Origin of the sequence: Paraburkholderia sp. BR13439 (genome assembly GCF_040948805.1) — a bacterium.
In the GTDB taxonomy this organism is placed as follows: Bacteria; Pseudomonadota; Gammaproteobacteria; order Burkholderiales; family Burkholderiaceae; genus Paraburkholderia; species Paraburkholderia youngii.
In genome coordinates this window covers 1-54670 of sequence record NZ_JBFPKN010000034.1, presented here as the reverse complement: position 1 = coordinate 54670, position 54670 = coordinate 1, and the positions used below count along the sequence as shown (strand labels likewise).

Here is a 54670-nt window from a genome sequence, read left to right as displayed (position 1 = left end):
CGGCTGCACCACATCCTGGACAACCTCGACTTCGTCCGTCATGTACACCTGTCCATTTAAAATTTGAATGGACATGATCGTCGGGCGGCACGACTTGCCGATCAAGATGACTTCGCCGGGTGCTTACGATAGTCGCCTCTTTGGTTCTCGTCAGTAGACGATCTTCGGCTCTCCCGATGGAGTCCAGTTCGCATGAGGCGAACGAGCCCCGCGCTCCGCTCGCGGATTGCTCCCGCAGTAATAGATGCGCGCCGTGACGCGCAGACGGGGGCTGCGCTCGATTGCCCCGCCTCTACTCAGTTGTAGCCGAGAATTGCAGCACGCGAGACATCGGCCCGTTCATTCACAACGCTCACCAGCATCGATGTCGGACTTTGCAACAACGAAGCATAGGGAGAAATCTGCTTCCCTTTGACAGGTAGCGTAGACACCGGTCTCGACCGAGTCGGCTCGGCCACTTCGTTTAGCAAAATTACGTGTTTGAGTTGCTGATTGGACTGAAAAGCCGGCACAGCAGCATCGTCACATGGTGTTGCGCCGATAAAGTTATGTGTGTTCATCCAATCGTAGTGTGAATTCCTGAACGCCCATACCCAATGTCGTTGCGGTCCCACGCCGTTCGCGCTCTACTTCTTCTTTTGCGGCGGCAGATCCGTACAAACGCCTTCGTACAGTTCCGCGGCCATCCCGATCGATTCGCCGAGCGTCGGGTGCGGATGGATCGTCTTGCCGATATCCGTCGCGTCGGCCCCCATCTCGATCGCGAGGCACACTTCGCTGATCAGGTCGCCCGCATTAAGACCGACGATGCCGCCGCCGATCACGCGATGCGTTTCTTCGTCGAAGATCAGCTTCGTGAAGCCCTCATCGCGACCATTCGCGATCGCGCGGCCCGACGCGGCCCACGGGAACACTGCCTTGCCGTACTTGATGCCTTCGGCCTTGCACTGGTCTTCCGTCTTGCCCGCCCATGCCACTTCCGGATCGGTGTAAGCCACCGACGGAATCTGCATCGCGTCGAAGTACGCCTTCTCGCCATGCGCCGCTTCCGCCGCGACGTGGCCTTCGTGCACGGCCTTGTGCGCGAGCATCGGCTGGCCGACGACATCGCCGATCGCGAAAATATGTGGCACGTTGGTGCGCATCTGCTTGTCGACGTCGATGAAGCCGCGATCCGTCACGGCCACGCCTGCCTTGTCCGCGCCGATCTTCTTGCCGTTCGGGCTGCGGCCCACGGCGACCAGCACGAGGTCGTAGCGTTGCGGCTCGGCAGACGCCTTCTCGCCTTTAAACGTCACGTAGATGCCGTCCGGCTTCGCTTCCGCGCCCGTCGTCCTGGTCTTCAGCATCACGTTGCCGAAACGCTTGCTGTTGAACTTCTCCCAGACCTTCACGAGATCGCGGTCCGCGCCCGCCATCAGGCCATCGAGCATTTCGACGACGTCGATCTGCGCGCCGAGCGTCGCGTACACCGTCGCCATTTCGAGACCGATGATGCCGCCGCCGATCACGAGCATGCGCTTCGGCAGTTGGCGCAACTCCAGCGCACCCGTCGAATCGACGACGCGCGGATCTTCCGGAATGAACGGCAGCTTCACGGCTTGCGAACCCGCCGCGATGATCGCCTGCTTGAACCTGACGACCTTCTTGTCGTTTTCGCCCTGCACTTCCATGTGATACGGATCGACGAACGCGCCGAGGCCCGTGAGGACTTCGACCTTGCGCGCCTTCGCCATCCCCGCGAGACCGCCCGTCAGTTTCTTGACGACGCCCGACTTGAAGTCGCGCAGTTTGTCGAGATCGATCTGCGGCTTGCCGAACGTGATGCCGTGCGAGCCGAGCGCTTCTGCTTCGTCGATCACGAGCGCCGTGTGCAGCAGCGCCTTCGACGGAATGCAGCCGACGTTCAGACACACGCCGCCGAGCGTCGAATAGCGTTCGACGAGCACCGTCTTCATGCCGAGATCGGCCGAGCGGAATGCCGCCGAGTAGCCGCCGGGACCGGCGCCGAGCACGAGCATGTCGCATTCGACGTCGACGGAACCCGAATAGCTGCCGGCTTGCGGCGTCGCGGTTTTCGAACCGTCGGCGGCCTTCGGTGCTTCCGCTACCTTGGGCCCCTTCGGTGCTTCCGCCTTCGGACCCGGCGCGGCCGCAACTTCCGACGTCTCGACCAGAGCGATTACCGTGCCCCGCGAAGCCTTGTCGCCAGCCTTGATCTTTACTTCCGTGACGGTGCCCGCAACATTGCTGGGCACTTCCATCGTGGCCTTGTCCGACTCGAGCGACAACAGCGTCTGCTCCTTCTCGATAACGTCGCCGACCTTGATGTTGACTTCGATGACCTCGATGTCCCTGAAGTCACCGATGTCGGGCACTTTTACATCGATAAGCGTCATTTGTTAGTTTCTTCTTTGCGTTTGTGCCGGGGCTTGTCGCCGGTCAAAGCGATACCCGTCGATAGTCGGCCAGAATCGTGGCTAGATAGGCATTGAAGCGTCCGGCTTCCGCGCCATCAATGACGCGGTGATCCCACGAAAGCGACAGGGGCAGGATGAGGCGCGGTACGAACTGTTTTCCGTCCCACACGGGCTTCGTGGCGCTGCGCGACAGGCCGAGAATGGCGACTTCAGGCGCGTTGATAATCGGCGTGAAGTGCGTGCCGCCGATACCGCCCAGCGACGAGATCGAGAAGCAGCCGCCCTGCATCTGGTCCGGCTTCAGCTTGCCTTCGCGCGCGAGCTTCGACAGTTCCGTCATCTCCTTCGCGATATCGACTAGGCCCTTCTTGTCCGCGTCGCGAATCACCGGAACGACGAGGCCGTTCGGCGTGTCGGCGGCAAAACCGATGTGGTAGAACTGCTTGTAGACAATGTTGTCGCCGTCAAGGCTCGCGTTGAACGCCGGGAACTTTTTCAGCGCCGCGACACAGGCCTTGATGACGAACGCGAGCGTCGTGAATTTCACGCCCGCCTGCTCATTTTCCTTGTTCAGTTGCACGCGCAGCGCTTCGAGCTCGGTAATATCCGCTTCGTCGTTGTTCGTGACGTGCGGGATCATGACCCAGTTGCGATGCAGGTTCGCACCCGAAATCTTCTTGATGCGGGAAAGCGGTTGCGTATCGACCGGCCCGAACTTCGTGAAGTCGAGCTTCGGCCAAGGAAGCAGGTTCAGACCCGCGCCTCCCACGGCCGCCGGGGCTGCTGCAGCAGCGGGCGCCGCCAGTCGACCCGTCATCACGCCCTTCACAAACGCCGTAACGTCGTCCTGCGTGATGCGACCCTTCGGGCCCGAGCCCACAATCCTAGCCACTTCCACGCCGAGATCCCGCGCCAGCTTGCGCACTGAGGGCGAAGCATGGCTCGACATCCGAACGTCCTTCTGCGCGACTACAGCCGCTGGCGCAGGCGCGGAGGGACGGCTTGCCGGTTCAAGCAGTTCATTCACAATGGGTGAACCGTCATAAAGCCCGAGCTTCGCCACGGGACCCGCCTCAGCGGTGACCACCTCGGCCACCGCGCCGTGCGGCTCCATGAGCAGGATGACCGAGCCTTCCGACACCGTATCTCCGATCTTGAGCTTTACTTCCCGAACGACGCCGCCAAGAGGACTGGGCACATCCATGGTGGCCTTGTCCGACTCCAGCGTAACCAGCGATTGCTCTTCCTGTATTACATCACCGGGAGCCACCAGCACCTCGATGACGGGCACGCCATTGTAGTCGCCAATGTCAGGCACCTTAATCTCTCTTACATGCACTTCAGTAATCTCCCAATCGCGCTCCAAAGCGAGAGCAACAATCATCGCGTAGTATTTCGCTCCGGCCGGAACAGGCAGCGGACACGTGGATGCCCGAAGCCCTAGTCATATCGAACTACCGGTCGAGGTCGCCCGAATTCATCAGCATGTCCGTCAGTCCCGCGCCAGCCCGTACCATAGGCCAGACGTTCTCGGACGGATCAATGGCGAAGTCCATGAATACCGTACGCTGCTTCATGGCAAGTGCTTCACGCAGCACCGGCTCGACATCGCATGGTCGCTCGATGCGAAAGCCGACATGCCCGTAAGCGCGGGCGAGCGCGATAAAGTCAGGCAACGCGTCCATGTACGAGTGAGAGTAACGGTCACGATAATTCACATGCTGCAGTTGCCTTACCATACCGAGGAAGCCGTTGTTAAGCGAAACGATTTTGACGCCGATGTCGTACTGCTTACAGGTCGACAACTCCTGGATGCACATCTGGATCGAACCGTCCCCGGTGATTGTGACCACGTCCGCGTCCGGAAGCGCCCGTTTGACGCCCATTGCGTAGGGCAGTCCGACACCCATGGTTCCAAGCCCGCCTGAGTTGATCCATCGACGCGGTTTGTCGAATCCATACAACTGCGCGGCCCACATCTGGTGCTGCCCGACATCCGAACAGATATAGGCATCGCCTCCGGTAGCTTCCCAAAGCCGTTGGATAACAAACTGAGGCTTGATCACATCGGCGTCCGGCTCGTAGGCGAGGCAGCGCTTCGCACGCCAGGCCTCGATCTCTCTCCACCAGTCGTTGCGATTTCCGTCATTGATCCGCTGTGCCCGGAGCTGCTCCAGTATCGCGCGCACTGAGGTCCTCACATCTCCTACGATCGGTATGTCAACCTGCACCCGCTTATCTATGGACGCGGGGTCGATATCGACATGGATAATCGTCCTGCCACCGGAGCGGAAGTCCCCGGTATTTCCAACCACCCGATCGTCGAATCTCGCACCGAACGCAATCAGCACGTCGCAATGCTGCATGGCCATGTTGGCTTCGTATGTGCCATGCAGCCCTGGCATCCCGAGGCACCGCCTGTCTGAAGCGGGAAAGGCGCCGAGCGCCATCAACGTGTTCGTCACCGGCGCATCAAGTCGCCGCACGAGTTCCCCAATCTCCTCGCTTGCTGCCGACGCGACCGCTCCGCCGCCAACCAGAATGCATGGCCTGCGTGAGCGTGCGAGCGCTTCGGCGGCTCGACGCACCTGTCCCGCGTGAGGATCCGTGCGTGGACGGTAGGACCGTAGCTCAATGGATTCAGGTATGCACAACGGCGTCCTCGCCTGAAGTACATCTTTGGGAATATCCACCAGTACGGGGCCTGGGCGTCCGGTGCGGGCAACATGGAACGCGCTTTTTAGCGTCTTCGCCAGTTGCGAGACGTCCAGCACCAGAAAGTTATGCTTGACGATCGACCTGGTGATCCCGACAGCATCACACTCCTGGAACGCGTCGGTTCCAATAGCGTGTGTGGGCACGTTACCGGAGATCACCACCAGCGGGATCGAATCGAAATAGGCGGTCGCAATGCCCGTCACCGCGTTCGTCACGCCCGGCCCCGACGTCACCAGCGCTACGCCGACCTTTCCCGTTGCGCGCGCGAAACCATCTGCCGCGTGCACGGCGGCCTGTTCATGGCGAACCAGCAAATGGGTGATATCGATGGATTCCTGAAGCACGTCGTAGAGTGGCAGGACGGCGCCCCCTGGGTACCCCCAAACCGCATCAACACCCTCTGCGCGCAAGACGGACATGACCACCTGTGCTCCCGACGCGTGGCCATCCGTGCCCGAATTGCCCGAAGGACCGGCTTTCGCAACCTGTTGCATCTCTGAACCCGCAATTTTCATTTTTGGCTCCGCATGGTGCGGATCACCGTTGCCACGGCGGGGCCCGTTGACCATCATGCTTGCCATAGCGATCAACGGCCTGTTTGACGACCTCATCCGGGATTGCGCCGTCGTCCGCGAGCGCTTTCAGCGCAGCAATCGCGATCGAATACCGGTCGACTTCGAAGAAGGCTCGCAATGCCGCACGGGTATCACTGCGTCCAAAGCCATCGGTGCCGAGTGTCACGTAGCGCCGCGGCACATACGCACGAATGAGTTCCGGCACAGCACGCACATAGTCTGTTGCTGCGACCACGGGCCCCCGAGTGGGAGACAACACAGACGTCACATACGGAGCGGGACCGCGATCCTCATTGAACAAACGATCGGTGCGTTCGGCTGCGACACCGTCCCGTTGCAGCTCGGTATAGCTGGTGACGCTCCAGATAGAAGCTTCGATGCTCCAGTCTTCCTTCAGCAAGCGCGCAGCGGCCTGCACTTCGCCCAGAATCGCCCCCGAACCGAGCAACTGGACCTGTGTCCGACCGACGGATGTCGCGTCGAGCGGATACATACCCTTGAGCACACCTTCACGCACGCCCTCGACGGGTGCACCCGGAAGCGAAGGCTGGGCGTAGTTCTCGTTCGTCACCGTCAGGTAATAAAACACATCGCGCTGACGTTCGATCATTTCGCCCATGCCTTCGTCGACGATCATGGCTACCTCGTACGCGAATGCCGGATCATAGGCTCGGCAGTTCGGTACCGTTGAAGCCGCCAAATGGCTCGTGCCGTCCTGATGCTGCAAACCCTCGCCACCGAGCGTCGTTTTGCCCGCCGTCGCACCGATCAGAAAGCCGCGCGCTCGCTGATCAGCAGCAGCCCAGATCAGATCGCCGATGCGCTGGAAACCGAACATCGAGTAGTAGATGTAGAACGGCAGCATGGGCAGGTCGTGCACGCTGTATGAAGTTGCCGCCGCAACCCAAGACGACACAGCGCCGGCCTCCGAAATGCCTTCTTCCAGTATCTGTCCGCCAGTGTCTTCCCGGTAGTACAGCATCGAACCCATGTCTTCGGGCTCGTACAGTTGCCCGAGCGGCGAATAGATCCCAACCTGCCGGAACAGATTCGCCATGCCGAACGTGCGTGCCTCGTCGGCAACCACAGGGACAATGCGAGGACCGAGCGACGGGTCCTTCAGAAGGCTTCCGAGCATCCGCACGAACGCCATCGTGGTTGACATCTCCTTGCCGCTGGCTTCCAGCGCGAATTGCCCCCAGGCCGACAGTGCCGGCACAGGCAGCGTTTGCGACGCGGCTCTCCTTCTGCGGGGCAGATATCCGCCAAGCGCTTCGCGCCGGGCATGCAGGTACCGCATTTCCGGACTGTTGTCCGCCGGCCTGTAGAACCGCAGCTGTTCGACCTCCTCGTCGGAAATGGGTAAGCGAAACCGGTCGCGAAACGCTTTCAGCTGTTCGATGTCGAGTTTCTTCTGCTGATGCGTAGTCATCCGGCCCTGGCCAATCGAGCCCATGCCGAAGCCCTTCATTGTCTTCGCGAGAATGACAGTGGGTTGACCACCATGCTTCAGTGCCTTGTCGTACGCCGCATACAGCTTCCGTACGTCATGTCCGCCGCGGCGCAGACGGTCGATGTCATCGTTGCTCAGATGCGCGGCGAGCGCAGCCAGTTCCTCGTTCTGTCCAAAGAAGCGCTCACGGTTGTAGGCGCCGTCATTGGCCGAAAAGGTCTGAAACTGTCCATCGACGGTATGCGCAAACGCGCGCAACAAGGCGCCAGTGCGATCGCGTGCGAAAAGCGCATCCCAGTCGGAACCCCAAACCACCTTGATGACGTTCCAGCCCGCGCCCGTGAATTGCGCTTCGAGTTCGTCGATGATGCGGCCGTTACTTCGCACGGGGCCGTCAAGTCGCTGCAGATTGCAGTTGATCACGAAAACGAGATTGTCGAGCCCTTCGCGGGCCGCAAGAGACAAGGCCCCAATCGATTCGGGCTCGTCCATCTCGCCGTCCCCGAAGAACCCCCAGACCTTTTGCCCTTCCGTTTGGCGCAACCCACGGTTCTGCAGATAGCGCATGAAACGCGCCTGGTAAATCGAGTTGATCGGTCCGATGCCCATCGAACCCGTTGGAAACTGCCAGAAGTCGGGCATCAGCCAGGGATGCGGATACGAACACAGGCCCGGGCCTGCAATCTCGCGACGGTAATGCTCCAGATGCTGCTCGCTCAGAAAACCTTCCAGGTATGCGCGCGCATACACGCCCGGTGACGAGTGGGGCTGGAAATAGACGAGGTCACCTCCATGCGTATCATTGGCACCACGAAAGAAGTGGTTGAACCCCACCTCAAAGAGATCCGCTGCCGACGCGTAGCTCGCAATATGTCCCCCGAGTTCGCCGTAAGCGCGGTTCGCCCGCACCACCATCGCGAGCGCATTCCAGCGTAGTGCAGCTGCGAGTCGCTCTTCCATATCGACGTCACCTGGAAACGGCGGCTGCTGGTCGACCGGAATGGTGTTCGTATAGGGTGTGACATTCGCACGTGCCGTTGCAATACCGCTCGACAAGGCGTGCGCCGCCAGACGGTCGAAGAGATACTGGGCGCGCTCGAGCCCGACATGCTCCACCACGCCGTCGAGTGCGGCGATCCACTCGGCAGTCTCCTGCGGATCGTTGTCGATACGGGTTTGAGCGAGGGCGAGAACCGGTTTGGCACCGCTCGATAAATCGGTCATGGTGACTCCATGCTGAACAGTGAGATTCGTGAGATTTGAGACTCATGCATGTCGAACGAGACAGTTCGACGGCGTGAGAAGAGCTTATCCAACTGTTCACAAAATGTGCGTCTCTTTTGCTGGTAGTTTTCGCTTCAGATAGGGTATAAATTCTGGGAACGCAGTCTCACGTGAGATTTCCATACTATGACGTCCGAAACAAAGCTTCCAACCCGCCGGTTGGATCGAACCGACATCGCGATCCTGCGGCAGTTGCAGGACAATGCGCGTATCACAAACGCCGAGCTCGCACGCGCTGTTAACCTCTCTCCAACTCCCTGCTTCAATCGCGTGCGCACACTCGAAAAGCTCGGTCTGTTCCGGCAGCACGTCACCCTCCTCGACGCAAGCGCACTCGGGTTGCGTATCAATGTCTTCATTCAGGTCAGGCTCGAGCAACAGGTAGAAGACGCACTGCGCCGCTTCGAGAGGGAGATCACCGATCGGCCCGAGGTGATGGAGTGCTATCTGATGACGGGCGATGCCGATTATCTGCTGCGGGTTGTCGTGCCTGACATGCAAAGCCTTGAGCACGTCATCGTTCAATGGTTGACGAAAATACCCGGCGTGTCGAACATCCGCTCCAGCTTTGCGCTTAAGCAGGTGCGGTACAAGACAGCGTTGCCTTTACCGACTGTTGGCCTCACGTTGCCGAGTGGCGAGGAAACGCCTCAGGAATGGACTTGAGGGGCAGTAGCCAACGTCTAACGTTGGCACTGGTAACGCCCTTGTGCCGACAAGTAGCCGACCGGGCAGACAGATAATGCAGAAGCCGAAAATGCCCCGTCGTCCACGGCCGCGTCATCCCCGCCAGATCGCGAACTATGGATTTGCGTCGAACTCAGTCCCTGAACACTAATACCTTCAGACCGGTATTAGACGATGCGAACTCGCCGCCTTTTTACCCTGTCGCGCCGCGGCGAGATTGGCCAACATTGCACTGCTCTTCAGAGAACCGCCCGATCTCCCCGATTTGAGGTCAAGCCGAGCTGACTAGAATTTATGACGAAGCCCGAGGCGCATAACGAGCTGGCTGTTGCCCGAGGAAACACCGTAAGCACCGGGTACATATGCGAAATCCAGCACTGAACCTGTTGCATCTCCTCCGACGTGCTGATAGGCCCCCTGAAGATAAACATCGGTTCGCTTTGAAATGTTGTAGTCGCCCATCAACCCGACTGTTTGATAGTTCGGGTGGAAGGTGCCCGCCGCCGTGTTCATCGTCGCATGTGTATACGTGTACATCGCGCCAACATAGAACGCTGGCGTGAACTGGTACTTGCCATTGATTTCGAAGTTCTGGAAGCGGAGGTCCGAAGCGGGACCGCTAACAGGTGTAATAGCGCCCACATAGCCGGAGTTCACCGGATTCTTCACATCCACGTTTGAGTAAGCGAAGCCGAACGTGGCGCTTCCAACATAGTAGTTAATACCTGCACCGAAAATGCGAAGCCGGTCACCCACAAAATTCTCATCGCCGCCGTTGTTGATCGCACCGGTTGCAGTTGAAGACGGGTTATTAGCCTGCAAATAAGACGCCGCGAACAGAAAGCTTCCAGTGGCGTATTGCGCACCTAGGCTGTATTGGCGATTGTTAGCGAAGTTGGTGTCGTTAGAGAAACTATAAGTGCCGCCAAACTGGAAGCCCCCGAGATTCGGACTGGTGTATTTCGCCGTATTATTGACACGGAACGTACCATCCGTATTATCGTTGTCGTATGGGTGAGAAAACAGATAACCCGCCCAGTTTCCATTTGCCGTCGTCAACGAGAAGTAATCGACAACAGAGTCATACTGTCGACCAAAGGTAAGCTTGCCATAAGTCGAACTTGACAGTCCCACGTATGCCTGACGTCCGAACATCAGGCCGCCCTGGCCAAGCTTTCCATTGTTGACGTTGAAGCCGTTTTCAATCTGAAACACTGCGCTCAATTGACCGCCAAGATCCTCACTACCTTTCAGACCCCAACGACTGCCTTGAACATAGCCGCTTTGAAGTTCGTAAGCCTTGCTTCCTGACGCATTGTTCGTGAAGTCGAATCCCTCGTCGAACAGACCGTACAAGGTAACCGACCCTTGTGCATAAGCGGAAGCTCCTACGACCGTCACAACTGACGCAACAAGCAATTTCATCTTCATTTAAATGTCTCCAAATCAGAAAACGACGTTATTTTATTTGCATACCTAATTGCTATTTAGTCACTTTTTAAGCCTTCGCACGTTACAGCCTCAATCTCATCGCAATTTTCCCGGCTCCGTTAGTGGTGGCACGAACCACTCCTCTGTCGCCTGCCCTATCGATCCTCGCGTCAGAATATCGTGCTTACAGGTTGTTCGACTGTTCCGGAAAACTGTCAGTTCGTGCCTATAGCGACGTGGATTCCGGCAAACTTCTCTTGAAAATTATGTCGCCCTATTTATGCAACAACTGGCTGAGGAATTGCTTCGCGCGTAGGTGTGTCGGGCTCCGGAAGAACGTCTCTGGATCTGCGCACTCGATGATCTCACCTGCGTCCATGAACACTACCCGGTCCGCCACCTCGCGCGCAAAACCCATTTCATGGGTCACACAGATCATCGTCATGCCGTCACTTGCTAGGCCCGTCATGACGTCCAGTACCTCCTTGATCATTTCCGGGTCAAGCGCGGACGTGGGTTCGTCGAACAGCATGATTTTTGGCTTCATGCAGAGAGCACGCGCGATCGCAACGCGCTGCTGTTGCCCTCCCGACAACTGCGCCGGGAATTTCTTTGCCTGATCCGGTATCCGTACACGCTGCAAATTTTCCATTGCAACCGATTCTGCCTCTTCCCTTGACACCTTTCGTGCTCGTCTCAAGGCCAAGGTGCAGTTATCCAGTACGTTCATGTGTGGGAACAGGTTAAACTGCTGAAACACCATGCCAACGTCGCGACGCAACGCGGCCAATCCTTTCATGCGCGCGTGCATCTCCACGCCGTTGACATTGATTCGTCCCTCTTGGTGGGTCTCCAACTGATTGATGCATCGGATCAAGGTTGACTTGCCGGACCCGGAGGGGCCGCAGATAACGATTTTTTCGCCAAATTCCACCTCCAGACTCACTTCTCGCAGAACCTCGAAGTTGCCATACCATTTTGAGACCTTCTCCATTTCGACAGCAATTGGAGACGCTTGTGCGCAAACACTCGCAGTGGCGAGTGGGCGCGTCAATTGGGATGCCATGTCGTCCTCCACAACAACTTTATACGATGTACTACTGCTTTTGTGATCTGCTCACCGCGGCACAGCGCCAATCCCGAGAGATCGTTCTACGCGCGCAACCAGGCCAACGGCGATGAGCGCCAGTGCCAAGAACAGAATCCCCGCAACGAGCATTGGTTCAGCATAACGGTAGGTATCGGAAGCCACGTCCAATGCGCTGCCGAGCATTTCGGGAACCGCAATCACCGAAAGGTAGGGCGTCGATTTCAGGATTGCAATTGAATAGGCACCAAGGGGAGCGGCGACATTTCGCAACATCTGCGGCGCAATCACGAAAGCGATGGTGTCCCACCAGCTGAGTCCGAGGCTCTTTGCGCCTTCGGACTGTCCAACGGGGACAGCATCTATGCCAGCCTTGAACACTTCGGCCATATATCCTGAGTAGTAGAAACTCAGACCAAAAACCCCGACGAACAACGCCGGCAGCGTGACTCCATAGTAGGGCAGAACAAAAAACAGAAAGTAAATCTGAACGAGCGCAGGTGTAGACCGGATTGCATCGATGATGAACTGGATGACGGGACGGACCACATTGCTCGAGCGGCGCAACATCTCCCAGACAAAACCAAGTGTAAGCGCACCAATGAAGCTAAGGATTGCTACAAGGAGAGTGTTGCCGACTCCCTCCAGTACCCGCGGTATGATTCGCAACGCGAAAGCAAGATCGAAGTTCATGTTCTCCCCCGCCGACTTCCGTGTGACTTCTCAAGGTAGCGCCCGAAGATGGTCACTGGATAGCAGAGCGCCAGATAAGCAAGCAGAAGGCTCGAGTAGATCAACAAGGGATCGTAGCTCAACTGCGCGATTTCCTTAGCGCGAAACGTCATGTCCGCCAACGTAATAAGTGATACCAATGCAGTTCCCTTGATCAACTGAATTAAATCATTGATAAAGGCCGGTATCATCGCCCTGATTGCCTGCGGCAACTCGATGAGAAAGAGTGCTTCGACCCGGCTCAAGCCCAAAGCGAGACCCGCTTCGCATTGCCCACGCGGAAGCGACTGCAATGCGGCACGGACAGACTGGCTACTGTAGGCGCCCGAATTCAACCCGAGGACGAGTGCGCCTACCGTCACGCCAGACAAGTAGATACCAAATGCCGGTAGCGTGTAGTAGAAAGCATAGAGGAGCACAATAACTGGCGAACTCCTCCAGAATTCGATGACGAAGGTGATGGCCTTGCGAGTAAAGCCGCTCGAAAAGTTCTGAAGGATTCCTCCAAGCAGGGCAAACGGTATCGCATATAGGAGACCAAGGATGGTAACGGTCGCAGTGACCCCAAACCCTTTATAGATCCCCAGCATGACATTGGGAAAATTCATTTGCCCTCCTGGAGTATCCGGGTCACTGGTTTATCGAAAATCGTCGCCACAGATCTTTTTTGCAGTCATATCGCTGGGTGCGATCTCAGAATCGCTGAAACCGTATTTAGCAAAGATCTTTTTGACCGTCCCGTCGGCCTTTATTTTGGCGAGACTTTCGTTATAGGTGTCCCGCAGCTTTGCATCTTCTGGCCGGAAAGCGATTGCCGCGTAGTTCGCTACCTGCTGTCCATTTATCACCAGACCGGTAAAAGGCATCGCCCGCTCGAGCTTGTTACCGACGTTAGGATCCTTGAGTACATTAATTACAGTGGAGCTGGACTCAGTATCCGCGTCAATGCGCCCTGCCAGCAATGCGCCGACGGAAGACTCGACGTCCTTCAGCAAAAGTATCCGGTCTTTTGGAATGCCCGCGGAGATGGCATGTTCGACAGCCGAGCTTCCGCGCCCGCCCGCCATGCGGACCGCCGGACTTTTCGCGACATCGGCGTAGCTATGAATATTGAGCGGGTTACCTTTCTTCACGAGAAGGGCATCACCGATTGCCAAATCAGGATTGCTAAAAATCACCTGTTTGCAACGTGGCGGTGTGATTGCCAATCCTGATGCGACGGCGTCAATACGGCGCGAGAGCAGGCTGGGAATAAGCGCATCGAAGTCCACGATTACAAAGTCAACTTTCTTCACGCCGAGCGGCCCAAGCACCGCCCGGATCATGTCGGGGCCGACTCCGGCAACGCTGCCATCGGCATTCCGGTATCCCCAGGGAACCTGGTTGTGGATGCCAATCGTGATTTCTCCATCGTGAAGAACCTTGTCTTCGGTGGATTCCGCTCTAGCAACTGTAACACCCGTGCTGACCACTGTCACGGCCGCTGCCAGAACAAGCGCCACCCGTTTGCTCAACGCTGAGATTCTCATAACTGTCTCCTTTCCTTTTGTTGATATGGTGAGTATACTGGGTATATCAGGTATGTCAAGATGCCAAGCTGATGGCAATACCGGTACTTACCCGGTAGACCGCGTGAACAGACCAAGACTGGAGACTTCTTTGTCTTTGTACGAGAGCGTGCGCGAGGAGATCCTCAGACGCATCAGGAATGGAACTTACGTTCGCGAATCGCCGATCCCGTCGGCGGCGACGCTGAGCGCAGAGTTCGGCGTCAGTCCTATCACCATCAGACGTGCCGTTCGGGACTTGCAGGCAGCGGGCGCCCTCGCCGCGATCCCAGGCAAAGGTACTTACGTGAAGACGCCTCAGCGCATCTTGCGGCAACTCGATCTGCGTATGTCCTCGCTGCACAGCGCAGACATACGCTTGATTTCCGTTACGCGGGAAAAGATCTGCGATCCATCGATGATGGCAATTGAACCGCCCGATCAAGTGATGCTCTGCGTAAGAAAGGTGATATACGACGGAGACATCCCATTCCTATATGACGCCAGCTATCTTTCATCACATATCGAGGACGACATCCTGGAGGAGTTTGGCAAAAACTATATTGTGGATGCCCTGAGAAGTCGTGGGATCAACATTATCAATACGCGAATTGTTGCTGAAGCTGCCCCAGCTTCGGCAACGGTCGGCGAAATTTTCTCGGTCCCAATCGGTTATCCGATGCTTCGTCGTGTGTACAGGATGGCGACGAGCGACGCCGGAGTCACGATCTACGGCGTCGTCCAGGCGCCCTTTGACCGTCTCGCCTGCTACGTTAATTTTCCGTCTCAAGGTATGGAGATTAAATAATGAATGCACTGCAACTCGAAATCCCGCGCGCCTTCCGCCCGCCTGCACCGGCCGTCCCGGAAGCCGAAATGCAACAACGGCTGTCGAACATCCGCCGCGAGATGGTAAAGGCAAAAATTGACGTGATTGTTCTTACGGACAAGAAGAACGTCGACTACTTTACCGACTACCAGGAACTTTCTTGGGATCACAAGGCACGTCCCATTTTTGCCGCCATCTCCCTCGCGGACTTCGCGCTCTTCGGCAGTCTCGGGGAAGCCCGGACAGTCGAGCTCAGGCCCCGCCTCTTTGCTCCGGTGTACTACAACGGCTATCTGGACGAGGCGGTCAGCGCTGTCGCGGAATGGATCAAAGGCGGGACCGCTACCAGCCCCCCTCATATCGCGGTGGACTATGGCCAGGACATGTTCGGGCGGGGGTCCCTCGGGCTGATCGAAGAGCTCAGATCTCTTGATGCGCAAGGTTGCGTCAAAAGCGCTGCAGATACTATCTGGCAGGTTCGACTGATCAAGTCCAGATTCGAGGCAGAGATGAATCGCACGGCCTACGAAATCGTCGACACCGCGTTCAATCAGGCGATCAAAAATGCCTATATCGGCATGACGGAATATGAGCTTTATTACCTCATGCAGGCGCAAATCTACCTCAACGGCGCGGAAAGCGCCGAACCGATTGCGATGCTGTTCTCGAGGGGCGATTTCGCATACGCACGCACGGCGAAGGAACGGAGGCTTGAGGAAGGACACTACGTCTGGACCGACTTCCGGGCGACGTACGGAGGGTATCCCGCGGATTGCAACCGGATCGCACGCGCCGGTGAGCCCGCTGACTGGGAAATCCGTACTTACGGGGCCGTGCGATCCCTGACACTGGATCTTGCAGGTCAGATCCGGCCTGGAATGACCTGTTCGGACGTCTACAGACTATTCGACCAGATGTGGCGTAGTGCCGATCTCGGGACGGTGTACAGCGCGGTCTCGCGGATAGGACATGGTGGAGGGATGGACGTAACCGAGCCGCCCTCTCTGTCCGCAGCAGACATGACGGTCATCGAACCGGGAATGGTTCTGCATATCGAACCGAAACTCGAACGTGACGGCGCAGTGTTCCAGTTCGAGGAGGTCGTGTTCGTCACCGAATCTGGCGTTGAGTTTCTGAGCGCGCTATCACCCGCAACCCTTCCGGTGATTCGCTAAGCCATTGCTATTTTAGACAGGTCACAAATGTCAGACTCGACACGAATCTGGTCCACCATCGATTTTGCGAAAGACGGCAAACAGGTCGACTTTCTCCGACTTCCGATTTCGACCGACACGTCAGCTTATGGTTGGATTCCGGTTCCCGCGATTTGCATCAAAAATGGCGTCGGCCCGACCGCTGTGCTCATCGCCGGCACGCATGGCGATGAATACGAAGGCCAGATTGGATTGATGCGGCTGGCGAGGGGACTGCGTCAGAGTGACGTGACGGGGCGGGTCATCATTCTACCGTCGCTCAATTTCCCAGCGGTGCAGGCCGGTCGCAGGGTTTCGCCAATCGATGATGGCAACCTCAACCGGCTTTACCCCGGGCGTGCACATGGTACCGCGACGGAGATGATCGCCCACTATGTTACCCACGTCATTCTCCCGATGGCCGATCTTGTGGTCGACCTCCATTCGGGCGGTCGCTCTCTCGACTATCTTCCATGTGCCCTCGTGCGCGGCGCAAAGACAACCGCGGAAAACGAAAAGCTGCTCGAATTACTCCGCGTCTTCGGAGTGCATCTGGCGGAGTTCACCGACGGTACAGGCGGGGGCGGGAACACTACGCTGCCCGCCGCTGCCGGTGAACTGGGTATTCCGGTGATCACTGCAGAGCTTGGAGGAGGCGCAACGCTGCGCCGCGCTGGTTCCGATCTTGCCGAACACGGTGTACTGAGGCTTCTAAAACACATCGGCATTCTAGCCTCATGTGACGCGCCCGATCCCGGGCCTGTCAGGATGATGAGTTGCGAGAGCATGGACCTTTTCGTCTACGCGGACACGAGCGGTCTCTTCGAGCCGTGGGTTGAGCTTGGTGACGAGGTTGTGGCGGGGCAACTTGCCGGACTGCTTCATTCCGTAGATGACCCGCATCGCCCGCCGAGGGAGATTTTGTTTGGCTCTGCCGGACTGGTGGTCTGCAAGCGTCACCTGACGCTGGCGAACCGTGGCGATTGCCTGTTTGGCCTTCTCCAGGATGCCACCGCGTTGCCACTTGGGAGAATCACGTGCTGAGCAAGCTCAATCCGAACGTAGCAGCCATGAGATGCCTCCAGTGTGCTCAGCTTCACCCGCTGGACGACTATTTTGAAGGCTGCCCTTCTTGCCTGAAATGTGACGCGCCGGCGAGCGTCGCGCCCCATTACGCTGATTTTCCGACCGAATTGCGTTCGGACAATATGGCAGAGTGGCTGTCTTACGGATCTCCATCTGGCCTGGGCGAAGGGAACACGCCATTGTCGAGCCTGCCACGCCTCGCCGCCTCGCTGGGCATAGAAGCGGTATACACGAAGAATGAGTTCGCCAATCCCACTGGCTCCCACAAGGACAGAATGGGCGCGATGGTGGCCCAACGCGCGATGGATATTGGTGCGAAGACCATTGCCGTTGCCTCGAGCGGAAACGCCGGGGTGTCAATGGCAGCCTATGCTGCGCGTGCCGGCATCGATTGTATTGTCGTAACGACGCCGGATATGAGCCCGAACTGGCGTAGAGCAATCGAGATGCACGGCGCTCGAATCATCGCGATGGAAAATTCGGACGATCGCTGGGTGCTGATCGCACGCCACGCAAGGCGTGGCGACTGGTATCCGGCCACCAACTACCTTATGCCGCCCGTTGGCAGCAACCCTTTCGGCGTGGATGGGTACAGGGCTATCGCGCTCGAGTTGTACCTGCAGTTTCCTGCCGCTCCACCCACAGACATAGTGGTGCCCACCGCCCGCGGTGATCTCCTTTGGGGTATTGCGAAAGGCTATCAGGACTTGCGGGCCACCGGACTGATAAGCGCAACACCGAGGGTTCACGCTGTCGAGCCCTTCCCGCGTATCGGTCGTGCCAGAGAAGGACATGGCATGGTATGCAGTAGCTTCTCCGGCGACACAGCCATGGTGTCGATCGGAGGGAACACCGTCACGTTCCAGTCGTTGCTTGCGCTCGAACTGACCGATGCCTCCGGCGTGGCGGTCAATGATCAGGAAGCAAGCGATGACCAGCTTCTCCTGGCGAAGGAAGGGCTTTACGTTGAGCTCTCGAGTGCTGCTGCCGTGTCGGGCCTGCGTAAATTAGTTGGTCAGGGAAAGATTGGACATCGTTCGCGCGTCGTCATGATTGCTACGTCACATGGGTACAAGGAACAACCTGAATTCACCGCTCAATTGATAACGAGCGAACTGGCGACGGAAGGGTGATTCGACCGTGCGCGGGGACAACATGACAAACGAGAAATCGAGGGATAACCGGGTCGCCCAAGCGTGCATGGCACAGCCGCGAGGCCACATATTGTTCCCTGACGATCCGGCTCACTCGCATGCGGGACTATTGGCGCGATTTCTAACTGACCTGCGCTACGAGAACATTCCGGACGATGTCGTGCACAAGGCGAAATTGCTAACGCTTGACACCATCGGCTGCATCATTGCTGGAACCGATACAGTTCTCGGACGAAAAATCCTGAGCGCCTACGACACGCGAAAACAAATGGACGGCTGCAGCGTTGTCGGTACGTCGTTGCGCTTGCCACCGTCGTTGTCCGGCAAGGTTAACGCGTGGCTTGCGGACGTCCTCGACTATGAGGATGTCGCGGTTGGCCATCCAAGCGCAACCGTCATACCGGCTGCACTGGCAATGAGTGAGCACCTTGACGCAACGCCGAGACAGTTCCTCGCCGGCGTCGTCGCCGGTTACGAAGCAGGTCTCAGGCTTCACGATGCAACGCAAGCTAGCCCGGAAGCATATCTGCGTTTCGCGGTCTACCACGCGTGGCACGGTGTAGCCGCCGGAGCCGCCGCCATGGTGGTCTCGAGAGGTTCGGAAGAACAGTTTCGCTCAGCTCTCGGCCATGCCGCCGCCAATACATGCCTTCCCCTATGGTACGTTCAGTATGGACGTCCAGCGCATGCGCTAAAGGCGAACTATGGCCAGATGGCACTTGGAGGGATCGATGCTGCGATTTGCGCGCGCCGGGATATTATCGGACCCTTTGCTATGCTGAGCGACCCAGAAAGAGGTTTCGCGCAAGTGATCGGATCTGATAGGTTCAATGCGACTCTCCTTTCCGCGGATCTCGGTCTCACTTGGCGTACAAGGGAATCATCATTCAAAGGATTTCCCTGCTGTGCCTTTCTCCACACGACCATCGAGGCAATTGCCAATCTCATGGCAACCCGCGGTGTCCATCACGACTCAATCGACGAGGTTTTAATCCGGACATTTTCCAGAATCCCTGAATGGTTTTCCGATCGCGGGCCATTATCTGACATTGATGCGCAGCTATCAGTGCAATACGTATCGGCAATGGCTCTTCTTTCCATCGAAGTAGGAAGAGGATGGTTCTCTCCTTCAGTGATGGCGGACAGCAGGGTCACTGACCTGATGCAAAAGATCGTCGTTGACGTGGATCCGGTCGCAGAACAGGCGTTCTGGCGCATCGATCAGCACAAGTCTTCTGTTACTCTGCTGCTATCGGACGGTCGCTCGTTCGAGACGTCGGTCGACTGGCCAAAAGGCCATTGGCGAAGACCTTTCGACGACTTGGACGTGAAGCGAAAATTTTTGAAGAATGTTTGCGGAACTCCAATGGAGCGCAGCGGAGAGGACATCTTCGAGCGCATCATGAGCATGGAAGATTGCAGCTCGATGCGTGAGCTCGTCAACCTGCTACGTGCTTCGCGTTCCTAAGAATTGTCTCAAGGTTAGAGGTGCCGTCAGACCGGTTTGCGGCCCTCGTTTTACCCGTCCTCAGCCTCGACCGTGGCAGGCGGGCTTCACACTGTTGCCTTACTCGCTTCACACGGAAACCGCAAGCGAAGCGGCGCAGTGACGGGTGCGTTGATGCAAAATATTGCGGAAGGCGCGCGCTCATGCTGCGGGCCTCCCCGTAGTGTTCAAGTGTTGCCTGAATTTCTGGCAACAACACCTTCAGCTCGGCGGTCGCGATGCCCGTCCAATCGACTCCAACGAATACGCGGTAGCTTCCGGACATCGCTGCGGTCGAATTCAATCAACTTCCGTATACGTCGAATGTAAAATACTTCTTGTCGATCCGGTCATATGTCCCGTCCTTTCGCACGTCCGAAATCGCCTTATTAACTTTCTCCCGTAATTCCGTGTCCTCTTTTCGCATTCCGATGGCAGCCCCTTGTGGCTCGTCGGATCGACAATTTTGCCGCCCATAAATGCGAAGCTCGCGCCCCGCGGCGTCAGCAAGAAGCCGATTTGTACCTGCACGTCGCCGATCAGCGACGCATCGAGCGGGCCAACGGTCAAGTCGGTGGAGACTTGATCCTGATTCTGATACGGTACAACCGTGACGCCGTTCGGCGCCCAATGCTGATTGGCGCATGTTTCTCCGACCGTCCCCTGCTGGACCCCTGTCGTACCTTTCAAAGAGGCTGCTGTCGGCAGAACGTTCGAACCTTTCCTCGCGACAAGCATCTCACGGATGCCTGGCATACTAGGCATCTATAGCGCGGCGAGATATAGTGGATAGTGTCTGCGGCTGCGCCACGAGAGGAAAAACTTGATCAAAATACAACCGTCGCAATCACTGCATGAGTCAGTGCGGGAGGAGCTTCGCCGACGCATCGCGGCCGGTGCATACTCCTTGGACCTCCCCATTCCTTCGACTGCCATGTTGAGCGAGGAATTTGGCGTCAGTTCAATCACCGTAAAGCGCGCCTTGCGTGATCTTCAAGCGGCCGGAGAATTGACCGCGGTTCCTGGAAAAGGAACGTATGTCAAGCGACAACAAAGATTGCTGCGTCAGCTTGACGTGATGCAGCCTTCATTGTACGACGCGAGCATCCGGGCAGTTTCGGTTACGCGAGAGAAGATCTCTGACCCGACAATGAACGCGCTCGCCCCTCCCGATCACGTTATGCTCTGCGTTCGGAAGACGATCTGGACAGATGACGCGCCGTTCATGTATGACATAACCTATCTTTCGCCTGAGATCGATAATGAGATTGTCGACGAATTCGGCGCGCGGTTTGTCGTGGATGCATTAAAGATGCACTCCGTCCATATCCGAAAGACGCACATCGTTATCGATGCCGCGCCCGCCGCTGGGGCAGTCGAGGAGATATTTGATGTGCCGAATGGCTATCCCATGCTTCGCCGCCTGTACAGGATGGAAACGAGCGATCCGGCCATTACCGTCTACGGCGTGCTACAGGCACCGTTCGATCGACTCGCATGTACGATAGATTTTCCTTGAATTATGGCTTGCACTAGCAAGGGTTGCTGCGTCAGGAAGGATGAACATAAGCTCTTGTGAATTCCTGCAATCGATTGGGAAGCGCCCTCGATTTCCGCGCCTGGCGCCAAGCGCGCATGGCCGTTCAATATATGTCTCTCCTTTGAATGGATTGAGCATGCCGCTAGACATCGCCTCCCACAAGTTAATTGATCAGCTTGCCTCTGCCGGACTTCTTCCGCCTACCGACTAGTCAACCCTCAACAAGCCCGTGAGTTGGGGCGGGCCCTTCGTGTACCGGTGCGGCTTTTACCAATCGAGCGCGTTGAGAATTTTGATATCGTCCATGAGAACCGGCACTACGGGGCACGCCTACACGTGCCCGAAGGACACCTGAGCGGATGCACTGTCTATTTCCATGGCGGCGGCTGGGTGTAGGCGACATTGAAGACTTCGAGCCCATGGCCCGGTCGTTGTCCCGCGAGTGCGGATATGCACTATTGCCTGTGGACTATCGCCCGGCACCCGAGGCGCCCTTTCCCGCAGCAGTGCATGATGCCTGCCATGCCATCGAATGAGCGCATTCGACGCTGCATTCCCGATTGGGGAAATCGCCGCCATTGGTCGTGGCAGGTGATAGCGCAGGCGGGAATCTCGCCGCTTTCGTCGCAAGAAAAGTCACATACCGCTTGCCATGCAGGTGTTGATCTATCCTTTCACCGACAGCAGTCCCCAAAACGACGCCGGATAGATTTGAGCAAGCCAACACTGCATCAGACATCAGGGGTTGCAAAACTGGGGCGGACCATAAATTTAGTTGTGTGAGCGAGCGATGTGTTCGCGTAAAAACGTCACCTCAAACGCGACTATAAAGATAACTCTTCTTATCCTAAGGTGTCTGTTTTTATACTAAACTCAGGGACATGAAAACGCGTCTCACCCTGCCCTCCGCGCCCTCGACTGACACCGCCCCCGGTTTCCCCGATGCCGACGAGCTTGCCGTGCTGCGCGCGTGGTACGCCGGCGTGTCCGTGCGGCAGGCCGTCGCGCGTTACCTCCCCTCCGCACTCGGTGACGGGAAATCCGCACGCGGCGTGCTCGGGCGAATCCGCGGCAAGCTGCTGCACGTCGCGCGCGCGGCCCATCGCGACGATCTCATCGCACTCCTCACCCATCCCGCCGCGGAACGTGAGCGGCACGCAAAAGGCGTTGCGCAGGCGATTGTCGCGCTGCGCAACGCGCGGCCGCCCGACCCGCAGATCGCCGACGACATCGCCCAGTGGTTCACCCCGCGCGCGGTGCGCGTGCTGCACGCGCACGGCATCACGACGCTCGCCGATCTGACCGTGCGCATCCCCCGCCGGCGCCAGTGGTGGAAGGCCGTGCCGGGGCTCGGCATGGCGAGCGCCCGCGCCATCGAGGCATTCTTTTCCGCCTGGCCCGCCCTCACAGAAAAGGCGCGTGCGCTGGTGGTCGCGAGCCCTCGCGGCGACATCGTGCCGTGGGAAACCCTCAAACTGCCAGACGAGGTCGACGGCTCCGCCGGCACGTTCCGCGCGCCGCGCGCGACCTGCACGCTGGATGCCTCCAACGACTATCAAGCCGTGCGGACCTGGCTCGCGCTGCACGAGTCGCCTGCCACGCAGCGGACCTACCGCAAGGAAGCGGAACGGCTGATCCTGTGGGCCATCGTCGAACGCGGGCGCGCGCTGTCGTCACTCACCACCGAGGATGCGATCGCGTACCGGACGTTCCTGCGCCATCCGTCGCCGCGCGGCCGATGGATCGGCCCGGTGCGCCCTCGCACGTCGCCCGACTGGCGGCCGTTCAATGGCAGCCTGTCCACGCGCTCCATCGCGCACGCGCTCTCGATTCTCGGCGCTCTGTTCCGGTGGCTTGTCGAACAGCGCTATGTGCTGGCCAATCCGTTTGCGGGCCTCAAGGTGCGCGGTGGCAAAACGGGATCGGCGCTCGACGCGTCGCGCGCCTTTACCGACGGAGAATGGGCACTGGTGCGCACGTTGGCCGACGGGCTCGAATGGTCTGACGGCTGGACAGTGCCCGCCGCACAGCGGCTTCGCTTCCTGCTCGATTTCGGCTTTGCGACGGGCCTGCGCGCGGGCGAACTGGTCGGTGCGACGCTCGGGCACGTCGAGACGGACGCACGCGGCGAACACTGGCTGCGCGTCACCGGCAAAGGCGGCAAGATCGGGCGGGTGGCGTTGCCACCGCTCGCGTGGGACGCACTGGCCCGTTATCTGGCCGAGCGGCACCTGCCGACGACTACCGCGCGCTGGCGGCCGGATACGCCGGTCATCGGCAGTCTGGACGCGGACAGTGGCGCGTCCATCAGCAGCGTGCGGCTGTGGGGTGTCCTCGAGCGTTTTTTGCTGCTTGCCGCCAGTGCGATCGAGACCGATCACCCGCCGCTCGCCGAAAAGCTGCGCCGTGCGAGCCCGCACTGGTTGCGGCACACCCACGCCACCTTCGCGCTGGCGCACGGCGCCGAACTCACCACGGTGCGCGACAACCTGCGGCACGCTTCCGTTTCCACGACGTCAATTTACCTGCACAGCGACGAAGTGAAGCGCGCGCGGCAGATCGGCGAGGCTTTTACCCGGCGGTGAGCGTGCCGGCTCGTGTTACGGACGCGCGTGTCAAAAGCCGTCCACACAGCTCGCCTACGCGCCTGGTGATGCCAGGCAGGCTGTATCCTGATGCCGGCGACAATCGCCGGCATCATCAGACCAATTTGCACACCGCTTTACCCCGCACAGAACAGACGACAACGCACTGAAACCTGTCATGGAAAAACCTGAATTCGAGCCGCAGATTCTGGCCGATGGGCAAGGCGTGTCATTCGTCCTCGTCAGAGGACACACGGTCGTCGAATGCACCATCACGATCGCAGCGCTCGAAGCCCACTTCTGGCTTGAACCCCGGGCCGACGACGTCCGGATCCTCAGGACCTTCCGGGACGGATACAGCCGCATCCGCGCGGTCGCTGAACGCAGGCTGCTCGCGCACCCGCGCGCCCGCCTCGAACTGGCGCCGGACGATTTCAGGCCCCCCTGATCAAGGCGGTCGAGGCACGTTACGCCACCTCGCGATGCGCAAGGAAAACCCGGATTGCTCAATGCGCACGCCCTTTTTCAGGCGGGGCGCTGTCGTCACCTGAAATCCCATACTTCTGCCAGACGGGGTTATGGCGAAGCTCAGCGGGAGGGCGGGTGCGATTGACAGTTAGTTGCGTTACAACCACAGGGACGCCTTGAGTATGCACGGGCTGCGGCCGAGACGACCACAAGTCCGACGCCCGTCCACGAGATATCGATTTTGCGAGTGACACCGAAGCGCAAACGAACCACCTACTCCGGAACCCGTCGCCCACAGGGAGGGGTTCTGTGCAAGAGCCCACACGATCCTCTGTCGTACCGATGCCTTCGAGCGGAATCAAGCTTTGTCACTCGCACGTACTTATTGCTGCTTATGCAGTTTGTAGAAAATCTCGGCCGTCGCCTGACCGTATGTTTTAGAGTCGGTCTCGGGGGGCAGCGTCGACCGCGTCACGATCGATGGGCATACAAAAGACGTGTGTGGTCGATTTTTTGAAGCGGTTCGGCGATCGGCGGAGCGTAGCGGATGGGCGGCTACGCTTCTGCGTGAGCAATATGCACACTCTGGGCTTCGCGACGCGATTGGTGCACAACGTCCTTCTAACACTACAAGGTTGCAGTGCAGATTAAGTTGGTAAGATGGTGGCCACCAAAAAACAGATTCACAGTCCGGAGAGAACTCGTGATCTACCAATGTACTTCGTGCAGACGCAAATCATTCGAAACTAAATGCCCATGGTGTACAAATGCTCCGGTCCAAGCATCGGGTCAGCCAGCAGCTGTATTGCTCCAAGTCCCGCTTGACCCTTCCTTCTATCCCGAATTTCAGTACCAGACGAAAGGGTTCCTGAAAGATCTGCTCGGCAAGAAGAAGGAGCAGGCGCAGCTCAACGACCTGCTTCGCGCGGTGCTCAGAAAATATTCCGAACTGAAAAAACCTTACTTTGCCAACTTCTTTCACACAGTTCGAAACGTGGGCGTCGAGCCCAGTGATGCCGAGACGCCCGGCGCACGAGAGAATGGAACGTATTCTAACCGTGAGCTTTTTCGCGAGGTCCTGATCCGCAAGGGCTTTACAGAGCTCGAAGAGCTTCCGCATCTACTGGACAAACTTTTGCTGACAACGGGGTTCAATTCGGCATACCTTGGCTTCTCCAACGAGATTTCGAGGCACGTCAAGGGCTCACTGCGTGAGATTCTTCGGTCGTGGATAGCGGAAGCAGGGGTGAGCTACCGCGATGATCTCAGCCTGTTGTTCTATTTCCTGTGGGACAACAACATCCGCCACCCAGAAATACAGTATGCCGATCAGGCGTCCACGGCATTCGGCACGCCGCTTCTACCCTGGCAGACTGTGGAGACCTGGCTCGACGTCTGCGAACAGATCAACTTCGACATCCTCGTCGAGAGGCTGGCAACGAAACTGGAGTTTTTTGATCCTAATCAGTTTGTCACGATGTACCACGTGGACGCCATGAATGGATACGAATTCGAGAAATTCCTCGCTCAAATATTCCAGACGGCGGGCTACGATGTCGAGGGAACCAAACTGAGTGGCGATCAGGGCGCAGACTTGTTCGTAAGTAAGTTTGGTAAAAAGATGGTGATCCAAGCGAAAAATTACTCGGGAAACGTCGGCAACTCGGCCGTCCAGGAAGCCATCTCCGCGAAGAGCTTCTATGGTTGTGATGATGCCATCGTCGTCACGAACTCCTATTTCACGCGATCAGCTACCGAACTCGCCAACGCTGCATCAGTTCGCCTGATAGGGCGCCGTGAGTTGCAGGCCTACCTCGATGACCACAACCAACGGATCATCGAGCAGTTCCGACTGGATCATGAAGGCGTCCAGGCCTCTGAATCCCCAGCCTTCACAGGCACGTGACCGTGTTGCTTCGCAACTGTCTGAGCGGTCATATTCCGAGTGGGTTTCCCCCTACGTCAGACAAGTTGTCTGTTGCGGCCGACGTCAGAATGAACCGGTCGCCGACGCGCCCATAATCCGGTCAGCCAAAACGCAAATGCCGTCCACTCCAGGACGAGGTCAACATCCGAACGGTTCACATGAATCTCGGCATCTGGATTAAAACGGAGTCGGCGACAACAGTGCCAGACCTCAACTTCGCCGACCTTTGGATATTTGACGGGTTGGCGCCAGATCAGTCAATCTGCGGACGGTGGGGAGACTTCATGAAAACTACCACTGGGACGCGTCATTCGTATCCACTTTAATTCCGACCACGTCAACAGCAAACAAATGAGTGATGAAAATATAGTAAAGCTCGCGGCCCTTCACCGGCATTGGATCGTAGCTGACGCCGTGCGTGTGGTTCTACAGCAGAAAACGACCACACCCGAGCAGGAAGAGGGGACCATCAAAAAGTTCGGCATCGAGTATGTAGCCTTCGGTGAACATGCCTCGATGGTTTGCCGTATGCAGGTCTGGTACTCGTTGCTGTATGTGGTTGTCGAAGGCTACAGGGAGCTTGGACAAAAGTATGAGCCTCTCGAAGAAGTTCTGACGAAGGCCGAGTACGTGGATCTGCTACGCAGGTTCCGTAACGCTACCTTTCACTTCCAAGCAGACCCGCTGAACGATAAATTGATTGACTTCCTAGATAAGCAAGACAGTGAATTATGGATCGGCGATCTGAACAAGCAACTGGAAGCGTTCTTCATGCAGGCACTATCGCTCAAAGAGACCGTGCAGAAACTGGAGCGCAACGGGGTGCCGAAGTGAAGTTGACCCGCGAAAACGGACACCTATCCTTTTAAAGGAGGTGCCGAAATGGGCAAGACTCGTACACCGTACCCGGCGGAGTTCCGGGCGCATATGGTGGAACTGGTCAAGGCCGGGCGTACGCCGCAGGAACTCGCGCGCGAGTTCGAACCGACGGCGCAGACCATCGTCAACTGGTGCGCGCAGGCTGATCGTGATGCTGGCGTACGGCATGACGGGCTGACCACGGCTGAGCGGCAGGAACTCGCGCGTCTGCGCCGTGAGAATCGCCAGTTAAAAATGGAACGCGACATTCTCTCGCAGGCCGCGGCCTGGTTCGCGAGAGAGACGGGAGCCGTGCCACCGAAGGGTACGGATTCATGAAAGCGAGCCGGGCCCGCTGGCCCATTGCCACAATGGCGCGGCTGCTCGGGGTCTCGACGAGCGGCTTTTACGCGTGGCTGGTACGCGAGCCATCGCAGCAGGCATGCAGTGATGCGCAGTTGCTTGCGCGCATCCGGACATTGCATGCGAGCTCGCGCGGCACGTATGGCGCGCCACGCATCCATGCGCAACTCGCGCGTGAAGGCATGCACGTGGGACGTAAGCGGGTGGCGCGTCTCATGCGCATGGCAGGGTTGTGTGGGGCCAGCCGGCGGCGCTGGCCACGCACCACGCGACAACGTGCGGGGGCGCGGCGCGCACCTGACCTGGTACGCCGGCACTTCAGCGCTGAGGCGGTGAACGTGCTGTGGGTTGCAGATGCCACCTACATCCCGACTGATGAGGGGTTCCTGTATCTGGCCGTAGTGCTCGACGTGTTCAGCCGGCGCATCGTGGGCTGGGCGATGTCCAACCATCTGTACACGGAACTGATGCTGCGAGCGTTGGACATGGCATTGCAGCAGCGCCACCACGAGGGGGTAATTCACCATTCGGACCAGGGCTGCCAATACACATCCATTGCCTTCGGCCGACGTTGTCGCGAGGCCGGCGTGCAACCGTCAATGGGGACAGCCGGCGACGCCTATGACAACGCGATGTGTGAGTCGTTCTTCGGCACGCTCGAGGCGGAGTTGCTGTCGCGCGAACACCTCGCCACCCATGAACAGGCTCGTCGACGAGTGTTCTCATTCCTGGAAGGCTGGTACAACGTACGCCGCCTGCACAGCAGCATCGGTTACTGCTCGCCGCTCGAATTCGAAAACCTGCATGCGCCACATCAATCGTCATCACAGCGCGGGTTGCCCACCGCCGGACAGCGTCATGGTCGAGAGAAGCGACCCGCCGCCCGGCCGTGGACAACCCGCGAGTCAACCTTTAACGGAGGCTAGACTACATCAAATCTCTGACTCCAAATCTGTCCGTCAAACCGGGGCAATCTCAAAGATCCCTCGCGGCACGAGGCTGAGCACTCTTTTTCAGTGGGGCAAAAGGTAGGCCTCACGCAGTGTCGATGAGCCTGCTCCATAGCACTTGAATGTCCACAAAGGAATGCGCAGTGGCGTCACGACTGCCGATCGCCGATCGTCCGATGAGGCCGAAATCCCACTGAAGCGTGTACGACGCCGGACGGCTCGTGTCGGCCTTTGCGGACGTTGGGACCGGGTGACCGCTCTGTCAGCAATGTGGCCGATTGCGGCCGGCAGTTTGGCATGACCGCCGAATAACAGTTTTCTTGATCAGCAAACTCACCCTCCCGACCCAAAGCCGTCCGTATCCGTTCGCGAGAGCGGACACTCCGGCCAATCATTTCGGTAGTGCGCGATGGAAGTCTGCAGTGCGTGCAAGCCGGCGCCCGGACTAGTTAGATTGATAGGAGATCCTGTGTCATCGCGCTGAATGGCGCCTCAGGCTTGACCAGCAAAGCCAGCTCAGCGCGAGCCCTTTGAATCTCCACCATAACCTGCGGATTGACCGCATCGAGATTAGCGACCGTCCGCAAGCACTCAACCATGCGAATATGGCGCAGCCGGGAATCATCCAGTTGCGATCGATCCAGGCCCATCGTTCTCACCGTTTCTCGTCCTTCCTCGGTGATGCCGTAGGGCTTGTTATTTCGAAAGCGGATGTGTTCGCGCGGATCGGTGGGCCCCGCTGGGTCGATCAGCAACGGCGTCTCGCCCGCGAGGTCGTCGGCCGATCGTCGTGCTCGGGTGTTGGGGTCCTTTAGGGGAAAGAGGTTGCGCTTTACGGGTCGATTGCACAGCTCGCACGCATAGAGCAGGTTCGACCACTCATATGCCAGCCAGTAGTACCCAGGGTACAGCTTCGCTGCGCTCTTACTCTGCTGGCTGAACGCCTTTGGGCGAAAGTGCTCAACATCCCCGGATGCGTTTCCGGAAAAATTGGCCTCGCAGTAGGCGCATTTGTGGTGCTGGGCCGCCTTTAGGGCGTTTTTAACAGTCTTGTGGCCGTAGATTTTCGAATCAAAGACAAACGGCTCCGATTCTTGCCCCGCGACAATTGGATTCAACGCTATGGCGTTGTCCATCGCCTCGACCAGAGCAACCCCAAGTTGCAATCGGGCGGGAGCGGCCGCCGGCCGCGTGATCCGGATCACGATTTTGGGCGGCCCATCGCCGACGCCGCACGCTGAATGATGTCCATCGCCTGCTCGAGCGCTGGGGGCAAGCCAGTTGGCAATAAGCTAGCGAAGTGTTCAAGCTCCTCCAGCCGGCGGTTATCCCGCGAGGTGCGGTCTGTTTTTTGGACCAACTGAGCTTGTTCGTCGAGCTTTTCTTGAACATCGGGTGACCATGGTGCCAATCCGAACAGATCAGATGTCACAACTTGATCAATTCGCCAGTTGTCGACAACAGACGGGTCGTTGTGTATGCATGCCGTGTCGCCGTCGCGTAGCACGACCGCTAGATTCTGACCTATGGCCGCCTGAGCCATCAAGGGGCTGTGGGCCGTTGCGACGAATTGCACGGCCGGAAAGTGCTCAGACAGCAGCTTCTGAAGTTTGCGTTGCCAGCGCGGATGCAAATGGAGATCGATCTCGTCGACGAGCACAATGGCCGGTTCGCCAAGGGGATGGCTACTATTCGGATAGTGACGAAATAGCTGCCAGGCAATGTCAGTAAGCCAGGCAATCATCGTCTGGTAGCCAAAACTCAGCTGCCGTAGTGGCACCTCCCCATAAGGTACCCGCACATGAACGCCTCTTTTTAAATTACGGCCAACTGGCGACGGCCCATAGATGACGAAGTTTTCTGCCGATTCAACATCAGGCAATAGCTGGGCCAGCATCGCAAGAAATGTGTCGCGCTGTCGGCGAGCCAGTTTTGTTTTGCGCTTGACGGCCGCGTAATCCAACTGCTGAATCACCTCTTCTGCATCTATCAACTCTCGCTCGTCGGGGAACAGTGCGCCTTCCAGCGCGTCCGGGGGCATGTCCTCCAGATTCCCGGTGCCCATTTTGCGACCAGCACCGTATGAAAGCACTAGCGGCTCGGGATCAGCGGTCTCTTTGGCAGTGACTGACTGGAACGGATCACCACTCTTCGATGAGGAAAACCGAATGCCAACTTGAAAAGTCTTAGGTTTTCGATCGGACTTCCCCCCAAGACAGATGTTTTCCGCGTAAGTCGAAAGAATCGCGAATTCGCTATTACCATCACGCGCCAGGAGTTTGACCACCGAATCGTCGATCACACCCACCGCCTCAAGGAAAAACTTGGGCTTGGCTCCGGATCGACTTGTAGAAGATTCAGCGTTCTTATGAGGAGCCGTGGCGGCGATGCATTGCAAGAGTGTCGTCTTGCCGACGCCGCTCTCGCCAAGTATCAGCGTCCAACGCGACGGGTGCCCACGGGAATCACATAAGTCCAATTCCTGACGGCCTTTGAACGACTTCGCGTTCTGCACTGTAAGTCCGGTCAGGTACGTCGCGGATATTGCCCGATTGGTCATTGAGATTCCTGAAGAGGTTTGTCTTCGCACTCGGGTTCAGAGGAACCTGGGGAGGACGCTGCGGCGCTGATGCGCATTAGGATACTACGCGCCAATGCTGCACCGATTTCTGTAAGACCACTGGCCTCTGGGAAATCGGCGATCTGTCGGGCCTCTTGATCGATATCGGCTAATCGCTGCCGCACATGCGAGGTTGGCGCGGAGGATCTTGTCATCCATTCGGCAATCATGCCGAACACGTAAAGTCCGTGTAGCACGCCACGCACCGATCGCGCAGCTTTGCGCCACGGCGAATAGTATTCCGTTTGCGGCGATGCGATCAGTGGGACGACTCGCTCGATGAGTGACAGCTGCAAGTGACCGGCTTCGTGGACGATCGCCTCAGCCACGCGCCATCGCATGTGCTCTAGTGGCTGCAGAGGTATCGACACGAATACCGAAAGCGGCAACTCCGGCTCACTGAAATTAACATCGTAGGCGTCGTCATTCGGCATTAACAAATGGATGCGATGAGCAAGCTGTCCTACGGTGTCCGAGAGTTCGGGCACAATGGCGATTTCATCCAGCGCACTGGCAAGAAGGTCAAGCGCCGCGCTCTGCTCCAATTCATCGACTTTCCAGAATCGACAACCCGGAATCTCATAGCGCTGTTGCAATGTCGATGACAGAACCTCCACTAGCGCCTGCGTACGGATTCGACAAGTGTTTCGAATGGCAAACAGCCGCAGCGGCGAAATCGAACCTTGGGTAATCCATGCCGACGTGGAGTAGCTTGTTAGATCGAACCCGCGCTTTTGGCTCAAGTCATCTACCAGGTGCCTCGCTAAGCCCGGCCACCATAACCGCACAGATGGATCCGTGATGCGATCCAGTATCAAGGCGGTCAGATCGTTCATCGCTCGTCCCGATAGAACGAGAATACCAAAGTGTAACGTTCGCCCTGTACGATCGGCGTCACGGCGTGGTGGGATTTGGGCGAAATCTCAAAAGCGACACAACTGTCATGCAGCGGTCGGAACGCTTTGCGGACATCAGTCGCATCTTCGGAGCCGAAGAACAGCAGCGCTCCTCCATTATCGTCGGTCCAGCCGCTATTGAGTTGGATCAGCACCCGATGGGATTCTTGTCCAGCAATGTAGTCGTTGTGAATGCGTATACGCTGACCTGGAACGAGCTTGTGGACAGTAATGTCGCAGTGAGACGCGAGTCTCGTGCAAAACGAGTCAGCGACACACTGTCTCAACGCCTCGACCTTTGAAGAACTGAAGGATGGCTGGATTGCGCTCGGCAACACGGTGTCGCGCAAGCTGAACTCGTATTGTTGATAGAACGTGGCGATTTTTAATCGCCAAGGTGCATCGGTCTCCAGCCAATGCAGGCAGGCCTGACTGCTTTCGACGCCCAATGCGTTTGGGACGACAAAATGCGGAAAGGGCGCCGCAAAGATCGACCTCGAGGCAAACGCGGCCAAATTCATGAGCTTAATCCCGCAAGCTGTAAGCGAAGCCGAATCGCACCGATGAGGTGTCGCTGATCGGCACAATATATTGAAGGATTGTCGAGCCCACTGCCGTCACGCCAGCGGTGTAACGGCATTCCGCCACCACAGATGGTCAAGTCGGCACAGCCACGGCATTCCTGGGATGTCGGACGTTGGATCGCAAAGTATTCCTTGAACTCCTGACTGGCGAAAATCTCGCTCAAACGATGCGTGTGAACCGACCATGTTTGGCGAAACCGATCCGCACCGTTATAGGTGCTCTTCAGGGTGTCATTCTTTGTGACACTTCCATCGCTGTCGATAATTGCAATACCGAAGTCCATTTGCCCGCTACCCTCCTTAACACCACGACCACCAAGGCACAACTTGATCAGGTCATCAAGGAACCGGATTCGTGGCGGCGCTGCATCGGCAAGATATACGTCGAGTACCTCGACGAGCCATTCGGCATACTCGGTCGATTCGAACGATTCTTTAGCGAAAGGGAGCGTAGTGTGATTGCCGTCCCGGTATAGAAAGTCGATCGATGGTGCTCCGAGTCCTTTGAGGTACTGATAAACCTCTCGCGGGGACGAAAGCGGGTTGATCACTGCCAGAACACCCGAGAACAATGCGTCCGATTCCGGATGGTCACGCAGCAACTGAATGCCCCGAACGGCATCATTATGGGTGCCTTCTCCGCGCTTGCCGATGCGGAATCGATCATTGATCGGTCGAGGCCCGTCCAAGCTCACTGATAACGACGTGCCGTACTTGGCGCAAATGTCGAGAATGGTCGGAGTGATCAAGATTCCGTTGGTTTGCAAGCTCAACGGATTGACACCCTGAGGAAGGACACGACGCAGCGACTGCAACAGGTGCTCTAGCCTGCGAGCACCCATCATCAATGGTTCTCCGCCGTGGAGCACAACCGCAAAGCAGCGCCTTTGATCTTGTCGCAACTTGCCTAGCGCGCTGCAAACGGCTTCGATGGTCGCGTTCGACATCAGTGCTGGCATGTTGCGCCAACTATCGTCCCCCATGTTGTAGACATAGCAGTAGCTGCAATCGATGTTGCAGCGGCTGGCGACCTTGAGCAGGACCGTGTCGACTTCGATGGCGTTGCTGTTCACCGGTTGTGGCGGTTGTAGGTCCTGTCGTACTTTGTTGCGCCAGGGAGATCTTCGTTTCTCACCTCCTCCACCAAGCGCGCCAGCGTGACGCTAGAGAAGTCCGCAAGGTTGACTTCGAGATCCATTTTTGGACCTGTTACGTGCGTGGGTGCAATCACGGGCTGTTCAGCGCCGATGTTTAGGGCTTGGTGCATGGGTTTGCCTCCAAATTATTGAAATCCTATGATAGACGATAGATGATGCAGCTGGCAAGCTCAGAAAACTTAATTTAAATCAATTACTTACGCAAATTCACTGACGTGCCATGATGGTCATTTAAGATCGAAAAGTCTTTAAAAATCAATAATATAAAAATTCTATGATGCATCGTGGCGCTCGATTTATTTTGCGTGGAGCCGCGGACCGACCTGCAATTGACAGCAGTCCGCCGAGAGGCCGCATTGCGGTCAACTTTGGAATGACCGGTATTGGGTGCGGATATCTTGTGGCGGAACGCGCCCGTCCGCACGAATGCTGAAAAGGTTAGCGAAGGTCCGCGCTTCGCCTCCCATGCAACTCCGGCCGCCCGCCTGGGGTATCTCAGGCAATGACCTTCTACTTTGCGGTGGCCTGCTCGCGCTTGCGACGACCTTCGTCGCGCAGGAACTGCTGGTAATCGTCCAGATCGCCGTCGAAGGGCTCGACGCCGCCCCAGGTGACCAGCCAGAACGCATCACATACCGCGCGCAGCAGGGCCCGGTCGTGACTGACCAGCATCACCGTGCCTTCGAATTCGTTGAGCGCCATGGCTAGCGCTTCGCGTGTGGTCAGGGCGAGGTGGTTGGTATCCGCACTTGCTAGTTGGTGCACTCACGGACTACTGCATCGCGGAAGCCGAGCAACAGCGAGAACAGAAGGACCGGTGCAATCCGCGCGGGCAGCGATGCCGCGGAAGAAAAGGGGGCTACGGTTCCCCGTAGTGCCCTCCTCGATGTAGACGCCGCCCGCCTTACCAGGTAGCGCCGTTGACGGCTTCGTAAGAGTCGTCCATTAGATTGATCTTGTGCGGAATGGACGCGAGCACGTCTCGCAGCTGCTCCAACTGGTGGGAGTTGATCAGAGCCGTCTCGATGCCTGGAAGATTATCTTCAGGAATGAACGCAATGACGGCACCATCGAGCTTGCAGCTCAACGTGTCTTTGCTGCGGAGTTGCAATGCAATCGTCATCTTCACCTCATGTTATTGTCGGCGACCGGCGACATACGGGCGCGCGACGGCGAACCACCCATTGGTTTCACAACGAACACGCGTCCGTCCGTTATGGGGACGTTCCCGCATGTTACAAGTGTCGAATTGCTAACAATCCTTCCAGCGGCCGCCGAACCGCCTCTTGATCCCCTCTGCCCGCCGGCGGGTTCGTACGCGGAGCTAGCTCGCTGAAGGTCCTCTTTCACAAAACGCCGAAGGTTTCTTGTGGGTCGTGAAGACTTATTCGACGGCGGTGAGAGCTGTCATTCGTCAACGCCGGTTTGCGAACGTCGGCAATGGAATGTGCAGCCGCCTCACGGCTCCCGATCACCGACCGTCAGCAATGGCCGAATTGCGCATCTAGCTCGTCCGTCAGGTGCCGGGGGACTGCAGGCGTTCCAACGGCGAGTTTCCCCACTCGTCGAACGACTCTTTGTCGCCGATAGCACCAACTCGATGAATGTTCCACAGAGTGGACATGAGGGAGTCAACGGTAGCTTAGGGGCGGCTTTCGTGAACGCGTATAGCCGCCCATGAAGGGATCTTCGTCTGATGCGTCGCCCGCGCGTTCAGGTGTCGGCTTCATTTGGCAAACGGTCACTCGATCACTTGTATCAGGTGTCGCACCATCGCCCTTGCAGTTACACGCGAGACTAGACACAGATCACGCGAACATCGAGAGGCGGCATGTGATAACTTCATGGCTCTCGTAGTAGGCGGTTCCAAGACGGCAACGGCTTGGCCTGTATTTGACGAAAAGCGCCTCTTACGTTGTCAACAAAAACACATAACAACCGAGCATGCCACACACGATCAAAGAACGCTCCATCGAGTACATCGTCCGCTGGTTTAGGGAAACCGGATTTCTGAAAGTCGCAGCGGGGGTTGTGCCGGCTGCATCGGCATTCGGTGTCATCTGCTTGACTATCTATTACGCGACGCTAAATTTCACCCCTGATATCTCATTCGCGCAAGGTGCACTTGTTGCGGTGCAAGCGGGCATACTAGGTGCAGCACTCCTGGGATCAATTTGGGTGTGCTTGTCCATGTCCGCGCTAACTTATCAATATTTGGGTATTCGGCCTGGCGATTTAGTCCCCAAGCACCGGAAGGTGGCAACGAAACATTTACTCAAACGTTATATTTGGACGCAATTTGCATCGATAGGATTGGTTTCAATCTTCGTCTATTTTCCTCATCGAGAGAAATTCGAATACGCTGTCTATTGGGGATTGTCAGTCATTGTCTTCGTCTGGGCGTCTATACACGTCGCGTTCTCACCGCTCATCTGGGGATCAGACGGACTTGAGACGCGCGGCACTTTTGTCGCCTCCGTGTTCGTCGTAGGTTTCGCCGCCGTCATCTCGCTACTAACTTTGCTTGCAATCCGAAATGGATCGGCTAGCGTCCATAGTGATGCACGCTTATTGTTGACCTTTGGCATGGTAGTGATCCTTGGCTGTGCGCAAGTTGCATTGGCCGCTAGTGACTTAGCGCTGCTGCTTGGCGTTGGGGCAGTCCTCCTTCTAGAGGTAGCGTTCCTGCTCGGATCCCCTGGCTTGTATCCGAGATACATCGCCAACGCGATCGGTATCGCAGAGAAGGCTCCCGTTAGATTGATCGTCGGGTCGACCGCTTGCAACACTATGCATGCAGCAGTCGAACATCTTCTACTGAATTGCACCGGCGGCGAAACGGCCATCGAAAATGTGGAAATACTCAATTCGCTCGGCAGTCGCTGGGTTGTTCGTGTTCCAGCGGGCTCCGGACCGACATTGATCCTGCCCGGAAGAGACTTGGTAATAGTCCGTCCGCAATAGTTGCGCGCTCGCCCGTTCGTTTGCGCCTCTAAACCCGGAAGGAAGGAGCGGCACGCACAGCCAAGGTTCCTGTGGTCCAGCAACTCAGTGTTGCTGCGACGATCATCGCGAGTCCTCGTTACGCATCGATTCGTTCCAACATGGCACGGGGCGAATGCTGGAACGCTTGGCAAGTCGGCGCCGGCGGAAAGCTTTCTGACATCCCCCTATCAAGTGACGTAAGCTGCCCCGAGCGCGAACGGGTGGAGGTACACAGGTACCCGCCTACGATAACAGGGCGTCAGGACTTCGATTAACACGCACGCGATCGATTACGTCCGTGACCGCTTCACCTCATGAAGGTGCAAAACAGCACGCTTTCATCCAACGGCAGCGAAGGGTCAATGAACAAACCTAAATGCTAGTTCGCGTTCAACTCCTCACAAAGCCGACAGCCGCACCAATCAAATCGCGAGCGTCCGATCATGCAAGTACAGCGGACACCTCAAGGTAAATCGCTCTACGACTGCTTTGGCCGTCGCGTGTGTAGCGCATCCGTCAGGTGCCGGAGCATTGCGGCCGTTCCAGTGGAAGCTTTCCCGTCTCTCCGAACGGCGCTTCATGGCCAGTTTACCCCTGTCGACTAACGGCGAGTCCCGGCAATCAATTGCCTTCTGATAGATTGCGGAAGGGGACCACAGTCTGGATCGTCGTCGAGCCTGATCGTTGGGTGAAGCCCGCCCGCGGCGCGACATCGGGCAGGATCCGGCCATCGGTCGTTGCGCCATGGACCCGGCCCGTTGTCGCGCGCACTGCCGCAACAATGCCGTCCAGAAAACGTGCGTTGTCCGCCGGGAAGTCCCCGTCCAGCGCCACAACCTCGCCCATGATCGCGCGCACCGATGTGGCACTCCATTCGATGCGGGTCGTCCGACGCCCCTTTCAGAACAGCGACGCCTGACGCGGATCGCGCGCGGGTGGTCGCGAGGCGGTGGCCGCCTTGCGACTGCGCGCGGACGCGCGCCGCTGTGCGACGCGACGTAAATGCGCGATCAGGAACACGGTCTGCATGCCCATCGTGAGCGTGAGTGCAAAGAGTCCGATGTCGCCCGGGATGCCCGGACGGTATGCGCGCAGCGACGGCCGCAGCGCACGGCGCCGGGCGCGAGCGATTAACTGACTGCGGCTCATCCCGGGCCAGCAGTCAGCCATGAACTGGCGGACGGTGGCGGGCAGTGACTCGGGGGCGACGTCGCCGGGCAACGCCAAAGCAACGAGTTCAAATGCATCAGCCATCGTGGGACAGCGCTCCTTCTCCAACGTCGTGCGAAGCAGACTGGCGAACACTGCTGCCTGCGGGCTTGTGAGCCCGTATCTGCGATCAGTTCGGATCTTGCCACAAGTCGCCGCAGGAATACTGCTGGAATCTGCGCCTGACGATGCACCATTGTTTGCGCCACCGCGTTCATGTAGCAGGAGGCACCCATGCCTGCAACCGCTTCCTGTCTCCATGCACAACCAGGCCCCCGCGCTGGATGACGGCAATACGAGCGAGGCGTTGCTCAATATCGCCACCTGATTGGGACGTGGCACCGGTGCGAACCCTCCATCTGGCGAACGCATGCGACGGGAGGCGCGACCCCTGAAAGTTGCAATCTGCAAAAGGTGAGCTAAAATCAGGTGCATTCTTCACCAAATGATCGCTCACCATGCAAATGGAAAGCTGGGTAGGAGCAATTGAGCGTGAATGGCATCAGTTGCTCCGCGCCGACCCTACACTGGATGTTGAAAAGTTTTCCCGTCACGTCATTGCGGCAAACAAGACGGGCTTCCTGTCGCCCGAGTCGCTCGCCGTCATCGCCAATGCCCTTCTCACCAGTACGCTCAATCGCGCGCCGCATCTGGGCCGCTGGCTGCTGGAGCGCATCGGCGCAAACCGGCATCCAGCCTGGCGGATGGCAATGGCCATTTCGCTGGTCACACCAACGGGAGGCGACGCGGACTTCGAGAAAGGTAATGCGATTTTCGAAGATGTGATGAAGGATGAGACCGCGGACGGCCATCTTCGCGGCATGGCCGCCGCCGCGCTGGCCGATAGTGCACGGCTGGGGCGGGGCATGCAGGCGGACGTGAGCCGCGCGCTCTCGCTCTATGAGCAGGCCATCAAACTGGGGCATAAGGCCTCGGCACACAATCTCGGGCTTTTCTGGGAGGGCGCGTGGGGTGCAGAAGACAGGAGCGCTATCCCGGACCGCACGAAGGCCATACAGAACTATCGGCGCGGTGGAGATGACATACGTTGCCAACGCCGTCTGGCAGCGCTGCGCTGAAACTGCCCCACCGCCCGCGAGTTGAGCCCGGGGTCCCGTCACCTTGCATCTCGCGAGGATTTGCATTCCAACAATGCGCGCCCTCGAATCACGAAGGACGGAGAATCTCTCCTCCGCAAACCTCGCTGGTATCCATTGACCGGAGCATGCGTCGGGTGCCTGATCTCGCCAGTCCATGATGCCAGTCGCAAGGGGAGGATGTGCCGACAGTGATCGGTCTGTGTCGTCATGAATGCGCCCGGCGAAGCGTGAGGTTCTGGCGACATACGGAGCGGACGGTTTCGATCCGGGCACCAGCAAATGCGGCATCAGTTTGCCTGCCGGCGCATATCTGCGACCACGCGCAACGCGTTTGCACGGCGTCAATCGGCAACAGGCTTTCCTGATCGATACCATCGACGCGGTTCAGCATGGTGCTGTGTGCGCTTTCGTAGCACTTCGGAGGTCAGCTGGCTCATGGGTCGGCGACGATATGAGCGCGAATAATGCCTGGTAACCCGAATCATTTCGACCTGAAGAAATCGAGCCAGGCCTTTGCGCCGCTGATTGCGCAAGCGGCCCCTGTTCCTGACAGCCGACGGATCAACCGCTGTCGGGAGGTATGACGCTGAACTTGAGAGAGCCGGCGAATCAGTCTTTTATCGCCTGCCTGATATCTGAAGGTTTACTGTGATCGGCGGAAGGGAGACGATGCGTTGCCTTACAGGTCGAACTTAACCAGACTGCGGCTGGAAAATGTGGACACTGACTCAGTACCGAGCTATGGCCCGACTTCCCGCGTATGTTTTCGCCCCACGGCGTCGCTGACGCGTCAAATACCAGCATCGCCTCATCTATAATCGCCCGGTCAGCAAACCAATGATCGCATGGAGCCTCCTTTATGAGTCAACCCCGCGGAGGATATGCGGGATCCCGTGACAGCGGCCAGCGTAAATCTCGTCGCGCGAAGCAATCTCGGCCCAGCCGGCAGAGACCACCGTACGTCAATGCGCCTGCTCGAGACTCCGCCCAGACTGCCTCCATTTTCAAGACACGATCGTTCCAGTTTCTGGTCGATACGGTGGGTGCAGAGAATATCGCCCTGGGACTTGGATCGAACATGGCGCGGGTGGCAGAACTGACGAAGGGCGAAAGGTTCACGCCCGAGACCGCCTTTCACATGGAAACCACGCTTGGTTTGCCTCACGGTTTCTTTGACCAGCCCAATCCTGCGCTCGCGCCCGAAACCATCGCCCGCCTGAAATCACCACTCGATTTCGTCCAGACCGACGACGAACCGGAAGCCGTGTCGGAAACACCCATGCCGCCTTCCGTCCTGAACGGCGGCCAGCAACCATTTCTTGAAGACAGTTTGTCTGGGGAAGCACAGATGCCGAAGAAAGCAACGGGCGGGTCGCCCAAGGCCGTCAGGAATAGTCGAAACCAGGCGGCCGAACCACCTGCTCCTCAGGCGCCGCAAAAAGGCGCGTCCTCGAAGCACAGGACATCTCCGGCAACAACCCAGCAGCAAGCGCTGGCATTAGACGACAGCACCACGGTCGAGACCATCCGGCGCGCTAACCTCCACATTCTCACGGGTCGCAACGGATCGAAAGCAAGACTGGGTGTAGTCATGGCGATGAGCGGATCCAACATGGCCCATCGGCTATATGGCAAGAAACGCCTGGACGGTGTCGAGGCAAACCGTTTCACGGAGCGACTTGGTTTGCCAACTGGCTGGCTGGACACGCCGCGCTCGGAAGCCGATATTCCGGAGTCGGTGTCGCGTTTGCTTACCCCTGCTTCGCGCGGTCGTGCATCCATTGAACAGCACGAGCCGCTCGCGGCTGCAACGAAGGATGGCGTGCCAGAGAGACCCGTCGACGCGAAGGCGCACAAGGGGCGCACGCGGGTGGGCGTCCGGACCGGTCCGGAAAGCTCCCCACCCGCTTCGGCGGATATGGCAGCCGAAAAACAACCGGTAATCGCCCGCCAGCGGGATCATGATGGCGATGCCCTTGACGTGCTGGCGGGTCGCTCACCTGAAGAAGATGATGGCGAACTCCCAGCAGCCACACCGGCAACCCAGGAGTCGCTCCCAGTCGCTGCAATCCCGGAGCAGTCCTCCGTGTCGCTCCCCGCTTCCGTGACTAGCCTGGACAATCTTCACGGTATCGCGCCGATCGCGGAAGCCTTGCTCAAGACACTGGCAGGTAAGGCACGCTCGGGTCGACTGGACGAACTGAAGGCGCTGGAGCTATTGCAGCAGGCAGTCCTCCTGTGAGTCGGTGGCGACGTGCCATGACCTGTTCTGCAATGACATATGAAGCGCATCGAGGCACCCCGGCCTCGGTACGCGCGAGAAATCGCGCGGTTCCTGATCGATGGTGCCCCCGGCTCAATGGTCGGGGAAATTGCCCTGGCTTGTCGGTCCGACCCGGGTGCATCAGTTTTCGCATCGCCCTGCTTTCGATCTGCCTGATCGGTTCGCGTGTCAGGTGGAACCGTGTACCCAACTCGCCGAGCGTATGGTTGGACGCGATATCGATCTCAAAAGAGCATCCGTAGGACCTCCGCGCACGCGACGACGGCAACAGCACATCGAGCGCCTCATCGATCGCGGCAAGTACAGAAAGCATGCCCACCGCCCTCCGGAGTGAAAAGAACCCTTGACGATCAGTTATCCTTAATTGATCTCTCCAATCTTTCTGTGACCGCCGGCAAAGGCTGCCATGACATTCCACCCGGATCCACATCCGGAACAGCTGACCTCGCAGTGCCGGCGAGGAATTGCCTGAGGCGACGTTCCGCGCTCACTATCGGGTCTGTCGGCGGAAACTGGCCGAGCACAACAGACGCGAAGTGACTGCACGAGCGTCGCGATGAAGCGGTCAGTTAAACCGTTGCCACTCGCAGATTCACCGCTACTAGGCGTTGGACACCCCTTCTTCCGGAACGGCGGCGACAGGCGACGCGTCGACCAATGCAGCCGGAACCACGATGCCTTGACCTTCTGCTGACGCGGAGTCGACCAAGGTTTGGGGTAGCGCCTTCGATGGCTTCACTCCCAAGTCGCGCAGCATTTCCGCTTGTCTTATAACGTTTCCCTTCCCGATTGCCAGTTTGTTATGCGCGGAATCGTAAGCCTTTTGCGCCTGCCCGAGTCGGGACCCAACAAGTTGCAGGTCTTCAACGAATCCACAAAGCTTGTCATACAGTTCTGCTCCGCGTCGAGCGATATCCTGTGCATTTCGGCTTTGAGCTTCCTGTCGCCAAAGATGCGCAACGGTGCGTACGACGAAAAGCAGAGTTGACGGGCTCACCAGCAGCACGTTGCGGCGCCATGCGTCCATAAACAACTCGTTATCGTTCGTTACAGCTAACATGAACGCGGGTTCGATGGGTACGAACGCAAGAACAAAGTCGAGAGACTTGCCGTACAGAGCTTGATATTGCTTGTCGGAAAGCGATTTGATGTGGTTTCGAATCGATTCGACATGTTGCCGGAGCGTGACGACTCTTTCCTCGTCGGACTCGGCGGACGCGTACCTTTCATAGGCAAGCAACGATACCTTCGAGTCCACGACGAGTTTTCGTTCCTCAGGAAGGTTAATCACCACATCGGGCTGCGCGCGAGTGCCATCCTCCCGCACCTGACTGTCCTGGACGTGGTACTCATCGCCCTTTCGCAGGCCCGACGCCTCAAGTACCCGTTCAAGAATCAGCTCGCCCCAGTTGCCTTGTGTTTTGGTGGACCCCTTCAGCGCTACCGTCAGGTTTTTTGCATCCTGACTGAGCGCTTGATTCAGCTCCACCAGTTGACGAACCTGAGTGGACAGAGCCGACCTGTCCTTCGCTTCCTGCACGTACACTTCTTCAACCTTCCCTTGGAATTCGCTCAGCCGTGTTTTCAACGGCTCGAGCAACAACCCGAGATTGGTCTGGTTTTGCTCCGCAAACCGTTTCGACTTCTCCTCCAGAATTTCTGTGGCGAGGTTCTTGAACTGGTCGCTGAGTGTCTCTTTTGCCTGCAGTAGCAGATTCAGCTTCTCCTCAGCGTTCTGCCGTTCCGCCTCGGTGCGCGTCCGAAGCTCAGTCAACTCGTCGGTAAGACGTGCGAGCTCACCTTCCGCGGTGGCTCGTGAACCTTTCACTCCGACGAGTTCGTCTCGAATTAGTGCTGCGGCCTGCCGTTCCGCTTCCAGCTCTGCCAACAGTTTCCCATTTTGGCGGCCACTAGATTCGCGCAACTCCGTCAATTGGTTGTCAACGCTGGAGAGCAGTGCCAGCGTGGCTGCAATTTTCCCCTCAAGCTCGGGGATGCGCGTCGCTTGCTCTTCCAGCGCTGCCTTGCGTTCGTTCACATCTTTGAGGGTCGTCGCCGTGGTCTCAAGCTTGTGCGCCAGCACCCTTGAATCGTCCTCAAGCTGTTTCGTCTGTTCGGTGAGCGACGCCACCAATTGCTGCTTTTGTGCCTCACTAGCGGAAACCTGCCTCAACTGCTCTACGCTGCTGCGAACTTCCTCCCGAAGATTCTGGATTTCCTCTTCCAACGCGGGAACTCGGGACGACCGCTCCGTGAGCCGTGCCTGTTCGCCACGCACCTTGTCCAGTTCTTCGCGCATACTGCCTGACTGGCGTTCATGTTGCTCCAGCGCATCGCGCGCGGCACGAAGTTCCTCGGTTGTTGCTCGTAGCCGTTCTTCAAGCTGCGTGACCTGGACCTGTGACGCGGATTGTGCCTGCGAGACGGCCGCCTGCACTCGCAAGCCATCCCGACCGCGCGTCAGTATCCAAGCAATCACGGCGCCGACAATCAAACCCACTACCAATATTGCAGAGCCTACGAGCAGGTCCATACCGTTTCCCCAGTAGATAGCGTCTAGGCCGTCTTGTGTACGACTAGCCCCCGTGGTAACGGGAACTCAAATCCGCAATCCTCTTGTCGAAGGCGGTAGTCAAGCACTGCATATCAGAACAGTCCTGTGCAACTTGTGCGAGCCACCGCTCCTGCTCCGTACGCACTCCTACGTCGGCACCGCCAATTCGACTTTGCGCGGCCTCGTATTCCTCCAGCTCTCTCTGGTAAATCGTCGCGAGAGCGGGACTTTTGCAGATGTTGTTGCCAAGGAACGTTCCGTCGTCGTGGCACGCAGTTTGCGACCAGCTATTCACAATGGCGGGTGCCGACTCAGCAGCAGCGCTAACATCGACAGGCACGGATGGAGCAGAAACGGCGGCGGATTGCACCACTTGCTCATTCGAACTCAAACTCACAGATGCGTCAGACGCATTGGTTTCATCCGAAGCCGGAATTGCGAGAAGGGTGGCTGACGCTGATTCTGCGCTAGCTGCAGCAGACGTAATGATGGTTGAAGAAGCCGGCACGGACGCGGTCGCCGTATCGTCCCGTTGCTGGTGTTCGTTAGAAGAAGATAGAGTGCCGACCACCATCGCAACAATGCAGATTCCGACACCCCACATGACTCGCTTCCTAGCTTGACGAAAGTTTCGTGTGTCCGGGGCGTTGTTCTTGTAACCCGTCTTGAATCGACGGTCTACCTTCCGGCCATCCACAAACCCTCCGACACCCGCCAAAAATGTGCTCGCGCCGACCAGCCAGAGAATAATCAATAGCATGTTCATATTGAGATATCGCCTATTCGGTTACCCGCCTGAACACAACCTGCCGATGACGCAACGGTTCAGGGGCACAGGGCCTAACTAACAAGCCAGAAACACGAGGGACATCGACTTTCCATTACCTTCAGGGTCGTTCTGCAAATCTTGCAACGGGGAATGCCGCTTTCATCGTCCGCGACTTTTCCTTTCGCAAAGGCGTTCGACTGCGCAGGAGCGCACGTGTTGCAGGTCTTCGAGTTCCTTGACCAGCATTTGCTGACACAGACAAGCTTGCCGCACTTTGAGCATCTACGTCGCGGCGCGTGCGGAATGCAGCCACACTGTTCGCATCGTTCTTTCATACTTTGCCGTCTTTCAATGTGCAACTGGCGCCAACGAACCGACTCCTAGCTTTCGGGTTCGATACATCAAAACTCAAGTGCCTCGATGAACCCTAAGCGCTTTTTAAGTCCCAGGATTCGACCAAGCACGCTCCAACCTGGTCCTGCTTATCGCGCTGAGTTTCCGAAGGCCGATTTCACGGGCCATGGCCAACACACCCGAATCCTCGTCATGTCCCGCCTCTCGCATCTCGGACGCGAGCGCCCGCAACTCGGTTAATGAAATCTCATCCACCGAACGCGCCGTACCGTCGACGGGACGCCGAAACCGGACTACGTCGGACGGGTTTCCGCCTTTAGGCCAGAAGAACGTACCGACGTCTTCAGCCTCACTTCTGTAATGCTGCAACGCCAGGCGAACGACCCGTTCCTGGATTCGTGCACCTGTGCGCACCCATCCGTGAACGCGGGCAATGCGGCGCGCGAGAACCTCATCACGTACCGGACCCTCGACGCTCACCACGTGCTCAATCATGCTGAGTAATCGTGGGTTGTACGCCATATCGAAAAACGCTTCGGCGTCAACCTCATGACCGGTCACCGTCAGGTCCACTTCGATGAATCTTGTGTCCACCGCATCATTGTTGGAAGCAACCGAGGCGTTTCTCGCGTACGTCATGGGCGACGCAATGATTGCATCAGCGTTTTCTACGGATGTATTCGAGCCTTTGACATTGTTCTGCGAAGAACGCGTCGATTCTGCATCAGAGGTCGCCATCGCGTCTGCGATGACCTTTCGAGCAAGGCCGCTGGCGTCTTCAGCAGTTTTAGCCCGGACAGCCCGTTGTTCCACAAGCAGCTCGTCAAGTTGCTCATGAATCTTTGCGACAGTGCCAGGCATATCAATCCACCAGTCAGTTGACCAGATTCTCAGGATTTCCCAGCCAAGACCTCGCAGCACCAGCTCCCGCAACTTGTCCCGGTCACGCGCTGTAGCCGAACGATGGTAGGTGGCACCATCACACTCGACGCCAGCGAGGTATCGTCCAGGAGCGTCGGGGTCCACCACGCCCAAGTCAATCCGGAAAGCCGAAACACCCACCTGTGGATGCAGGGTCCATCCTTTTTCGGTAAGCGCGTGCGATACAGCCTTTTCGAACGGGCTTTCGAAGTCGCCAACACTACCTGAGACAGCCTCGCCTAAAGCACGCGCGCCACGGTCGGCAAACTCCAGGAAATGCTTCAGGTCGCGTACTCCCAGAGCCTGCGTTCTCGACAGGTCCATCTGTTCGGGGCGGAAGCTACCGAACACGCGAAGCTCCTGGCGAGCACGGGTGACGGCAACGTTCAGTCGACGCTCCCCGCCTTGCTGGTTCATCGGGCCGAAGTTCATTGGCATGGTGCCGTCGATACCCGGACCGTAGGTGATGGAGAAATACATAATGTCGCGTTCATCACCCTGCACACTTTCCAGGTTCTTGACGAAGACCGGTTCCAGCTGTGTCTCGAGGAAATACGGCTCGATGGACGGGTCTTTACGCCGCTCCTCGTCCAAAAGGTCTTCGATAAGCGATTGTTGCTCACTGTTGAAGGTGACTACGCCGATGGTCAACCCGCTATCGCGGAATCCCGGTGTCTTCATCCGTCCAACGAGGTCGGCAACTAGGGCCTTTGCCTCCGGCTTGTTTGTTCGCGCACCACCACGTTCGTACTGCCCGTTCGCGACGTGGTTCAAGCTGACAGCACGGTCGTTTGTGACCGGGCTCGGGAATGTCACCAAGTCCCCGTCGTAGTAACGATGATTCGAGAATGCAATCAGGCTTTCATGGCGGCTGCGGTAGTGCCATGAAAGCTTCATGGTCGGCAGATTGGCACCGATGCACTCCTCGAGAATGCTCTCAAGCTCGGTTTCGACGTCTGTGTCGTCAATGTCTGACTCCGCGCGGTCAAAGAAGCTTGTCGGCGGCAGCTGTTTGGGGTCACCAACCATGATGACCTGCTTCGCACGCGCCATTGCGCCAATAGCGTCCCATACTGGAATCTGTGATGCCTCGTCGAAGATGACGACATCAAAGTTTTGTGTTTCGGCCGGCAGATATTGCGCAATCGATAGCGGGCTCATGAGAAGGCACGGCGTCAGGCGCATCACGGCGCTAGAAGCTTGAGACATCAGTTCCCGGAGAGGCAGGTGGCGAGTCTTCTTTTGCATCTCGTAACGCAGCAGGCCCCACTCGGAGCCTCGCGAGACACGGTCTGGCGAAGGATGCCCTGCCGACAACTGCGCTCGCACCCACGCTTGGGTAAGGCTGATGAATCGTTCGTCGAGCTCTCGGAAATCGCGAATGCGTTTCTCGTGCTCTGCAGAAACAAATGTGCGCAAGACGTCGTCGACGTCCACCACCGCGTTCAACCACCAACGACAGTAGTCCGTCTCAAAAGCTTCTTTCACTCGTCCAAGCTGAATTGCGCCCTGTTCGACACCGGTCACGACAGGAGCGAGTCCTACCGCGAGAGCCGCCGCGCGAGTTTTCCGCCACGCACACCATGCATTCAGCCGATTCGAGGTGGCAAGAACGTCGCTTGCGCGTGCAGCCAGCTCCGTAGGAAGAAGCACTCCAAGCGTCGAGTTATCAGACCCTTGCAAGCCGCTTGCGACGGTGAATTGCGCGACTGCCTGGTTAAACGCCTGAAGTGCCTCGGCATAGATACGCCCCGCACCCACAATCGCTCCCGTTGGCTCAAGCAGGACATTGCTATCGCCGAGCAGCAAGGAAATCGGGCTCTTTACTGCTGACAGTACTTCAGGCGAACTTGCCAATGATGCCAGCGCTCCCGAGAGTGCTTCGAAGAAGCCCAGAACTGGTTCGATGCCCTCCAGTTTTGTCTGCAATCCGTTCCAGAGTCCGCCGGTCTTTGCGGAGAGGTCGTCGACCTCATTGAGACGAGCAGCAAGGGCGACCAGTTCGCGCATCTTCTTCAGGTCGCCCGCCGCGACAGCACCCGCACTGCCTCGTTCGATAACGCCGAAGCCGTCATCCTGCCAGTGGCTGCGAGCCACTGCTGCTGCAAGCGCGCCCTGAAAAACGACGTATGTCTTCGCGACAGCCAAATCCGTTTTGTATCCAGACCAAACCGCATCCGTCTCAGCTTCGAGTCCAGACAGGCGATTGATTACCTGGTCAATCTGGCGAAGCTCGCGCATGCGGACGAGGTCTTCACGTGCGGTGTCGCCACACTGGCCCCGGCTTACCGGGTCAAGACCAATGTCTTCCCAGGCTGCGCGCACACGAACCTGTTCGAGAGCAGACTGGAAGCCGAGGGATGCCCGTGCAATGTCGAGCTCAGTTTTGAGACCCTGCCAGGCGTTCGATGTCGGCAACGACAGGTCATCAAGAGCTTTGATTTCGTCCTGAAGAGCGTCAATCTGGACTAGGCGTTCGATGTCGTTGCCGATATCCGGCTCGCCTCCACCGGTCGACAGTTCCACAAGCTTTTTGGTCAGCGAGCGGCGACGCATCATGCTCATTGGCCAGGATGACTCCTGCAGCTCACGCCAATCGCGTTGGAGCTGCTGCACCGTTGGCGCCGAAATACCCTCTCTGTATTTGAGCGACAACTGGCCAAGCAGGTCCTGGCGTTTTCTCAGCAGTTCGATGCCAGCCGAAAGACGCGAACGCAAAGACTCATTCCACGGATGGGAAAGCCGCGACTGAAGTTCGTGATAGCGTGAGAGCTGGTCAATACCCAGCCGTAAATCCTCGAGGACCTGATTACCCCGCGGCGCCGAGAGCGACGCGTGCAGTTCGCGATGGCGCTCCACGAGCGGTTTTGCGACGCGCAGGTTGTCGGCGATTGTTTTCGCATCCGGGCGCAGAACAAATTGCCAGTCGTGACCGGAAGCGTCTGGCAGCGTCACGGACAAGAGCCACAATCCTTCTCGAACACGTGGGTCGAGAGGAAGATGTGGCAAACCGACGGCCGCACGCAACTGTTCAGCTGCCGCATCGAAGCGGGCGACAGCCGAGCCAATGGCTTGAGCCGATTCAAGAAGCGCGGCCTGCCACAGCGGGGACCATTCACATTGAACAATGTGAGCGAGCGGGCCGGAAGTTAACTGCCCCTCCCCCATCACTTTTGCGTGGACGTCCAGCAACTCAGCCGTCTCGCGCAGCGTTCGCATCGCGACCGAATCGTGAACCCTGGCAGATGGCCAGGAGAGCCGCAGGGCCGGCAAGTCATGTCCTGCGACAACGCGCCCGATTGCCTCATATACGCTTAGTCCATTTGGATATCGAACATGCAGGCGTTCGACATATCCATTCAGTTGGTTCCGCAAGCCCTCCAGGCGTGCGGCTTCAGCATCCCATTCGTCCGGTGCCAACGCTGCCGCCGAATCCCACGAATTACGGAGCTGTTCAAGCACATCTGTCTTTCGAGCTTTGCTCGAGTGCAATTCCAGGCAGAAATTGCCAAGACCTACATCGGCAAGGCGTCGATACACAACATCAAGCGCCGCCATCTTTTCTGAGACGAAGAGCACGCGCTTTTTTTCCGCCAGACACTGAGCGATGAGGTTCGAGATGGTCTGACTCTTCCCGGTTCCCGGAGGCCCAATCAGAACGAAGTCCTTCCCCTTGCTTCCTGCCACCACCGCTGAAAGCTGCGACGAGTCGGCCGGCAACGGGCAGAAGGTGCTCTTTACGGGGAGCTCGACGTCGAGTTTTCTGGCGTCCGGAAACTCAATCGTGCTCTCATAGGAATCTCGCGGCGTTTCGATGAGGTGTCGTACAACCGCGTTCTGCTTAAGCTGCTCGGTTCGCTCGGTCAAATCCTTCCACATCAAGTATTTCGCGAACGAGAAGGTTGCGAGGACGACGTCTTCAACGACTTCCCATCCCTTGATGTCCTTGATGGCGCTGGACACAGTCTTCCAAATACCCGTCACATCAAGACCAGAATCGTCTTTTGCTAGCTCTGTATCCTGGATGCCCAGCTCCAGTTCGAAATCCTGACGCAGCATCTCGATAAGCGTCGGGTTGAAACGCGGCTCGTCATCGTGTAGCGTCAAGCTAAACCCGGAGCGAGCGCTACGACGCTCGAGCGATACCGGCACAAGGATGAGCGGCGCCCGGTACTTCTTGTCATCTTTCGCGTCGCGTGTCCAGGATAGAAAGCCCAACGCAAGATACAAGGTATTAGAGCCGCCCTCCTGCAGGTTTGTACGCGAAGTCCGGAAAAGCTCGACAAGCCGAGTGTCCATCTCGTCCTGCGACAGTCCGACGAACACTTCTTTTCGCTTCAGCGCATCGAGCGCATGTGAACGACGAATGTTTTCCCGCTCACGGGCTTCGTGAATAGCCTGACTGCGAGGGTCGTTGCCGTCCATCAGGTCGGGACGCGTAAGCAACTTGATGGCGTGGCCCTCCGCCAAAAGATCCTCAAGCTGCCCGGGGTCCGGCGCGTCAAGCTTCAGTGATTTTTTTCCTGCCTTGAAACTGAGCAGATTGTTTCGAAGTGACAGGTCAAGAAGTTTCCGCTGCCAACGAGTAAGCCGATCCTCTGGACGTTCGACAGCCCTATCATCCGCAGGACCTTCCAGTTCCTCCGGCAATTGCGGTGCGACTTCAAGTTCTCTCTCAATGTTCGTTGCTTCGGTTCCGACCGTCCCGCGTTCAATCGCCTGCTCGCTAGCGAGCGGCTTGATGCGCTGCAGTCGAGCACGCCGGATGTCGACGGCCAGCTGAAATTTATGGTCCTTTTCTTCGGAAATCTGTTCTTCGCCATTGGCGATGGCGAAGCTGAAGGCGGGATAGGGGCGGTGCGTGAGCATTGTCGACTCAAACAACACCATTTCCTTCAATTTCACGCGCTTGCGAAGTGCCGTGACATCGTCGACGACCGATGTTGAGAACTCTTCTCCTTTCAGCCACACGCCCGGAAAGGCATGCCCCTCCGTAAAGACCAGCACAGCGTTGAGACCGGCCTGTTCAAGTGCCGCACACATAAACAAAGCAAGGTCGAGACAGGTTCCAAGGCCCGAATCGGCAATCTGGCTTGGGCTACGAACCTTCTGGCCGGCCTGTTCGAAGCTTGCAGGCGGCAGCGAATAGTCGATGCCCATCGACCCAATCGCATTCCAGATAGCGGATGCCAACTCCCAGGCGCGGCGGGCACCCTCCTGATAACCGTTAATGGCACCCGATTTGCCAGCTTTGTGAAGGACGTCGGCGGCCTTCTTCAAAACTCGCTCGACTGCTGGTTCGTTCGGCTGGACGAATGCTGCAACCATATCGGGTAAAGCCGATAGGCCGCCCCATTGATTGCGCGGCAACAACTCGACGGTAGATTCGAATGACGCGAGCTCGACAGGTTCGGCGAGCCCGGCCGTAAGCTTGAACGTTATCAGTGCCTTTTCTGACTCCGTCAGACGACCAAGAAGCGCGCCGTCGAGCGAAAGGTCGAGCTCACTGATACGTATATCTTTTCCGGCGACGACGTGGTCCAGGTGCCAGGTCTTGGGCTTGAAGAATGACGGCTCGGAAGACGCAGTAAGGCGCAACTCCTTGATGTCATCGGCGGTCTCATTGGCGAGCGAAAGCTCATGGACAACCGGGATGGCGTTCTGGAAGTCGGCCAGATTTATCTTGCTAGCGAGCGTGGCCTTAATCTGCACGCAACGCGGCTCCTCCGGCGCGTCTGCCGGCTCGACAATTGTTTCGTTCATCTGGCCCCCAAACTTCCGCTTGCACGTCTTCTCTCGATTTGATTTTGACGACGACCTACCACGTTCCATCCGCCGAAAAGGCAGCGAGAATACAGGCTTTTTGAGGAATGAAGGTATGCCCTTACCGCGACGGTCGCGCCCCGCCACATAATCTCACAATGCCATAACGGAGAGTGATAGTGCGCGCCAAATATTCACAAAGTCATCGACGAGAAGCCTGAGCTTCAAACGCGCTAAATGCTGGCGGACTGAGATCAGAAAATCGAATGGAAGCGGATGGCAAACGATTGCGAGCATCACGACAAACGCAAACGATCTCAGGGACGTTGGCTTTATGCACAACGCATAGACCACAGACCTTATCGTAGATTGGCCCAGACCGTGCGCTCGAACAAGGACTGATTCATGAGCGTTCCACTAGTAGGCTGCAGCGGCTGGGAGGCCACACGCAGCCTGCTCGTTCCGCGCGGTGACTAATTCGAAGCTGCTTTTGTCCTGACCGCACTTGGCTCGCCGGTCTGCTTGAACATCTCGTCCATCAAATCCTGAACCACGCCGTCGGCGTTCGGAAACTGATGTAACACGGAATTCTTCCAGTGCCCGGATGCGATAAGACCACCGCTCGGCGCCTTGTAGAAGCGAATGTCCATAGCGCGCAGATACATGACGATATCCCAGTACCAACTGTCGGTGTAGGTGACGTTCATGTCCGCTTTGTCGCACGCAGGTGCAACCGATACCGATACACCATGATTTTCCAGGTTGCGTTGAATTGCTGCATCCATGTCGGCGGACCTGCCACCGTGGGCGGTAAAGCATGCTGATGTCATCGGTGAGTTCTTCACTTGAGGGCCAGCGGTGACATTATGAGTTGTCGAACAACCCGGAAGAACGACCAGCGCCGCGACGGCGACGCCAAAAGAAAGCAGTGTGCGCATTTCATTTTTCCTGTTTGAATGCAGAGACGGCGCTCTGAATATCGGCAGCTACGTCGCGAACTTGACCGAACTGGAGGCCTGGTCTGCTGAAGTCGATTAGCATGCGTTATCGTAGAACGACGATTCCTCCGCACTACCATCCACTGGGTAGTCCCCGCGCTGGCCAATCCATCTTGGATGATGCGGCGCGTTCCAAAGAGCGATAACTCTTCGACGGGGTCCCTGAGCTTTGGGTTCTAGGAGTTCAACTAACACACGGCACAAGTGCAGTTCCTCACAGCGTTCGCGTTACGCCGCCGTTAGTAATGCTGTGTTACCAATCTCGCGCCTCCGTTTCACATGTGTCCGACATCGCCCCTTACACTCCGAGCGGTAGTCACTGACATTGCACTCAATGTGCGAGGAGTAGCGAAGATGAACAAGAAGATTCTTGGCGCAGCACTTGGTCTGGCGGTTCTGGCTGCATCAACTGCAGCATCGGCGCAAGTAGACGTCGCCATCGGATTGGGCGTCCCCGGAGCCGTATATGCGCCGGCAGAGCCAGTCTACGCACCGCCAGCTCCCGCCGTGTATGCTCCCGCACCGGTCGCCGTCGCGTACGGCGGTGACGACTGGCGAGCCCGCGAATGGCGCGAACGTCGCGAGTGGCGTGAACGTGAATCGCGCCGCCAAGAATGGCGCGAGCACGAGTGGCGCGAGCGTCGTGACTGGCGCGGGTATTGAAACCACACAATAAGGCGCCACATCCGAAAAATTCAAGCTCGGAGTACCTTCGAATGAAAGCTGGCCCGATAAGAATCGCCCTCATTGCAACTACGCTGGCCCTCGCAACGGCAGGCACGGCAAACGCCGCAGGCTGCCTCAAGGGCGCGGTGGTAGGCGGGGTCGCTGGGCATTACGCAGGGCACCACGCTGTCGTTGGTGCGGTCGGCGGCTGCATGGTCGGCAGGCACCTCGCGAAGCAGCACGCTCAACAGCAAGCCGCGCAACGTCAGGCGGCGAGGGCACAATAAAACGTCGTCGACTTGGTGCACCCGGCGGAACCAGTAAATCGCTGGTCCCCCGGGCACCTGACAACTACGTTTAGGTTTAGGCCATCAACTCGGCGTCAGACTCGACTGTGACCACCGGAGCGGGCATGGTTATGCTCTGGCGTGGCGCTTTTTTTGTCGGCGCCTTCTTAGCTGGCACCTTCGCGCTCTCGGCCTTCCTGGTGGCAGTTTTCTTCGCCGTCGGTGCCTTCTTCGAAATAGCCTTCGTGACCGCCGGTTTCGCGTCGGCCACCGTGCTGCCGCCCGCAATCAAGAACTTCGACCGGTCCTTGACCGATGCCAGCCACGCCGGCGCGCGCCCACGGCCACTCCACGTTGCCCCGCTCTTGGGGTCACGGTAAAGCGCCGGCTGCGGACCCTTCGGCTGGCCCTTGCCAATGCGCTGGGCAATCGTCTTTGAGGTCTTCTTGACCACAGTCTTCGCCTTGGTAGCAGTGGTCGGCATTATCGTCATCGTTCCGCCGTCTACCAAAAACTTATCGCGACTCTTCGCCGTCGCAATCCAGCTGGGTGCGCGGCCATGTCCCGTCCAGGTCGCGCCGGTTTTTGGGTTACGGTACTTCGCGGCGGTGACGCTCTTCTTGCCAACAGGCTTCGCGCTGCCCTTCGTCGCGCGCTGCTTGCCTCCAGCATGACCATCGATATCCGCAGCGGTCAACCCGTGTTTCTCCATCAGCTCGCGGATAACCTTCAAAACCTTCGCGGTTTCCCTTGTCGCCAGAGCGTCCGCTTGTGCCTGCAGCTTTTTCATCTTCGCCTGAATTGCTTCCAAAGTCGTTGCCATCAAGTGGCCTCCTTACGAATGTGGTCGCACTATGCCATGGTCAGGTGGGAAAAGGCTAGAGCATTGACTTCGACGGCAATCTGCTGGGCATTGCAACGCGATGCTGCGTTTTAGCGAATGCATCTCTGTGTTAGTCCTTACCTCGGACATCTTTTGTTGGTTCCCCGTTGCGTCGAACGCTCCTGGTTCGGCGGATAACAGTAAGCGCCCGGTCATCCCATCTTGAGTCACGGTGAAAGTCTTGGGAGCATCGTGTTCACTTAAATAGGTGGACACGTGAACACTATTGAAGAAGCAGCGGCACCTAGCCGTCGACGACGCCGGCGC

42 protein-coding genes and 3 pseudogenes are annotated in these 54670 nt (G+C 57.8%); 18 read left to right on the top strand and 27 right to left on the bottom strand.

Annotated features, from left to right (window positions below; translation table 11 throughout):
* Positions 1-296: 296 nt before the first annotated feature.
* The 5 genes from AB3X96_RS38130 to mdeB form a co-directional block, all read right to left on the bottom strand.
* Positions 297-560: a hypothetical protein gene (locus AB3X96_RS38130; protein ID WP_368593812.1), complete on the bottom strand. Its 264-nt coding sequence runs from the start codon at positions 558-560 to the stop codon at positions 297-299.
* Positions 561-626: 66 nt separating this feature from the next.
* Positions 627-2399 (bottom strand): dihydrolipoyl dehydrogenase, encoded by a 1773-nt coding sequence (gene lpdA / locus AB3X96_RS38125; protein ID WP_368593811.1) that lies wholly within the window; start codon positions 2397-2399, stop codon positions 627-629.
* 43 nt (positions 2400-2442) lie between these two features.
* Entirely contained in the window at positions 2443-3804 is a 1362-nt protein-coding gene (gene aceF / locus AB3X96_RS38120; protein WP_368593810.1) for a dihydrolipoyllysine-residue acetyltransferase, read from the bottom strand.
* A gap of 70 nt (positions 3805-3874) precedes the next feature.
* Positions 3875-5632 carry a biosynthetic-type acetolactate synthase large subunit gene (ilvB, locus tag AB3X96_RS38115; protein ID WP_368593813.1) on the bottom strand — a complete coding sequence of 586 codons (1758 nt, stop codon included), beginning with the start codon at positions 5630-5632 and terminating at the stop codon, positions 3875-3877.
* Between the two features lie 43 nt (positions 5633-5675).
* Entirely contained in the window at positions 5676-8390 is a 2715-nt protein-coding gene (gene mdeB / locus AB3X96_RS38110; RefSeq protein WP_368593809.1) for an alpha-ketoglutarate dehydrogenase, read from the bottom strand.
* Between the two features lie 186 nt (positions 8391-8576).
* Here mdeB and AB3X96_RS38105 point away from each other — a divergent pair, with 186 nt between their 5' ends.
* Positions 8577-9116 carry an Lrp/AsnC family transcriptional regulator gene (locus AB3X96_RS38105; protein WP_368593808.1) on the top strand — a complete coding sequence of 180 codons (540 nt, stop codon included), beginning with the start codon at positions 8577-8579 and terminating at the stop codon, positions 9114-9116.
* A 306-nt stretch (positions 9117-9422) separates the two neighbouring features.
* On the opposite strand, the gene AB3X96_RS38100 is transcribed toward AB3X96_RS38105, so the two are convergent.
* The 5 genes from AB3X96_RS38100 to ehuB form a co-directional block, all read right to left on the bottom strand.
* Positions 9423-10568 (bottom strand): porin, encoded by a 1146-nt coding sequence (locus AB3X96_RS38100; RefSeq protein ID WP_368593807.1) that lies wholly within the window; start codon positions 10566-10568, stop codon positions 9423-9425.
* 274 nt (positions 10569-10842) lie between these two features.
* A complete protein-coding gene (locus AB3X96_RS38095; RefSeq protein ID WP_368593806.1) occupies positions 10843-11634 on the bottom strand; it encodes an amino acid ABC transporter ATP-binding protein in 792 nt (263 codons plus the stop codon).
* A 51-nt stretch (positions 11635-11685) separates the two neighbouring features.
* Complete coding sequence (locus AB3X96_RS38090; RefSeq protein WP_368593805.1) at positions 11686-12348, bottom strand: amino acid ABC transporter permease; 663 nt, start codon at positions 12346-12348, stop codon at positions 11686-11688.
* Positions 12345-12995 (bottom strand): amino acid ABC transporter permease, encoded by a 651-nt coding sequence (locus AB3X96_RS38085; RefSeq protein WP_368593804.1) that lies wholly within the window; start codon positions 12993-12995, stop codon positions 12345-12347. The genes AB3X96_RS38090 and AB3X96_RS38085 overlap by 4 nt, the downstream gene beginning before the upstream one ends.
* 30 nt (positions 12996-13025) lie before the next feature.
* On the bottom strand, positions 13026-13916 hold the full coding sequence (gene ehuB, locus AB3X96_RS38080; protein WP_368593803.1) for an ectoine/hydroxyectoine ABC transporter substrate-binding protein EhuB: 891 nt from the start codon (positions 13914-13916) through the stop codon (positions 13026-13028).
* Between the two features lie 130 nt (positions 13917-14046).
* Between ehuB and AB3X96_RS38075 the strand changes: the two genes are divergently transcribed.
* The 5 genes from AB3X96_RS38075 (at position 14047) to AB3X96_RS38055 (ending at position 19664) form a co-directional block, all read left to right on the top strand.
* Positions 14047-14742 carry a GntR family transcriptional regulator gene (locus AB3X96_RS38075; protein WP_368593802.1) on the top strand — a complete coding sequence of 232 codons (696 nt, stop codon included), beginning with the start codon at positions 14047-14049 and terminating at the stop codon, positions 14740-14742.
* The gene (locus AB3X96_RS38070; RefSeq protein ID WP_368593801.1) at positions 14742-15938 is read left to right on the top strand and encodes a M24 family metallopeptidase; all 1197 of its coding nucleotides are present in this window, start codon (positions 14742-14744) and stop codon (positions 15936-15938) included. Before AB3X96_RS38075 ends, AB3X96_RS38070 begins: the two co-directional genes overlap by 1 nt.
* A 27-nt stretch (positions 15939-15965) precedes the next feature.
* Complete coding sequence (locus tag AB3X96_RS38065) at positions 15966-17000, top strand: succinylglutamate desuccinylase/aspartoacylase family protein (RefSeq protein ID WP_368593800.1); 1035 nt, start codon at positions 15966-15968, stop codon at positions 16998-17000.
* A complete protein-coding gene (locus tag AB3X96_RS38060; protein ID WP_368593799.1) occupies positions 16994-18175 on the top strand; it encodes a pyridoxal-phosphate dependent enzyme in 1182 nt (393 codons plus the stop codon). Before AB3X96_RS38065 ends, AB3X96_RS38060 begins: the two co-directional genes overlap by 7 nt.
* A 91-nt stretch (positions 18176-18266) precedes the next feature.
* Entirely contained in the window at positions 18267-19664 is a 1398-nt protein-coding gene (locus AB3X96_RS38055; RefSeq protein ID WP_368593798.1) for an MmgE/PrpD family protein, read from the top strand.
* Positions 19665-19986: 322 nt separating this feature from the next.
* Here AB3X96_RS38055 and AB3X96_RS38050 read toward each other — a convergent pair.
* Positions 19987-20417: pseudogene (locus AB3X96_RS38050) on the bottom strand (transporter substrate-binding domain-containing protein); the annotation flags it as partial.
* Between the two features lie 88 nt (positions 20418-20505).
* Between AB3X96_RS38050 and AB3X96_RS38045 the strand changes: the two are divergent.
* The 7 genes and pseudogenes from AB3X96_RS38045 to AB3X96_RS38015 form a co-directional block, all read left to right on the top strand.
* Positions 20506-21201 carry a GntR family transcriptional regulator gene (locus AB3X96_RS38045; RefSeq protein WP_368593797.1) on the top strand — a complete coding sequence of 232 codons (696 nt, stop codon included), beginning with the start codon at positions 20506-20508 and terminating at the stop codon, positions 21199-21201.
* Between the two features lie 380 nt (positions 21202-21581).
* On the top strand, positions 21582-21758 hold the full coding sequence (locus tag AB3X96_RS38040; protein ID WP_368593796.1) for an alpha/beta hydrolase fold domain-containing protein: 177 nt from the start codon (positions 21582-21584) through the stop codon (positions 21756-21758).
* Positions 21759-22103: 345 nt separating this feature from the next.
* Positions 22104-23807 carry a phage integrase family protein gene (locus tag AB3X96_RS38035; RefSeq protein ID WP_368593795.1) on the top strand — a complete coding sequence of 568 codons (1704 nt, stop codon included), beginning with the start codon at positions 22104-22106 and terminating at the stop codon, positions 23805-23807.
* Between the two features lie 178 nt (positions 23808-23985).
* Positions 23986-24255, top strand: a complete 270-nt coding sequence (locus AB3X96_RS38030; protein ID WP_368593794.1) for a DUF1488 family protein — start codon at positions 23986-23988, stop codon at positions 24253-24255.
* Positions 24256-25080: 825 nt separating this feature from the next.
* Complete coding sequence (locus AB3X96_RS38025) at positions 25081-26181, top strand: restriction endonuclease (protein WP_368593793.1); 1101 nt, start codon at positions 25081-25083, stop codon at positions 26179-26181.
* 372 nt (positions 26182-26553) lie between these two features.
* Positions 26554-27036 carry a hypothetical protein gene (locus tag AB3X96_RS38020; RefSeq protein ID WP_368593792.1) on the top strand — a complete coding sequence of 161 codons (483 nt, stop codon included), beginning with the start codon at positions 26554-26556 and terminating at the stop codon, positions 27034-27036.
* 48 nt (positions 27037-27084) lie between these two features.
* Positions 27085-28220 (top strand): annotated as a pseudogene (locus tag AB3X96_RS38015) (IS3 family transposase); the annotation flags it as partial.
* Positions 28221-28822: 602 nt separating this feature from the next.
* On the opposite strand, the gene AB3X96_RS38010 reads toward AB3X96_RS38015, so the two are convergent.
* From AB3X96_RS38010 to AB3X96_RS37975, 8 genes and pseudogenes are all read right to left on the bottom strand, one after another.
* A complete protein-coding gene (locus AB3X96_RS38010) occupies positions 28823-29578 on the bottom strand; it encodes a hypothetical protein (RefSeq protein WP_368593791.1) in 756 nt (251 codons plus the stop codon).
* Positions 29575-30933 (bottom strand): AAA family ATPase, encoded by a 1359-nt coding sequence (locus tag AB3X96_RS38005; protein ID WP_368593790.1) that lies wholly within the window; start codon positions 30931-30933, stop codon positions 29575-29577. Before AB3X96_RS38005 ends, AB3X96_RS38010 begins: the two co-directional genes overlap by 4 nt.
* Positions 30930-31829: an HEXXH motif-containing putative peptide modification protein gene (locus AB3X96_RS38000; protein ID WP_368593789.1), complete on the bottom strand. Its 900-nt coding sequence runs from the start codon at positions 31827-31829 to the stop codon at positions 30930-30932. Before AB3X96_RS38000 ends, AB3X96_RS38005 begins: the two co-directional genes overlap by 4 nt.
* Positions 31826-32410 carry a cyclophane-containing peptide 2OG-Fe(II) oxygenase YhhC gene (yhhC, locus tag AB3X96_RS37995; protein ID WP_368593788.1) on the bottom strand — a complete coding sequence of 195 codons (585 nt, stop codon included), beginning with the start codon at positions 32408-32410 and terminating at the stop codon, positions 31826-31828. Before yhhC ends, AB3X96_RS38000 begins: the two co-directional genes overlap by 4 nt.
* Entirely contained in the window at positions 32407-33546 is a 1140-nt protein-coding gene (gene yhhB, locus AB3X96_RS37990) for a cyclophane-forming radical SAM/SPASM peptide maturase YhhB (RefSeq protein ID WP_368593787.1), read from the bottom strand. Before yhhB ends, yhhC begins: the two co-directional genes overlap by 4 nt.
* A complete protein-coding gene (yhhA, locus tag AB3X96_RS37985; RefSeq protein WP_318231751.1) occupies positions 33543-33740 on the bottom strand; it encodes a YhhA family cyclophane-containing RiPP in 198 nt (65 codons plus the stop codon). Before yhhA ends, yhhB begins: the two co-directional genes overlap by 4 nt.
* A gap of 400 nt (positions 33741-34140) precedes the next feature.
* Positions 34141-34371: pseudogene (locus AB3X96_RS37980) on the bottom strand (ABC transporter); the annotation flags it as partial.
* Positions 34372-34534: 163 nt separating this feature from the next.
* A complete protein-coding gene (locus AB3X96_RS37975) occupies positions 34535-34753 on the bottom strand; it encodes a hypothetical protein (protein ID WP_368593786.1) in 219 nt (72 codons plus the stop codon).
* 821 nt (positions 34754-35574) lie between these two features.
* Here AB3X96_RS37975 and AB3X96_RS37970 point away from each other — a divergent pair.
* Complete coding sequence (locus AB3X96_RS37970; RefSeq protein WP_368593785.1) at positions 35575-36594, top strand: hypothetical protein; 1020 nt, start codon at positions 35575-35577, stop codon at positions 36592-36594.
* A 642-nt stretch (positions 36595-37236) separates the two neighbouring features.
* Here AB3X96_RS37970 and AB3X96_RS37965 read toward each other — a convergent pair.
* On the bottom strand, positions 37237-37473 hold the full coding sequence (locus tag AB3X96_RS37965) for a hypothetical protein (protein WP_368593784.1): 237 nt from the start codon (positions 37471-37473) through the stop codon (positions 37237-37239).
* Positions 37474-37515: 42 nt separating this feature from the next.
* Positions 37516-37869: a hypothetical protein gene (locus tag AB3X96_RS37960; RefSeq protein ID WP_368593783.1), complete on the bottom strand. Its 354-nt coding sequence runs from the start codon at positions 37867-37869 to the stop codon at positions 37516-37518.
* 413 nt (positions 37870-38282) lie between these two features.
* On the opposite strand from AB3X96_RS37960, the gene AB3X96_RS37955 reads away from it, so the two are divergent.
* Together AB3X96_RS37955 and AB3X96_RS37950 are read left to right on the top strand one after the other, a co-directional pair.
* Complete coding sequence (locus AB3X96_RS37955) at positions 38283-38903, top strand: sel1 repeat family protein (protein ID WP_368593782.1); 621 nt, start codon at positions 38283-38285, stop codon at positions 38901-38903.
* Between the two features lie 880 nt (positions 38904-39783).
* Positions 39784-41166: a hypothetical protein gene (locus AB3X96_RS37950; RefSeq protein ID WP_368593781.1), complete on the top strand. Its 1383-nt coding sequence runs from the start codon at positions 39784-39786 to the stop codon at positions 41164-41166.
* Here the strand turns inward: AB3X96_RS37950 and AB3X96_RS37945 are convergent.
* The 5 genes from AB3X96_RS37945 to AB3X96_RS37925 form a co-directional block, all read right to left on the bottom strand.
* The gene (locus AB3X96_RS37945; RefSeq protein ID WP_368593780.1) at positions 41081-41521 is read right to left on the bottom strand and encodes a sigma factor-like helix-turn-helix DNA-binding protein; all 441 of its coding nucleotides are present in this window, start codon (positions 41519-41521) and stop codon (positions 41081-41083) included. The genes AB3X96_RS37950 and AB3X96_RS37945 overlap by 86 nt on opposite strands.
* Positions 41522-41809: 288 nt before the next feature.
* Positions 41810-43741: a DNA recombination protein RmuC gene (gene rmuC, locus AB3X96_RS37940; protein ID WP_368593779.1), complete on the bottom strand. Its 1932-nt coding sequence runs from the start codon at positions 43739-43741 to the stop codon at positions 41810-41812.
* Between the two features lie 43 nt (positions 43742-43784).
* Complete coding sequence (locus tag AB3X96_RS37935) at positions 43785-44528, bottom strand: hypothetical protein (protein ID WP_368593778.1); 744 nt, start codon at positions 44526-44528, stop codon at positions 43785-43787.
* 441 nt (positions 44529-44969) lie between these two features.
* Positions 44970-51569 carry a DUF3320 domain-containing protein gene (locus AB3X96_RS37930; RefSeq protein WP_368593777.1) on the bottom strand — a complete coding sequence of 2200 codons (6600 nt, stop codon included), beginning with the start codon at positions 51567-51569 and terminating at the stop codon, positions 44970-44972.
* 473 nt (positions 51570-52042) lie between these two features.
* Positions 52043-52507 carry a hypothetical protein gene (locus AB3X96_RS37925; RefSeq protein WP_368593776.1) on the bottom strand — a complete coding sequence of 155 codons (465 nt, stop codon included), beginning with the start codon at positions 52505-52507 and terminating at the stop codon, positions 52043-52045.
* Between the two features lie 414 nt (positions 52508-52921).
* Between AB3X96_RS37925 and AB3X96_RS37920 the strand changes: the two genes are divergently transcribed.
* Together AB3X96_RS37920 and AB3X96_RS37915 are read left to right on the top strand one after the other, a co-directional pair.
* Complete coding sequence (locus tag AB3X96_RS37920) at positions 52922-53230, top strand: hypothetical protein (RefSeq protein WP_368593775.1); 309 nt, start codon at positions 52922-52924, stop codon at positions 53228-53230.
* 53 nt (positions 53231-53283) lie between these two features.
* Positions 53284-53520 (top strand): hypothetical protein, encoded by a 237-nt coding sequence (locus AB3X96_RS37915; RefSeq protein WP_368593774.1) that lies wholly within the window; start codon positions 53284-53286, stop codon positions 53518-53520.
* A 76-nt stretch (positions 53521-53596) separates the two neighbouring features.
* Here the strand turns inward: AB3X96_RS37915 and AB3X96_RS37910 are convergent, their stop codons facing one another.
* Complete coding sequence (locus AB3X96_RS37910) at positions 53597-54343, bottom strand: H-NS family nucleoid-associated regulatory protein (protein ID WP_368593773.1); 747 nt, start codon at positions 54341-54343, stop codon at positions 53597-53599.
* Positions 54344-54670 lie beyond the last annotated feature (327 nt).

What these genes read in the sequence shown, in the direction of transcription:
- ilvB (WP_368593813.1), bottom strand. Translation starts at nt 5,632, where the DNA reads ATGCAACAGGTTGCGAAAGCCGGTCCTTCGGGCAATTCGGGCACGGAT.
- yhhA (WP_318231751.1), bottom strand. Translation starts at nt 33,740, where the DNA reads ATGCACCAAGCCCTAAACATCGGCGCTGAACAGCCCGTGATTGCACCC.
- AB3X96_RS37930 (WP_368593777.1), bottom strand. Translation starts at nt 51,569, where the DNA reads ATGAACGAAACAATTGTCGAGCCGGCAGACGCGCCGGAGGAGCCGCGT.
- AB3X96_RS37970 (WP_368593785.1), top strand. Translation starts at nt 35,575, where the DNA reads ATGCCACACACGATCAAAGAACGCTCCATCGAGTACATCGTCCGCTGG.
- AB3X96_RS37910 (WP_368593773.1), bottom strand. Translation starts at nt 54,343, where the DNA reads ATGGCAACGACTTTGGAAGCAATTCAGGCGAAGATGAAAAAGCTGCAG.
- AB3X96_RS37950 (WP_368593781.1), top strand. Translation starts at nt 39,784, where the DNA reads ATGAGTCAACCCCGCGGAGGATATGCGGGATCCCGTGACAGCGGCCAG.
- AB3X96_RS38005 (WP_368593790.1), bottom strand. Translation starts at nt 30,933, where the DNA reads ATGACCAATCGGGCAATATCCGCGACGTACCTGACCGGACTTACAGTG.
- aceF (WP_368593810.1), bottom strand. Translation starts at nt 3,804, where the DNA reads ATGATTGTTGCTCTCGCTTTGGAGCGCGATTGGGAGATTACTGAAGTG.
- AB3X96_RS37945 (WP_368593780.1), bottom strand. Translation starts at nt 41,521, where the DNA reads ATGCTTTCTGTACTTGCCGCGATCGATGAGGCGCTCGATGTGCTGTTG.
- AB3X96_RS38085 (WP_368593804.1), bottom strand. Translation starts at nt 12,995, where the DNA reads ATGAATTTTCCCAATGTCATGCTGGGGATCTATAAAGGGTTTGGGGTC.
- AB3X96_RS38105 (WP_368593808.1), top strand. Translation starts at nt 8,577, where the DNA reads ATGACGTCCGAAACAAAGCTTCCAACCCGCCGGTTGGATCGAACCGAC.
- AB3X96_RS38030 (WP_368593794.1), top strand. Translation starts at nt 23,986, where the DNA reads ATGGAAAAACCTGAATTCGAGCCGCAGATTCTGGCCGATGGGCAAGGC.
- AB3X96_RS38070 (WP_368593801.1), top strand. Translation starts at nt 14,742, where the DNA reads ATGAATGCACTGCAACTCGAAATCCCGCGCGCCTTCCGCCCGCCTGCA.
- AB3X96_RS38065 (WP_368593800.1), top strand. Translation starts at nt 15,966, where the DNA reads ATGTCAGACTCGACACGAATCTGGTCCACCATCGATTTTGCGAAAGAC.
- ehuB (WP_368593803.1), bottom strand. Translation starts at nt 13,916, where the DNA reads ATGAGAATCTCAGCGTTGAGCAAACGGGTGGCGCTTGTTCTGGCAGCG.
- AB3X96_RS38090 (WP_368593805.1), bottom strand. Translation starts at nt 12,348, where the DNA reads ATGAACTTCGATCTTGCTTTCGCGTTGCGAATCATACCGCGGGTACTG.
- AB3X96_RS37925 (WP_368593776.1), bottom strand. Translation starts at nt 52,507, where the DNA reads ATGCGCACACTGCTTTCTTTTGGCGTCGCCGTCGCGGCGCTGGTCGTT.
- AB3X96_RS38095 (WP_368593806.1), bottom strand. Translation starts at nt 11,634, where the DNA reads ATGGCATCCCAATTGACGCGCCCACTCGCCACTGCGAGTGTTTGCGCA.
- lpdA (WP_368593811.1), bottom strand. Translation starts at nt 2,399, where the DNA reads ATGACGCTTATCGATGTAAAAGTGCCCGACATCGGTGACTTCAGGGAC.
- rmuC (WP_368593779.1), bottom strand. Translation starts at nt 43,741, where the DNA reads ATGGACCTGCTCGTAGGCTCTGCAATATTGGTAGTGGGTTTGATTGTC.
- AB3X96_RS38035 (WP_368593795.1), top strand. Translation starts at nt 22,104, where the DNA reads ATGAAAACGCGTCTCACCCTGCCCTCCGCGCCCTCGACTGACACCGCC.
- AB3X96_RS37915 (WP_368593774.1), top strand. Translation starts at nt 53,284, where the DNA reads ATGAAAGCTGGCCCGATAAGAATCGCCCTCATTGCAACTACGCTGGCC.
- AB3X96_RS38000 (WP_368593789.1), bottom strand. Translation starts at nt 31,829, where the DNA reads ATGAACGATCTGACCGCCTTGATACTGGATCGCATCACGGATCCATCT.
- AB3X96_RS37920 (WP_368593775.1), top strand. Translation starts at nt 52,922, where the DNA reads ATGAACAAGAAGATTCTTGGCGCAGCACTTGGTCTGGCGGTTCTGGCT.
- AB3X96_RS37935 (WP_368593778.1), bottom strand. Translation starts at nt 44,528, where the DNA reads ATGAACATGCTATTGATTATTCTCTGGCTGGTCGGCGCGAGCACATTT.
- mdeB (WP_368593809.1), bottom strand. Translation starts at nt 8,390, where the DNA reads ATGACCGATTTATCGAGCGGTGCCAAACCGGTTCTCGCCCTCGCTCAA.
- AB3X96_RS38100 (WP_368593807.1), bottom strand. Translation starts at nt 10,568, where the DNA reads ATGAAGATGAAATTGCTTGTTGCGTCAGTTGTGACGGTCGTAGGAGCT.
- AB3X96_RS37955 (WP_368593782.1), top strand. Translation starts at nt 38,283, where the DNA reads ATGCAAATGGAAAGCTGGGTAGGAGCAATTGAGCGTGAATGGCATCAG.
- yhhC (WP_368593788.1), bottom strand. Translation starts at nt 32,410, where the DNA reads ATGAATTTGGCCGCGTTTGCCTCGAGGTCGATCTTTGCGGCGCCCTTT.
- AB3X96_RS38020 (WP_368593792.1), top strand. Translation starts at nt 26,554, where the DNA reads ATGAGTGATGAAAATATAGTAAAGCTCGCGGCCCTTCACCGGCATTGG.
- AB3X96_RS37960 (WP_368593783.1), bottom strand. Translation starts at nt 37,869, where the DNA reads ATGGCTGATGCATTTGAACTCGTTGCTTTGGCGTTGCCCGGCGACGTC.
- AB3X96_RS38130 (WP_368593812.1), bottom strand. Translation starts at nt 560, where the DNA reads ATGAACACACATAACTTTATCGGCGCAACACCATGTGACGATGCTGCT.
- AB3X96_RS38040 (WP_368593796.1), top strand. Translation starts at nt 21,582, where the DNA reads ATGCACTGTCTATTTCCATGGCGGCGGCTGGGTGTAGGCGACATTGAA.
- AB3X96_RS37975 (WP_368593786.1), bottom strand. Translation starts at nt 34,753, where the DNA reads ATGACGATTGCATTGCAACTCCGCAGCAAAGACACGTTGAGCTGCAAG.